Below are 57671 nucleotides of genomic sequence, written 5' to 3'. Positions count from 1 at the left end.
GCCAAATGCATCATGATCTGGATGTACCCCGTGTTCTGGATAAAATGTAATAATTCGAGATGGATTTACTTCTTGAATAATCGCTTCGATTTTATCTGCAACAAAATCAACATCTTCAAATTCTAACGTTTTATCATGGAAACCGAGCATTCTTAAATCTTGAATCCCCATCGCTTCACATGCATCTTTTAATTCTTTTTCACGGATATTTGGAATCGTTTCACGGTTAGCGAATACGTTTTTCCCCATGTTACGTCCCATTTGTCCAAGAGTACCACATGCGTACGTTACAGGTACTCCTTGATCTGTTAATAAGCGAATTGTTCCTCCCGCAGCAAATGCTTCATCATCTGGATGCGGAAATACAACAAGTACATGTCTCTCCATAAGTTTCCCTCCTTCTTACTTAAATGGCGTTAAGCTTAGCTCAAGCGCTACCGCTAAGCGGCCTTGGTTATCATGCCCTGCTAGTAATAAACGCTCTTTATCGTCTACTTCCCAGTGCGTAATGCCTTCTGCATATACCCAGCCATGATCCATTTTTAAACCAACTCGGTATGGATTTGTTCCAGTTATTTTCCCGCGCTCAAAGCGAATAATCGCATTTCGAATGAATGCTCCAACTGTCATCATCTTTTCATTAAAGTGTGACGCATACGCTCCGTTCGTCGTTTCTAAATGAATATATACATCTTTATTTACAAAACGTTCAATTTCATTTTGAATAAGAGAACTATCTTTTACTATTTCCATCGGAATTCACCTCTTTAAACCATTTTACGCAAAAATAATGTAAATTGCTATCTCTATATTAGAGGACAACGCCCACTTTTCCTAATAATTTGCACTGTGTTTTTTATATTTTTTATATGATATGTAAAAATCATATTTTTTCCTTCACTTTGTTAAATAGTTTTCTTTCTTTTTTGAATTTGCTACAATATAAATTACGCAGAGGGATGCATTTTTACAATTGAATACATACTTTAAAGAAGGTGACATGTTTGGAACATTCAGCACATGAAGTAGCAAATTGGCAATATTATTTTGCAATTGCCGTATTTTTAGTCACGTACGGATTTATTATTTCTGAGAAATTGAATCGTGCTGTAATCGCACTATTCGGTGCTGCTATTATGATTATTTTTGGAATTGTAGATTTACATACTGCTTTCACATCACATATTCAATGGGAAACAATCACCCTTTTAATTGGGATGATGATTCTCGTACATATTACGAGTCAATCAGGCGTGTTTGAATTCGTGGCCATTAAAGCGGCTAAAGCAGCTGGCGGAAAACCAATCCGCATTTTATTATTGCTATCCCTATTAACCGCTGTCGGTTCTGCATTTTTGGACAACGTAACAACCGTATTATTAATCGTACCTGTTACACTGTCTATTACACGTATTTTAAAAGTAAATCCTGTTCCTTATTTAATTTCAGAAGTGCTATTTTCAAACATAGGCGGAACAGCAACATTAATTGGTGACCCGCCGAACATTATGATCGGATCAGCTAATAAGCATTTAGACTTTAATGCCTTCTTACTAAACTTAGCTCCCATCGTAATTATTATTTCTATCGTTACACTTGGCATTATTTACTTCATGTATCGTAACAAACTAAAAACAACACCTGAGCAAATCGAAAAATTAATGGCATTAAATGAAAAAGATTATATTAAAGATCAAAGCCTCCTATTAAAATCCATTTCGATTTTAGGACTAACTATTTTAGGCTTTGTACTTCATTCTATTATTCATGTAGACGCTGCCGTAATTGCGATGACAGGTGCTACACTTCTTATGCTAATCGGCGTGAAAGAGCATGATATTGAAGATGTATTTGCCCACGTTGAATGGGTAACTATTTTCTTCTTCGCTGGACTATTCGTTCTAGTTGGCGGGTTAATTGATATCGGACTTATTTCTTCACTCGCAAAAGAAGTAATCGACGTAACAAATGGTGATATCGGTTTCGCTGCTATACTTATCTTATGGGTATCTGGTATCGCATCTGCGACAATTGACAATATCCCATTTGTCGCAACGATGATCCCTCTTATTCAAGATTTAGCTACTGGACTCGGGCTATCTGTCGATTCCCCGCAAATCGAAGTACTATGGTGGGCTTTATCACTTGGAGCTTGCTTAGGAGGAAACGGAACCTTAATCGGCGCATCAGCAAACGTAGTCGTTGCTGGTATTGCAAAACGTGAAGGACATGGGTTCTCTTATATGGACTTCTTAAAAATCGGTTTCCCCTTAACGATCATTGCGCTATTGTTATCACATGCTTATATATATTTACGTTATTTAATGTAAAAGTTGTATTATATGAAATTATATCTTCAAACAAAAAAGGTATGCAGCACTACGCCGCATACCTTTTTCCATCACCAAAATATACCTATAATTGCTAATCCACCTAAAATCATACCACCAATTTGCCCGACGATTGTTGGTGATAATTGAACACCTTTTCTCACTTCAACAACTGGTCTTTCGTGCCTTAATTGCTGCACTTCACTTTGAAGTTGGTGTACACTTCCATGTAATTCTTTAATTAGTTCTTTTAATTCAGCGACCTCTTCATTTACTGGTTTACTTTTTTCTAAATTCATTTTGCATAACTCCTTATAAAGTGAAACTTTAATCAGTGGGGGTTTTGTTCATCCCCCACTGATTATTAGTTGAACCAATCGGGCGTTTACGGGCGGCCCGACTCCCACCTAACTTCTTTGCTCCACCTGAATTTTGAGGTGGGAATTTTACTGCCCGTTCATGCGGGATACATTCAATCAGTTCACTGTAAAATTTCGCCAATTACCGGTATATCTCCTGCATACTACATATATAATATGGAATGTACTTTTAATCTTGCAACTTTATCCATTCATCCCTCAATATCCCCATAATCATACGATCAAAACACTTCCCATCTCTTTGCACCGCTTCTCTCATACAACCTTCCATCTGAAAACCCATCTTTTTATACAGTGTAATGGCAGGTTTATTATACGAAATAACATCGAGACCGATGCGGTGTAAATTCAATTCATAGAAAGCATACTGTAGAATACGGTGTATTGTTTCCCTTCCATATCCCTTCCCTCTATCATTCGCATCTCCTATACCAATTGCTAATAAACCTGTTCTGTTATTCCACTCTATGCCATGAATCGCCACAAAACCAATTAAGCGATCATCTTGAACTGTCCTTACCATGAAAGAAACACTATTCGATCTCCGTCCCTTTAATAGCCCATCATTTTCTATTTCATGTAAAGATTGCGGGAATGCTAAGTCTGTATCGACATTTCTTAAATACTCACTATCCTCTTGCCACATAGCCATTACTTTAGCATCTGTTTCTCTAATAGCTGATAATTTAATAGTTTTATTTTGAAAAAGATTCATTGTCATTTCAAACTCCCCTTTTATTAAATAGCGGGGACAAGTAGCCTATTTATCCCCTAGTTCCATACACTGCCTTATAAACGGGATACTTACAATAAGCGCTGACATTGGCACAACTCCTCTACATTGAATTAACTTCATTGTATAATTTTTTATTTATTCGAACAATAATAATTACAAAAAGACCCTCCAAATTTAGAGGGTCTTTCCTAATAGAAAAACTGTATTATTTTGTAAACATTTTCTCTGCTTCATCCATTGCCATTTTGTTTCCTAAAGCAGAATAGTCAAGCCATGGTTGGTCATTGATAATGTATACGTGCTTGCCTTTAACAGCTTTTAAGTCTTTCCAAATTGGTGTTTCTTGAAGTTGTTTAAATGCTGCTTTCGCTTTATCATCTCTATTTACAACAACGAAAATAGCATCTGCGTCAAAGTCAGGTAATACTTCTTGTGAAATGACTTCGAAAGGACGGTTTCCGTCAATTTTTTCTACACCATTTGCAGGTTGTAACCCTAAGTCTTGGAATAAAATTGGTCCCATCGGTCTTTTCGTGCTAAATACACGTAATTCTTTTGCAGTAACACGAATTGCCATTACTTTTTCGTTATTACCTAATTCTTTATCTATTAAACTTTTCACTCGTTTTGATTGCTCTTCGTAATCTTGAATATATTTATCCGCTTCTTTCTCACGGTTTACAAGTTTACCAACTTGTTTTAACTGATCTCTCCACGTACCTTCATCTAAATTGAAAGAATGTGTTTTTGCAATTTTTTCGTATTTCGCTAAATCTTTGCCCGCGTATTTTTCATCCACATAAATGTCAGTTGGCTTCAATTGAAGTAATGCTTCCATATTCGGATCCGTTACAACACCAAGTTTCTTCGTATCTTTCAACTGCTCTTTTGCATGCGGTAAGAAATCTTTTAAATCTCCACCAATAACAGAGCCTACAGGTGTAATTCCTAATGCCAGTAAATTATTCGTTAAGTGAATAGACATAGAGGCGATTTTCGGATCATTACTTTTTTCAGTTTTTTTCGTTGCCTCTTCATTAGATTTCGATTGACCACATGCTGCTAATACTAAAATACACATAATGCTAAATAAAATGGAAAGTTTCTTTTTCATATGTTCTCCTCTTTGAAGTATTTATTTTGTTTTTGTAAGTAAATAAAGAAAATACGGCGCTCCTAAAGCCGCTACTACTACACCAGCTGGAATAGAGTTTGGCTCGAATATAGAACGACCTATCGTATCTGCGAGTACTAAAATAATCATTCCAATAATGCCAGCTAACGGGAGGAAGTGCTGATATGTACTACCTACTAACTTCCTTGCAATATGCGGAGAAACTAAGCCGATAAAGCCAATTCCCCCTGCCATTGATACGCTTGCACAAGACAATCCTACCGCTGTAGCTAAAAGCAGTAACCGTTCTTTTTGAACAGATACACCAAGTCCTGCTGCTACACTATCACCTAGTGACAGTGCATTTAACGTTTTAGATTTTAGCCATGCGTATGGAGTTAGTATCAAAATCCAAGGTAATAATGCTAGGACATGAATCCAATCTCTTCCCCACACGTTACCAACTAACCACCTAGAAGCGAACGTATACGTCTCATCATTTAACTTGAGCGAGAAAAATAACGAAAGTGCACTAAAACCAGCTGAAACTGCAATCCCAACAAGAATAAGTCTAATGGGAAGTAAACCTTTTGACCGATCACTCGCAAGCAAAACAATAAGAAATGCAGCTAACACTCCTCCGCCAAATGTAAATAACGGTATTAAAATCGATGCACTCTCGTTAATAGAATGAAAGAAAGTAACAAATACAATAAGCCCGAAAGATGCACCCGAATGTAACCCGAGAATACCAGGATCTGCGAGTGCATTACGAGATAGCCCTTGCAAAATCGCACCGGAAACCCCAAGGCCAATACCTGCTAACATTGTGATTATAATTCTTGGCATACGATAATCGTATAGCACGGTTGCACTCTCAAAATCACCATAGCCAAAAAGCGTTTGAATTACTTTGAGCGGTGCGATGCTCAGCGTCCCCGTATTTAAGCTAATCAAAATTACAGCGATACTTATACATCCGAAAATTGTAGTTACAGTAATAGCCCTCTTTTTATCCGTGTTAAAAAGATCCTTCACTTATAACTCCCTCCCAACTTTACGTGCTATATAAAGGAAGAACGGAACTCCAACAAGAGCTACCATAATTCCTATCGCAAGTTCTTTAGGAGGATTTACTGTTCTTGCCCCTAAATCAGCTAATACCAATAACATAGCTCCTAATAATGCTGACATAGGAATAATAAGCCGATAATTAACACCAACTAATTTTCTAGCAATATGCGGAATGACCAGTCCTACAAATCCAATAGAACCAACAGCTGAAACAGAAACACCTGCAAGAATGACTACTATAATCATCCCAAATATTCTTGTACGGTTCGTTTTCACGCCTAAATTCGTAGCAACATCATCCCCCATTGATATGAGTGAAATAGATCGCCCTATCACTGTCGCAAAAACAATTGTTATGAGAATAATAGGCACTAAAAATTTCAAGTGTTCCCACTTAACGCCTGCAACACCACCAGCGTACCAAAACGCTAAATCTTGACTTAAGTCATAATAAATCGCGACGCCTGAACTTAACGAATGTAAAAGCGCGGCCATAACTGCCCCTGCAATCGTTAACCTCATCGGTGTTAATCCGCCTGATGTTGCTGATCCGATAATAAAAATGAGTACTGTACTTAAAACTGCTCCAATAAAGGAAACAATCATTAAGTAGGAATACGGCATATGCGGGAAAAAAGCAAAACTAAGTGCTACTACAAACATTGCGCCTGCATTTATCCCAAGCACTCCTGCATCCGCTAACGGATTTCGTGTTACCCCTTGCATAACAGCCCCAGCGACTGCAAAAGCTGCTCCTACAACTGCCGCACCAATTACCCTCGGAAGCCTTAATTCATAAATAATTTGATGCTGCGTTAATTTCGGATTATAATCAAAAACCGCTGCCCACACCGTTTGCAAATGAATATCCTTTGCCCCGAATGCAATAGCTAAAAATATAGATCCGATTAAACATAAAATTGTTAAGCTCATGAAACATACGAACTTAATATGTATCCAGCGATTATTGCCAGCATGTACAGTAGACTTATGTAACATGTTTCATTTCATCCTTTATATTCAGTTGTTTTTATAATTACTTTTTATTTATAATCATTATTGATAATAATTATCATTTTCATTTAGATATTATATCCCCACTTTTTTTAAATAGCAAACTATTTTTTTACTTTGCTAAAATATTAAAATACTTATTACAATTCCCTTCTAAAACTTACAAATACATGCAAAATGACGTACTGTTTTATTTCCATATTTGTAGTATACTAAGTTATTATTTTAATTTTCTAAATATATTCATTGAAGGTGAAACAATGTTTTATGTAAAACAACTACTACACTTTACTTACGAACAAGCATTATCCTGCTTGTTCCCTGTTGTTATTTTCTTAACACTAGCCCTTTCAAAAATCATTTCTATTCCGGGATTATATCGCTATGATTTCATACTTATCGTATGTGTTCTTATGCAGTGGGTGATGTATAAGACTGGTCTTGAAACGAAAGACGAACTAAAAGTAATTACTGTCTTCCACCTCATCGGCCTTTTGCTAGAAATATATAAAGTACATTTCGGTTCATGGAGTTACCCCGAAGAGGCGTATTCGAAGATTTTGGGGGTTCCGCTTTACAGTGGTTTTATGTATGCAAGTGTTGCAAGTTACATATGCCAAGCGTGGAGAAGATTGCATTTACAAATGCATCATTGGCCGAAAGCTATTTTTGCAATACCTCTAGGAGCAATGATTTACTTTAATTTTTTTACACATCATTTTCTATACGACTTTAGATGGGTATTAACTTTAATTTTATTCATTGTTTTCTTTCGCACATTTGTGGAATTTTCATTACGAGGCATTACATATAAAATGCCACTCGTTCTCTCCTTTTTCCTTATCGGTTTCTTTATTTGGATTGCAGAGAACATCGCAACATTTTTTGGAGCGTGGCAATATCCAAATCAACGGGAAACGTGGAATCTCGTTCACTTAAGCAAAATTAGCTCATGGTTTTTACTCGTTGTTATTAGCATTATGATTGTTACACAACTCAAACATTTGAAGGAGTCGAAAAGATAATGCTGCTTATCTAAAAGCAGTTAGCCCACCACTCATTAGAGAGTGATGGGCCTTTTTTATTAATATTTTTCAAACTGTTCGTTATAAATTCATCATAATTTACAAGAGCATAAATTATGAACTACTACTAGCAGAAGATGTCGCTGCAGATGAAGCGGCAATCGTTGCCATCATAGCTGCCTGTTGTGCTTGTATGAGGACTTCTATCATAGTTTGTAAACCTGTGTTGGTAGCTTTACTTTCCTCACCTTTCTGACTTACGAACAGTTGAATAGCAATAAGAATATTCGTATCTGTATGCCAACGGAAGAATTTCTCCCCCTGCAATTTTTCAATCAACGCTTTAATAGAATGAATCTCTTTTTCTCCATCCTCAAGTAACGCTAATAGCCCGATAGCTGGGTAATGCATCTGTTTCACTTTTATCTTTTCCTGCTTTAACAAATTCCATATGTTTGTGCATGTTGCAACTAACATTTCTTCACGGACATCCTTCTTTAATGAAAGTATATGACTTAAAAATTGAAGATCATTCCCTTTACGCAAACCAGCTTTCGCTAGTTTTTGATAAAGACGTTCTACTCGATCCATAAGTGTTTCCACATTCTCTGATTGTCCTGCTAGTAAAACCGCGAGCGGATAATCATTTGTACCTGTAAGAAAAAGGTGATCCTCTTTCATACGTTTATATACTTGCATCGAACGCTGAATGTGCGTGCCATGCTGTTCATTTTCTTCTGTTAAAAGCACAGCTGCTGCGAGATAAGTAAATATACTTCGACTAAAACCACCAGCGACCAATTGTTCATATAAATCTAAAAACTCCCGAAAAGCTTTCTTATAATCTGTAAAGTGAATATCTAATGTTGCGGCCACCACAAAGCGATGATAAGACTTTAAGTATGAAAACATCCCTACCTGATTCTTTATATAACTACTAATTTCTAAAAAACGGCCGATATCAAACAATTTATCACTACCTGCATACATAGCAGCAATCATCATACCGGTTCGAGAATCACTCGTTTTCCATTTTAGTTCTCCCTTTAACTGTGCATATGTATGTGTGTATTGCCCCAACTTTTTTTCCGATGTAATCATAGTATTCCCCCATTTTCTAGTTCCTCTCTTTTATTATACGTATATTCCATATTTAGGAATACCCTATTTCATACAGATTTTGCAACCTTATTTCTGTATTATCTTCAATATTTTACTATTATGTAAATAAAAACTAATAACTATTCCTACTTCATCAGTATCACGATGGTAAGCGTTCATAATCCTTCAAGAAGTTCAACAACAAAAAAGATAGATAATAAATTATCTATCTTTTTTGTCTTTATATTATTTAACATTACACCTGTATTGTGAAAAATAAGATTGTAACTACTTACACCTCAATTTTCACAAAACATCTGTGATTTCGTTTTTCATATGCAATTAAAACTAAAGAGCCTTAATAATACGTTCCATCGCCTTCATTTGCCCAATATGATCAGCTTCATGATAAAGCATCATACCGTATAGCTCTCCTACTGTTTCCAATCCTAGGAATGGCTCTGGCAGTTTATTTTCAAATGCTTCTGCTGGAATTTCGTTAATACGTTTTGCTTGTTCTTTTAATTGAGCCGTTAACACTTCTAATGATGGTCCTTCTGTTTTCCATTTAGACGGTTTTGATCCATACCCAAACATACCTGGATATTCAGTTGGTAATTGTTTGAATTCTTTTCCAAACATGAAAACTTCTGCTGCCGTTAACACATGACCGATATGCCAGCGAATTGTATTGTTAAAACCCTCTGGCTGCGTATCCACAGTTTTATCATCTAGCGTCTCCATAAATTTAAGTAATGCCCCGCGCGTTATTTCAAATTGTTTTAAACCAATTATTCTATTCATTTTATCGTTCCCCTTCTTCATGTACAATTTATTATGAACTAAGAATGTTCAACTTATTAAAGTTTCACCTTGTTTAATCTATCAGAAACAATGAAGAAATACATCTAATATGCTTAGCAAAAATAATAAAAAGGTTCACCTCTCGTACATATAGAATTACTTACTACACAAATAGTTTAGTAAATAAAAGAGGAGTGTTAATTTCATGTTACATGTTTTAAAACAGCAATATAATCTTATTAGCGCTACAAGAGAAACTCTATTTTCATTTTTGGAAGAAATCCCACTAGAAAAATTACATAGCACTGTTCCGAATTTCGGGAGCGGTAGCATTATAAAGACACATATTCATGTAGCCGATTGCTACCGATACTGGCTTGGATCATTCGCATTTAAGCAAAAACGAGCAGATTTTTCATTTGCTAGTGATTATGAAATTGAGCATGCAGATGTCGAGAAAGTTCGTGCTAGATTTAAGTTAGTCGATGAGGTTGTAATGCGTTTTTTAGATGAATACAATGACCGTTGGCTCGAAAATATAGCAAATGAAGTGAAATGGCAAAAAGAACCTTGGAGCACAACTCCGCTATGGCTTTTAACTCATACGGAAACACATGAATTTCATCATAAAGGACAAATCGTATCTATGGCTCGTCACCTTGGATATACTCCTCCTGATACAGACCTTATTAGTTGATTCAAAGGCCCTGATTACCGAAAAGATTAAAATGAATACAGATCGAGCATGTTTTGAAAACCAATGAAAACATGCTCTTGAAATATGCTATCTTAAAATTTCTATAATTCCATCAATACCAAATTGTCTCAGCATAATTATACGCGTCACTATTCGGAATGGCATGTTTCCCCTGCGCTTGTGCCTTTCTTGGATCTAAATCATATACCATTGGCGTATAACATGATGTTTGCCCTTTATTCACAACACCATTTCCTCCAGCACTTCCGCAAGTGTATGCCTTTCCATCTGTTTTTCTAACAATCCTTGCATCAGCTTCATTATTATAAACTGCTGGACGAGTTACAGTAACTTTTGCCCATGCAGTCTTACACGTCGTACTAAACTTTAATTCCACATAAGAATTTGAATCAATCCATTTCTTTTCTTTCGTTACTGCTGATTGATCACAACTATTGTAATACGGACTTTTCCCATCATACGAATGGTCTTCTGCATATGCTTTATCATTATTGGTCGTACTAAACATACTAGTTAAAACGAGCAACGATAGACAGAAACATGCGCTCAGCTTTTTTAAAAGTTTCAAAGTATTCCACTCCTTTTTAATAGCGCCCTGTTTTTCCGTAACCGTTATTAAACGTAACTGCTTCAGCATCTGCTGTGTATCCGAAATCAGCAGTTAAATCAAATACCATTCCTGTATAAGTACTCGTTTGACCTGTTTTTATTGTGCCGTTCCCCTGATTAGAAGTGACTGATTTTTGGAATACACCGTTTTTGTATTTATTCACAACAGCGTACGCATACACTCCTCCCGAAACAGCTGGTGCTGGTTGATCTAAAACAAACTTAGCCCAAGCTGCATGACATTTATTACTGTAACGTAAATACACTGTCCCTACTTTTTTACTACCTTCATACACCGCTGTAGACTTTGCATTAAATCCATCTGCATCACAGGTTGTACTGCCTCCGTATACTTTCGTTGTTGCTGGATTTTTCCCGTCATAGTAACTACTTAAATCAGTAGCTGCAAATGTACTTCCTTGGAAACTAAATAATACACCTACACTCGCTACACTTAACACACATACTTTCATTAGCTTTTTAAACATTTAAATCTCCTCCCTCAAAATAAGAACGTATAATAAAGACAATCTATCTCCTATGTACGCCCTCCTTTCTTACTTCCTAGAGGCATCTTACAGAAACGAATAAACGTTGTAAATTCCCTTATGGTTATTGGAATATACGAAGAAATTTACTTATCCTTGTAAGAAAAAAAGTTGAGAAATACACATTTTATAGCATTCTTTATTTAAAACATAAAAGAACCGATACTTGTTTCATTCAAGCATCGGTTCTTTATACAAAAGTGCCATTTTTTCTTTTATATAAAATAAATATTTCTCCACTTAATCCGTTGTAAAAGACTCCCTCGTTACCTCAATAAATTGCTGTAGCGGAGCTGTCATCCATTTATCTTTATGCCAAGCGATTTGTGTATAAATCGGTGAGATTGCATTTTCTAAATGTAACTCTTTTATCGTCCCCTCTCGTATATCTTTTTCTACTACTATTGCTGGCAAAACTGCTATACCTAAATCTGCAATAACACATTGTTTAATTGCCTCGACACTAACAAACTCAATCTTATTTGCTGGATACACATCTTCTGTACGAAATAGCTCTTCAAATAAAGTCCGATACGAGCAACCGAGTTCTGTTAGTAAAAGTGTCTCGCTCTCCAAATCTTTTGTAGAAACGGAAGTTTGCCCGAGTAAATGATGCGCTGGAGCAGCGACTACTTTTAATTCTTCTTTCATAAGTGGCTCCACATGTAAAACATCCTCTGTTTTACATTCGTCCAAAATAAATGCAAGATCTACTTTCCCTTCCATCAATTGTTCCTTCGCATCTTTATTTGAATGTGCAGGTTTAAATATAAGCTTTATTTGGGGAAATTGTGCTTTAAACCTTTTTAATATGGAAGGAAGCCTATATGTACATTGACTTTCTTGTGCACCAATTATTAACGTACCTGCCATTTCCTCATCATCTTTCACAGCCATTTTCGCTTCGTTACTAAGCGCAATCATCTTATCGGCATATAGTTGAAACTTCTTTCCTGCCTCAGTTAAGAAAAGACGTTTTCCTAATCTCTCAAATAATGGTGTACCGAGCTCAGCCTCTAACGTTTTAATTTGCGCTGTCACGCTCGACTGAGCGAAGTTTAATTTCTTCGCAGTTTGTGTAAAATTCAAACTTTCTGCTGCTACTTTAAATGTAATTAATTGTTTTATCTCCATTTATCATCCCTCTTTTTCAATCGGTATTTCCGATTGATTTTATCGAAATAATCCTCTTTGCCTATTGATATTTGTATTGTATGATAAAGAACATCGACAAACAATATAAATGGAGGTATTCCATATGAAAGCACTTTGCTTCGAAACATTCGGAGACGCTAATGTACTACAATATAAAGAAATACCTGATCCAATCATAAATCCAAATGAAATCCTTGTTCGCATGCAAGCAATCGGTTTAAATTTCGCTGATATTTATAGACGCCGCGGCGATTATCATCTCGCTGGTAACCCGCCTTATATATTAGGTTATGAAGGCGCTGGTATTGTTGAAAAAGTAGGAGCTAACGTTACTACTATCAATCCCGGAGACCGCATTGCATTTGCTGACGTTCCATTTGCAAATGCAGAGCTAGTTGCTGTTCCATCTGAGAAGGCAATTAAGCTTCCGGATGCTATCTCTTTTGAAACAGCCGCTTCTGTCTTATTGCAAGGTCTAACAGCACATTATTTAACGAACGATAGCTATCAAATAAAACAAGGTGATATAGCTTTAGTACATGCCGCAGCTGGTGGCGTTGGTCAACTTCTCATCCAAATGATTAAACTACAAAGCGGAAAAGTAATCGGTCTTACGTCATCAAAAGAAAAAGCACAGATAGCCACGTTAGCTGGTGTTGATCACGTATTTTTATATACTGAAGCATGGCATACGAATGTACTTGAAATGACTAATGGCGCTGGCGTAAATGTTGTGTATGAATCCGTAGGTTCTACATTAGAAGAAAGTTTTAAAGCGACTAAAGTTGGTGGTACTGTCGTATTTTACGGAATGGCTGGCGGTAATCCAACGCCTGTAGATCCACGTATGCTTATGGATACTTCAAAAACTTTAACTGGCGGAGACCTTTGGAACGTACTTACTACGTATGAAGAACGTAAAAAGCGATCTACTCAATTATTTGATTGGATCGCTACTGGTAAATTAAACATTGCGACTCCTACTACATTCACCTTACAAGATGGTGCTTTTGCACATGAATTATTAGAGAGCCGTAAAAGTACTGGGAAAATTTTATTAATTCCGTAATCTTTCCACTTTAAAAAGGAAAGATAAGCATACTAAAAGAGCATCGATTCCGATGCTCTTTTAGTATGGAATTTTATTAGTTTCTTTTCATTCCAGTAATTTTCGGCTCATCATATGAAATAATGTCGATGATATGGTTCAAACAAGGAATTTGATAATGAACGAACTGCTCTTCAGGAAATATAAATTCAGCAATTGTTCCTGCTTTAACAAAATCCAAATATCTTGATTTTGAGTAAACTCTAAAAATTCTACCTTCTGAAATTTCGTAGTCATCCATTACAGTAAACGATTCATTAATAACGGAGTAAGCAACATACGATTCAAAATCCAATTGCACAATTGGCAGATTGTCATCAACATCAATGGATGATGCTTCTATTTTAACCTCATCTGTAATTTTCGCGAGTCCCTTAGTTTTGTTAACTTTACACCTATCAATAAGTACCCTCAGTGAATTTTCTTCGGGTTCAAACAATTTGTTTAAATATATATACCCTTTAAATTCCATCAAATCTTGAAAATCCATTATTTCCCCCCATTTTGAAAATCTATCTGAAACAGTTGCGAGTCTCTTTACATAACTGCTCAACCAAGATTTTATACACCTATTCTAATCAACTGTAACATAAATCATTGTACACTCTTACTTTATGTTGAAAGTGGTACTGTTTTTGGTACAAACTCAACGAAAAATGATTTAAATCAATAAAAAAAGACCCTTCCGCTTATGCGAAAAGGCATACGATCTTATTTGTTATTTTGAGTAAAACTCACCCTAAAAAGATCTCGTTAAGATCTTTCTAGCTTCTTTTTCTTATTTCTATTTGAGATATAATTATATTTCCACACTTTCTTTCCCTTTTGCAACATAGCTCATATCTCCAACCGACTCGACTGTGTACTTCCCATCTTGATATACAATCTTCGTCACACTAGCATTTTCCACTCCAAGCTTTGTTTTGCTACTATCTAACAGTTCTATTAAGGTAGTAATTAAAAGCCCATGAACGACAACTAATACGTTACCGCCACCATTTCCAACAGCTTCTTCACTAATTTTATCAATCTCTGCTTTTATACGAGTAGAAAATAATTCCCAATCTTCCGCCTGTTTCGTAGGGTCTGCTGCTCTAATCAGGTTAATCACTTCTTGAATAGAAAACTTCATGAGTTCTTCTGGTGATGCAACGCCCGCAGCTTTTCCAACCACATCCCACATATTTTCAAGTTTTTCACCTTCAAAAATACCAAAATTTAATTCTCGTAAATTTTTCCTTTGCTCAAGTTTCAATTTTGATTGTTCACTATACTTTAATACTAAATTAGCAGTTTCAATCGCTCGACCGCTATCACTACTATACGCTTGCATAAAATGAACATCTTTTAATCCCGTTCCTAAATTAGAGGCAACTTCCACACCTTTTTCTACTAATGGAGAATCTGCCCAACCTTGCGCACGATGATTCGTATTTAATATTGTTTTACCGTGTCTTGTAACATATAACGTAACTACATTCTCATTGCTATCTGTTTCTCGCTTCTTCATTCTATTCTCTCCCTTTACATTTCTATATCAATTTTACCATCTCAATTATTCATTGAGCAAAATATACGTAAGTGAATTTCCTTAATAAAAAAAGCTATCTTTCTGTATATCCCTACAAAAAGATAGCTTCTTTTATGATTACATTTCTTAATCGATACTCCTACTCAGCAAAAGCACTCGAATACTGAACAACTCCTTCTACACCTTCAAGAGCATTCTCTCTTAGCTCCATCACCATAAACACCTCATCAGGCACTTCAAATGGCGCTTTTATATTCCACTCACTTGCTTTCTTAAAACCAAATTTCGGATAATACTCTGGATGTCCTAACACTACAACTGATCCATATCCAAGTTCTTTCGCTTTTTCTAAAGCAGCTACAATAAGCTTCCCACCAATTCCTTTTTTCTGGTGGCCCCTATCAACTGAAATCGGTGCAAGTGCTAACGATTCTACAGAAGTTCCATCCTGTTCTATTGTAATGTTTGACAACAAAATGTGCCCCACTATTCCCTCATCAACCGCAACTAATGATAATTCAGGAATAAACGCGTCACATTCTCTAATACGTTTTACAAGTTCATGTTCCTTTTTATCACTAAATTCTTCATTTAAAAATGCTTGTTGTACAACTTCTTCTGTTTTTCTATAATCGTTTTTTTGCTCTTGTCTAATCGTTACCATCTTAACTTATCCTCTATTCTTTCTTATTTCTTTTTCAATTTTACGAAGCGCTTTTTTCGATCCGCGCTCAATATCGTGTTGCATTTTTCTTTCTTTATAATCGACAAATAGTGTATTTAAATCATATCCTTCTGGGTATAATTCTTTTGCTGCTACCTCTAACGTAATACGTTTTACATTCACTTCAACAAATTCACCGTTATAATATACAACGACGTTATAGAAATTATCTATTTCCTTATAGATGATACCAAAATCATCATAATCTAATAAATTTACACGATCGCCGATTTTGTACTCATAATGGTTTTCTCTTTTTTCTTGCACCATTTTCGGTTTTCTAATCTTACTTTCATTCACTTTTTCTATAGCGTATTCTTTATTTCCCATATACTCTTTCGCTCTTTGCAGTACATGTTCTCTCACATTCATTTTATTCGCAATCCAAAGTGCATTACTTTCACCTGATTTACCGATCACTAATTTATAAAGTGGCTCTAGTGTTTCACTATTAAATTGCATTGCTGCGTTCATAAAATCATCGTGCATTTCTGAAAAGCGTTTGATTTCACCGTAATGCGTACTCGCAATTGTAATACATCCCGCAAGGTAAAATTCTTCTAAAATAGATATCGCAAGCGCCGCACCTTCATTCGGTTCTGTACCGCTTCCTATTTCGTCAAATAACAGTAACGTATTATTATTTGACATCCTCATGATTTCAGAAAGATTTTTCATATGAGATGAAAATGTACTTAGTGCATTTTCGATACTTTGATTATCACCAATGTCTACAAATACATTTTCGAAAATAGCAATTTCCGTTTCTTTATCTCCAGCGATATGAAGGCCTGACATTGTCGCTAATGTTAACAATCCGATTGTTTTTAGCACAATTGTTTTCCCGCCCGCATTTGGTCCTGTAATAATTAAACTTCGGTAGTTTTGACCGATTTCAAAGTTTAATGGTACTACTTTCCCATTTAAAAGCGGATGCTTACAATTCACTAAATGAATATAGCCATGATCATTTAATTTCGGCTCTATTCCATCGATTGATTTACTAAACTTCGCTTTCGCAAATACCATATCATATTGACTAATCAATTCCATATTAATTTTTATATGATAAATGTTTTCTACTACCATTCCTGATAAAGTTGCTAAAATTTGATACTCTTCCATCGCTTCTTCTGCTTTCAAACTTGCGAGTTCCGCATTTAACTTTGTAACCGTATGCGGTTCTATAAATACAGTAGAACCTTTAGCGGATGCTTCAACTATACTTCCCGCAACTTGATTTTTATAAGAAGATTTAATTGGAATCGTATAGCGATCATCCTTTTTACTAATAAAGAATTCCTGAATATATTTCTTATTTGTACTACTATTTAAAAACTTCGTTAAGCGCTCTTTTATTTTTCCGTCTACCGAATCAATGTTATTGCGAATTCGTTTTAATTCTTTACTCGCAGCTGCATCAATACTATTACCTTTAATAGAAAAGTTGATTTCCTCTTCAATACTTTTATATTCAGTCATTGAATTCGCATAAGAAGCTAATACTGGCGCAAAAAATTCTTTATCTAACATAAACTTTTTAATCTTTCTACAGCCACGTAAAAAGTCTGAAACACTTACTAACTCTTCAGGATCTAAAATCATCCCTTTTTCTAATTTTTGAATTGTACTAGCAATATTTGAAATGCCGAAGAAAGGAACATGCCCTTCTGCATCTACTATAGCTCGTGCTTCTGTCGTTTCATTCAAGCGATTCCTCACTACTTTTATACTCGTACTCGGCTCTAATTTATTTAATAATTCCTTACCTAATCCACTTACACAATATGATTTCACTATTTCCTTTAATTCGTTATATTGTAACTTTTCAAAAGTCATCGTATTCATTTTGTTTCTCCTCACTATGATTGATTTTTATCATAAATGAAGATACCTACTCATTAGATTCCAATGAGTTCTACATTATTCATTTACCATTTTTATACATTTAAAAAATATACAAAAAAGCTGCGGGGATACCGCAGCTTTTACATTTACAAGGCATGTGTAATAACATATGAGGAAATAAGCCATAAAAAACAGATGGCAATCCCCTTATTACACGCTTTATAAAGTATTGTAGGTATCTTCATAGGTTTCGAAATAAATCCATGACAAAATTAGGGGTATGATGTACATAAAAATCCCCTGGTCTTATCCGATTTATTTCATTAAATTTTTCCTATTTAGTACCTACCGCACTCACAAAAAGCACCTCTCATTAATTTATATTATAGTCATTGAAATCTAATTTACTGAAATCATCATACTATATGTTTTGCAAGAAGTAAAGGTGTCAGACTATTGCCTTTCACACCTGAGGAAGGTCCCTTTTTTCACTTCGTAGACTGTAAAACTTTCATATAGTCAGCCTTTTTCTCAAGGGTCTTTTTCGCATCTTCAGCCGTTAATATATAATCTACTGCAATATTTTTTAATACATCCTTATTAACGTCTGGCAGCTGAATCGTTATATCTTCCACACTACTCTTACTATTTTCAATCATTTTATTAAATTCCTTCATACTTCTTGCGGCCTCCGCTAATGTTTCCATATGTACAGGATTGTTTACATCTAAAACAGTATTACTTCTAAAAACTGCCGTATAATACTGCTTCAAATTTTTCTTCGCTATTTCTTTCTCGGCATTTTTATCGAAAACAGTATCCCCCGCCTGTATTTGAGCGAAAATAAGGATAGTATTATTCTCTTTTTTTTCATAATATGTATTGAATCTTTCTTGTAAATCATTCGCTTCTTTTTTTATTTTATAGTTATCATTATTTACTTTTGGAGAGATTTGTCCCTCGAAAGAAAATTGAAATTGCAAATACGGTTCATCGACTTGCTGTACAGAAACTATCCGCCACTTTGGACCAAGGAAATCCTTTCCGTTATCCAGTGTTTCAACTTGGTTTAGTTTAACAGAAATACCATACTCCGATTTTGTATAACTTTGTGCTTTTTGTTCAAGTTCTTCATCCGTTATATCACATGATGTTAATAGTAATAAACTAAACATTATACTATATTTCATTATTGTTCTTTTCATAATGCCTCTCCTTTCGCTACTACTGCCTATACAGAAATGTCCTTATAGATTTGAAATTACAATGTATATAAAAAACTTCTTCTAATAATTGCTACACCACTTTGCCTTCTCTGACATTAATAATAAAAACTCATCATTTTGCTTTAGAAGGCCCTAATAACCACAAGTGTAAAAACACCCATTTGTTTTCACTTTACACTTAAAGTGTAATTTTACACTATAAACATTTTATCGTAAAGCAAATATAACATCTATTAAAATCACGTTAAAAACATACTAATATTTAGTTCTATAACAATCACAGTATGGCTTTTATCGTCTCCAACTTTAAAGTAATAACTTTAATTTCGCTGCGAAAAAATTAAATAAGCGCCTCCGCTATTGCGAATGTCATTTACTTTCCCTAATACATTTAATAATTATGACAAGCAATCATAGGGGGTTACTATATGAACGAACAATATATTATTTTACATGGGCCTGCTCTTGAACCAAATTTAATTGGCCCCACACTACCACCAATTCCACCATTTACATTCCCAACCGGACCTACTGGAATCACAGGACCTACCGGTGCGACAGGTTTTACTGGAATTGGAATAACTGGACCCACTGGGTTTACAGGGCCTACCGGAATTGGAATAACTGGGCCCATTGGGATTACAGGACCTACTGGAATTGGAATAACTGGGCCCACTGGAGTTACAGGACCTACTGGTACAACCGGTTTAGGGATCCTCCCCGTATTTGGAGCAATAACTTCTGAAATAGGTATCGGTTTTTCAGTAGTAGTTAATACAAATATTAATTTTACCGTTCCAGGACCTGTTAGTGGAACTACTCTAAACCTAGTAGACAACTCCATTACAATTAATACCACTGGTGTATACTCTGTATCCTTTTCAATCGTATTTGCGATACAAGCTATTTCGTCTAGTATATTAAACCTTACAATAAACGATTCGATTCAATTCGCAATTGAATCACGAGTTGGTGGTGGGTCTGGGGTAAGAGCTACATCCGCCAGAACTGATCTATTACCTTTAAACCAAGGAGATGTTCTTCGAGTACGAATAAGAGAAGCCACGGGTGACATTATTTATTCCAACGCATCTCTTGTTATTTCAAAAGTCGACTAGTGCATTTATTAAAATAAAGATTTAGGTATGATAACAATATAAAAAGAAGAGGAAGACTTATATTTCAGTCTTCCTCTTCTTTTCTATCACCAACTCACTTCTGAACATATATCGAAACTGAACCTCCACTTACATGGAACTGCCCCCATCCGTCCTTATTAATTGTTACAGTATTTGTTTGATTACCCGTCATATCGTACCATACTTCCCCTGCGTTATTCTTTCCAACCTCCATCCACTTTGATCCTCCTGGTCCATCTGAGATTAATGTCGCTAGACCGGAATCCGCATGTACACCATCACCTTCTCGTGTCCATCCAATTACATCTGGATGGTCTAAATAATCATGCTGCGTACCATATGCAAAGTTTTTTCGTGCCGTCAAAATTGGATCAATTTTATCTTTTAACGCTGGTATTTCATAACTACTATTTCCGTTTGTCCCATAGTAATCACCATAGAAAACTGAAGGATAGCCCTCTGCACGAGTTAAAATAAATGCATATGCCAACGGTTTAAACCACGGACTTACTACAGATTCCAATGACTGCCCAGGCTGAGAATCATGATTCTCAACGAGAGTAACTGCAAGTGCAGGGTGATTTTGCATTACTGTTCCATTTAAAATATTTCTCATATCATAATTCCCATTTCCTTTTGAAGCATAATGAAAGTTGTAATGTAGTGGTGCATCAAATACAGATTGATTATAATTGACCTTCGCTAAATAATTATTTAAAGTTCGGATATCATTTTGCCAATATTCAGCCACCGTAAACATTTCTTTCCCCGTTTGCTGTCTGACATGATTTACCCAATCGCGTAAATATTCATGATCAATATGTTTAACAGCATCTAAACGAAAGCCATCTAAATTTAATTCATTCGCATACCATGTCCCCCAATTTTTCATCTCATTCGCAACATCTGGATGATCAAAATCAAGATCTGCATACATCAAATAATCATAATTTCCATTCTCGCTAGACACTTCCCAGTCCCACGCTTTACCTATCCCCCTAAATTTATAAATTCGATTTAATTTCCTCCCTTCATCCCAATCCGTTCCGTCAAAATGATACCATTTCCATTTAAAATTAGAATAAGTATCTCCGCGCCCGGGAAAGTTAAACCCCGTCCATGCATTAATTTCATAATCACCTGATACCTCAATATTTCGATTATTACGGTCCACCTCAACAGCTGTTACATTTTCAGTATAATCCGCTCCACCTTTATGATTCATAACTACATCACCATATACATCGATGTTTTGCTTATGTAAAGCTTCAATTGCAGATTTCAACTGTGCTTTTGTCCCATATTTTGTCCGCACCGTTCCTTTTTGATTGAATTCCCCTAAGTCATATAAATCATATGCTCCATATCCTACGTCATTTTGCGTAGTTCCTTTATATGCAGGCGGTATCCAGACAGATGTAATTCCTTTCTGAGCTAAATTACCGGCATCTGAATGCAAGCGGTTCCAATGATTCCCATCATTCGGAGCATACCACTCAAAATACTGCATTAACGTTCCATTGTTAACCTTATCTGCATATGCTTTACTCCCTCCATATATACTAGGTAAAAACAAAACAACCAACAATCCGACTACTGTTATTCTTTTCAACATATTTACACCATCCCCTTCCAAGAAAACGTTTGCATAGTTTATCGGAATTATTATAATATTCGTTCTACAATTAGTAAAGTAGCAATCTCTCACTCTCTCATATTATTTTTTAGTCTAACTTCAAATATTCATCAAATACTTCAACGTAGTTTTCATTTCACATCTTATTCAAGATTGTTTACAATTTATCTATAAAAGCATAACGGAGGGATTTCTATGACCGACTTTCAAAAACAATTTTTCACGCGATTACATATAGAAAAAAAAGACAAAGTTTCATTTGAAAATTTATCTGACATTATGTACGCAATGGCACAAACTGTCCCTTTTGAAAACTTAAATATTCTCGAAAACAACTTTATAAAAATATCAAAAGAAAATCTAAAAGAAAAAATTTTAGTAAACAACCGTGGTGGTCTTTGTTATGAACTTAATCCTACTATGTACTACTTCCTTAAAGACGCTGGATTTGATGTTCATCTCGTTTCAGGAACAGTGTACAATACTGCAAATTCTATATGGGCTGTTGATTCTGGTCATATCGCAACTGTTTTAACACACCATAATGAACTTTATTTAATTGAAGTAGGATTCGGATCATACTTACCTCTTGCACCTGTCCCTTTCTCAGGTGAAGTCATTCACTCCATCACAGGAGATTATCGTATTCGTAAAGAAATGACCGAAAAGGGAAACTATATTTTAGAGATGCGTAAAAACAATGAGTTTTTGGATCAATCTTCTACTGATGATTGGACGTTAGGCTATGCATTTTATATAGAGGAAGTGAATGAAGAAAAAGCAAATGCAGCACAAAAAATTATCGTTGAACATGAGGGCTCACCATTTAATAAAGTACCTCTTATTGTAAAACTAACTGAAGATGGGCATGCATCTTTAACAAAGGATAGTCTAACAATAGCGAAAAACGGTAAAAAAACGAAAGAAAACGTTACAGATGTGCAATATAAAAATCTTTTACATTCAAAATTCGGAATTACATTATAATTTTTTAAGCCTTGCCATTTTAGCAAGGCTTTTCATTTTCCAGCAGGGATTTTTTGCAATTTGTTGTATTTCATAGTTATATAGGAATATAACTACATATTTAGAAAGGAAATGATTATGACAGAACTTAAAGATCGACTACAAGTAGATGATAAAGAGAAATGGGATTTAACGGATATTTATCATACAATTGAAGATTGGGAAAGCGATTTTTATAAAATTGAAGTATTAACGAAAGAATTACACGAGTTTAATGGAAATATTTACGATGGTAATAGCTTATTAGCTTATTTAACAAAGAGTGAAGAAATATCTAGCATAATATCTTTAATGTTCGCTTATGCACGATTACAATCTGATCTTGATACGCGAGATACTGATGCTCAATCTCTTGTCGATAAAGTTTCACAATTACATGTGAAAGTAAGTGCGGCTAAATCTTTCTTTTCCCCATTCTTACTTAGCGTAGATGAAAACACATTACATTCTTACATAGAAGAAGCAGAAGGCTTACAATATTATAAAGAAGACTTATTTGAATTATACCGTTATAAAAAACACGTATTGAATAAGGACCAAGAAGAGATTTTATCCCAAATGGGCGAAGCACTCTCCTCCCCCCAGCATACATTTGGCATGTTAAATAATGCAGATATACTATTTGGTGACGTGACTACTGATGATGGAAAAAAAGTAAATTTAACGCGCGGCATGTATGCAAAGTTAATAGAAGATGAGAATCGTGAGAAACGTAAAGAAGCCTATAAAGCTTATTACAAACCATACGTTCAGTTAAAAAACTCTATCGCTTCTACTTTATCTGCTGCTATTAAAAATAATGTTACTGTTTCAAAGCTAAGAAAATATCCATCAGCTTTAGAAAAATCATTATTTGGCGATATGGTTCCGAAAGAAGTATATGAAAATTTAATCGATACGACGAAAAAAAACATTCAATCATTACATACATATAATGAACTTAGAAAAGAAAAATTAAATGTAGATGAACTAAGACAATACGACTTGAGTGTTGATTTAGTAAAAGGTGTAAAACAAGACATTCCATACGACGAAGCGTTTGACATAATGATCGCGTCACTCGCTCCTTTAGGTGAAGAATATATTGAAACATTAAAAAGCTTTAAAGATAAACGCTATATAGACGTGAGAGAAACACCTGGAAAACGTTCTGGCGCTTATAACTTTGGTGTATACGGTGTTCATCCTTTCATTCTTTTAAATCATCATGATGATTTAAATAGCCTTTTCACTCTTACTCATGAATGCGGTCACGGTATGCATACGCATTACTCACACGGATACCAACCAAGGATTTCTGCACACTATACTATCTTTGTTGCAGAAGTTGCTTCTACAGTAAATGAAGTGTTATTAATTCACTATTTATTAAAAGAAGCAAAAGAAACGAACGTGCGTAATCATTTAATTAACCACTTTATTGAGAGCTTTAAAGGTACTTTCTTTACACAAATCATGTTTGCTGAGTTTGAAAAAATCACACATGAAATGGCCGAGCAAGGTAAACCATTAAATGCCCAAGTCTTCAGCGAAGTTTACGAAAACTTATTTAGAGAATATAATGGCGACTCTCTCGTATTTGACGAAGAAGTAAAATACGGCTGGTCTAGAATTCCACACTTCTATCGTCCATTTTACGTATACAAATACGCAACTGGATTTGCCTCTGCAATCCAAATCGCTGATAAATTATTAAGCGGCGACCCAAATGCTCAGAAAAATTATATCGAATTCCTTAAAGGTGGAAGCTCTGATTATCCATTAAACCTACTGAAAAAAGCTGGTGTTGATTTAACTACACCAGAACCGATTGAAAGTGCATTAAATCGTTTTAGCTCACTTGTTGAAGAGTTTTCAGCATTATAAAAAGCATGCAGAGTATATACTCTGCACGCTTTTTTCATTTCGGATACTTTATGCTAAATGTTGCTGCGTCACACAGTGAATCATGCCACCATACGCAAACAGTTCATTTACATAAATACCGACAATTCTTCTTCCTGGAAACTGCCCTTCAATGATTTGAAGCCCTAACTTGTCATGTTCATCGCCATATATAGGAACTAATACAACTTCATTTCCAATATAAAAGTTCAAATATGAGCCCTTACAGTCTGCTTCTTTTACCACTTTTCTTGTCACCGGTACTGGTATGAGCTGAAATGGCTTTCCATCTATATTTCTTGCTTGTCTCAATTCTTGATAATGCTTTTCGTACGCCTCCAAAAGGGATGATTCGCTTTCCCCGAAAGGATCATATTCATAAAGAATTGTATTTTCATTTACAAAACGCGCTGCCCCATCAATATGGTAATCTGTATCTTCATCATAATTATCCTCTCCGCGAATACCAGTTATCCATATAAAATTCGTTACTCCCAAATACTTCGTTAACTCTATTTCAATCTCTTCCTGACTTAGTGTAGGATTTCGATTTTCATTTATAATAGAAGTTTTTGCCGCCATTAAGGTGCCATTTCCATTTATCTCTATTCCTCCACCTTCTATACAAACACTAGATTTAACTTTTGGAATGCTATACATTCCACTTATTTTTTCCGGAATAACAGCATCATTTTCATATGGATATTTCTCCCCCCAGCCATTAAAAATCCAGTGTGTTAAGCAGAGATTGCCTTCCTTATCTTTTACAAAGATCGGTCCATTATCTCTTATCCAAACATCATCCGTTTCTTCAACTAAAAAACTAATTTTGTCCATATTTACGTTTGCTTCCATTAACTTCGATTGGACATGCACTTTTTCTTCCTCATCAAATACAACAATATGCACATTCTCTCCGTAATGAAGCTCCTTTGCCATCGTTACCCAAATATCATCTAACTTAGCTCTATAACCTTCACCTCTATGAGCCTTATCATGAGGCCATTGGAGCCATGTTCCCTCATGTTTTTTCCACTCAGCAGGCATATAAAATAAACTATTTCTCATACGTTTTCACCCCTTCTACGAATGTAAGTTCAGTCTAAACTTTGACATCGTGTTAAGGTCAACAGAAATATATTAACTACTTCATAAACTGATTCTTTATTCTCCCTTGTGATACACTACTTCTCCTTGTAAAACCGTCACTAAAACTTTCGCATTCGGAATCTTATCGGTACTCATTTTAGTAATATCTTCATTTAGTAATATCATATCGGCTGATTTACCTACTTCAATTGAACCAGTAACACTATCAAGACCTAATGCTTTAGCTGGCTTAATTGTATAAGCATCGATAGCTGCGTATACATCAGACAAGCCCTTTTCATCAATGCTTAGTGCATTTGAAATCGTCACAAGTGGATTTAGTTCATTTACATCCCAATCACTACTAAGTGATACGTTTGCTCCTGTTTTCCAAATTCGTTCTAACGGCATAATTCGTTTCATCTGTTGATTTGTAAAATACGTACTCGCCCAGCTTTGTTTAGGATCTTCCGCAAAATCATGACCTACTTGAAAATCAGCGCTAATACCTAATTTAACAAAACGATTTATATCACTATCTTCTACCATTTCCACGTGCGTAAGCGTATAAGGTTGATTCGCACCTTCTTTTTTCGCTGCTTCAATTGCATTTAAACTCTCTCTTACCCCGCCATCTCCAATTGTGTGAATGAGTGCACCGTAACCAAGTTTATTAAGTTCAGTTAACCACCATTTCATTTTTTCTTCTGGAATATAGTTCAAACCATACGGGGTTCCTTTAAACCACTCAAATTTATATTTTTCAAGCGTTTTAGCTGTACTATTAATACTAATTCCATCACTATACATTTTCACTTGATTAATAAGCATGCGGGATGACAAATCATCACGTTTAATTTTTTTGAAATACTCCATTTGTTCTGCTTCATTTACATTTGGATATACCCATGGGCGAAGTACTACTCGCGTTGTTAATTTTTTTTCATCATGTACTTTATTCCAAACGTCTAACCAGCCTCGCTTCCAATAAAGACGTCCATCACCGACTGTTGTAATACCATTCTTCGCAACCTCATCTAATCCGTCCAGCAAACCTTCATAATTTTTTTCAAACAGATTGGGCTGAGAATTCCATGCTTTTTCCATCACGATATCTCCTGCTGTATCATAAAGAATCCCAAAAGCTTCTCCTGTCTCTGGATCCCGAATAATTCTTCCGCCTTGCGGATCTTTATTTATTCCAGCTAACTCCAGTGCTTTTGAGTTAACCCATACAGAATGAGAGGTTCTTTCCATAATTAATACGGGGTTATTAGGAAATAACTCATCAAGAACTTGTAATGGCGTTTGTTGTTCTGATTTTTCGTCCATATCTTTTAACAGCTCTTCCAAACTAAACCCTGTTCCACTTATCCATTCGCCATCTTTCACATTTTTTTTACAAGCCTTTAAATACGAGCGTTGTTCTTGCAGCGAAGCATCTGATGAGACACTACAATTCCCTGCTGCTGGTGATTTCGCCTCAAATATATGATTATGATTGTCCACAAAACCAGGGAGAATAAAACGTCCTTGTAAATCCACCACTTTCGTATCTTCATTTATAAATTCTTCTACATCTTTGTTTGAACCAACAAATGTAATTTTCCCTTCTTTAACGGCTACAGCCTCTACAATGTCTTGCTTGCCATTTGAAGTATAGATTGTACCATTTTTAAACACTACATTTTTGGGCAACTGATTTGGTAGAACGAAGCTACCATTCTCACCTTCTCCTACTCCAGGAGTACACGCTGAAACCCATGTCATACTTAGAATCAGACAAATAATCATGATTGTTCTTTTCATATTCTTTCTCCTTTTTATTATGATGAATTACTTACATAAATAGAATAAGGATTGACATAATGTTAATGTCAATCCTTATTCTCATTCTATTTTCATAACTAAAAAACAAATTTGTGTGACATACTCTTCTACTAAACAATCACATTCAGATCCCTTTATGTAGACCTCATATGGTGAACCATCTATTACATAACCATTTCTTTCAATCCATTTTTCTAACGCAATATAAGCGTAGCCTATATAGTCATAACTTCCATAATGCATAGTAGTAACGATTTGATGTGGATTTAATTTTTTTATTTCATATTCTTGTACTACATCTTTATTGTTCCCATGCATGACCGGAATCCTTAATTCAACTTCACTTTCATTTGGAATATACTCTTCATCATAAAAGACCGTAGAGGGCGAACCGACCATTTGTAAGTTATGCTTTTGTACTTTTTCATATAAGTCATAAAAATAATCATCCATATCATCTATATTTATTTGCAGTCTTTGAGCAATTACTGTTATTTCATTTCTCATTCCAATAAATATATCGTAATTTCTATGACAAGCAGTATTTAAAGCATGATTCATATTTACCATTTCATTCATTTCTGAAATAACCTGTAAATTTTGTTTTACCTCATGAGACAACTCTATAATTTGCGATTGCATATGTTTAATAAATGAATCTTGATCTGATGACTGAAGAATGATTTTAATTTTCGGTAAAGGGAACTTGTACTCCCTTAGCTTTTTAATTTTCAACGCTATTTCAAGCTGCCCTTGCTCATAATATCTATATCCATTTACTGGATTCACATATGCTGGTTTCAATATTTCCTCTTTATCATAATGCCTTAACATTCGTGTACTCATTTTACAAATCCGTGAAAATTCAGTAATTGTATACATATAAATACCCCTTGAATACATTTTCTTATATATAAGCTTATTTATTAAAACCAATCAAATATTTTTCTGATTGAAGAACCTTCATTCTGATCGTTCAGCCTTTTCATTTTTGAAGGTAACAAATGACTAGGACAATACCACGTTAAACAATTCATGGCGCCTCCCATTGTCGATATTTCTCCTACATGACTTTGAATAACTTGTTTCTCAGTATGCTGTTGAATATATCGTAAAACTTCCTCATCTTTAGCTAATCCAAACTTAGGAACGTAAAGCGTATCACATGTTTCTAACATATTTATATATAAACCTTTTGCTGACGCTATCTCTTCATCGTATTGACCCTTCTCTGTATATGACGAAGGAACAACTATAAATTCAGCCTCTGGCATTTGCTCTTGAATAATCTCTTGAACCTTATATCTAAATTCATGATCCCCTAAAAAATCACTAATAAACATTGTATGTTCATCAATAAATTTAACCATCCCGTCTGCGTGTGCAAGTACATCTCCCTCTTCAGCAGGAATAATAATAACCCGACTCACATCCAAATCCCATTCCAGTTGCTCTATAATTTCTTCTTCCGTCCAATCATAATTATCATCAAATATGCGTTCCGTTAATATAACAGTATCTTTTTTATTCCAAATAAGATTTCCACCGTCTAATATCAATGGAGACTTCACATATTCAAAATCGTTCTTTTTCAACCATTTATTAAATTGTTGATCTAAATATCTCCATTGATCTTTCGGTAAGTAATTTGGTTGATATTTAAATTTAACTAAATGATTTGTGACAACTGGTGCAACATCTCTTAGCCAAATATCATCATACTCAAAAAAGCTTGTATGAAAGTCTTGCTCTTCAACGGATAAAGAAACAAGTTGATCAGTAAATGATTTATTTTCATTTAAGTATTCATTAAAATAAATCAGGTCTTCATAAAATGGACGATAATATGCATTTGATTTATCTGGTATTGCAGTAAAAATAATTCCATTATGTTTTTGTTCCATATTATTTACCTCGCTTTTTAATAATGGTTGAATAACTAATTTCACTATGCCAACTATTTCTCTTTTCATAACAATGTTCGAAACGTGCACATTTCATGAATGGATTATAGCACGGAGAAATATTATATATTTATATAAAAAATATAAAGCTGTCGTTAAGCCGTAAACTGACTCTTGACAAGGTTTTTTAATTTTAATCGTCGTACACAATGAGGGATTAGATGATTTTTTTATCAAGATTCAAATCCATTACTTCTAATAGGGCGTTTTGGTTATATAAATTCACTAAATGCGTTTCTACCCCAATGCAAATTCCTTCTAACGGAAGATCGTTTGGATCCTGACCAAATGGATCCTCAATTTCAACTCCTATTGCTTCAATACCTATAAATGCAAAACTTATAAACGTAGTTGCAAGTACTGTAAACCATCCAAGACTATCAACAAGGCCAATCGGTAAAGTCCCACAAAATATGAGCAGTAAAATTTTAATATGAGCAAAATATGCAAAAGGAATAGGCGTTGTTTTGATCCGATCACATCCACCCACAGCCGTGAGCAGAGTATTCAAATCAGCTTCCATATTAATTATCGCATTTGGATGAATTTGACCCGTTTTTAAACCTTTTGATAGTATAGTTTTTAACATAAAAACTATACTAATCGGTAAATGAATAGACTCAGCCAACATCTCTTTTTCCTTCTCAGAACAAATATCAAACAATGCTTTTATTTCGGATAAATCTTTTTCGTCTCTCAAATGTCCTTTCGCTATCTTTGGAAAAGCAATTAACAAATGTAAAAATTTTAATTTTTCCTGATCCGTCTTTTTCCCTTCAGACTCCCAGTAACATAAAAAACTAACTGCCAAATTTCTAGTACAAGCACCAACCGTGCCAAATAACTTTCTACCTTCCCAATACCTATCATAGGCAGTGTTAGTACGAAAAACTAACAGTAGACCTAAAGCTCCTCCAACAATTACCCAAGGAGTTTGATTCATTTTTATTTCTACATAATAATAATGAATCACAGTTACTATCGCTGAAACACATATATATAATAAAATTTGCGGGAAAATATCTCTTATAACTGTTCCCTTTAATGTAAATATTTGATGTAAACTATTTTGATTATTGTAATGAACCATATTTACAAAAACCTCTTTCCTTATTAACCTTCTATTCTTTTAAATTATGAAAGTATACAATTAAATAGTAGAATCATAAATCCTATTATTATGAAACTAGTTAAGATTATTTCTTTCAATACCATTACTCCTTTTTATCAAAAGATAAAACATCTTTTTTGATTTAAACAACAAATGTTCACTCTTCTAAATCACGACGCATTATTTTAGAATTTGCAATAAATAAAGCACTAATTAACACAAGAATCGCGCAAGCATATAACAATGAATCCATTGGACTATCATGGTCTATAATAATTAGACGAACAATGGCCGTAATACCTATATATATAAAATAACGTAATGGAAAATGAAAGTTCATTTGAAAATACTTTATAATCATTACAATGAATTCAAAATATAAAAAGAATACGACAATGCTATCAATTAAATGATAACCAGATTCCTCACCACTCAATTTCAGTTCTTGTATAAATTGAATGACTTCTTTCATAAGAAACACACTTAAAACAATTCCCAAACAGATCAAAGCTACATTTATAATGTACTGTAGAACGATAGGGAACAACGAAAATACTCTCTTTAAATTCTTTAACACAAAAATTTTTCTCCTTTTCCATATAAAACAATAATGACAATATATTTTTATTTAATTATCATTACATTAAAATTATACATTTCATTCTTATTACAGTTGTTAAAACAAGACAAAATAGGTAAAGATAGCATTTCACCTATTTTGTCTATAAAGCAACATAACGAAACTATAATCGATTACTTCAATTGAATCGGTTGTTGCTGTGTCACACAATGGATCATTCCACCATTTTTATAAAGTTCTCTCACATCAATTCCCACTACTTTACGATCCGGATATAACTTCTGAATCGTATCGTTTGCGATTTTGTCATTTGGATCGTTATAGTTAGGCACCAATACAACTTTATTTCCAATATAATAATTGATATACGACCCTTTATAATCAAGAGTTTTTCCATCTTCTAAAGTAACTTTATCTTTACTAAGTGGTAAGTATTCATACTTATATTTCTGTCCTGAAGCATTTTTTGCATCTAACAATTTATCCATATCTTTGTTTGACAAGCCCCATTCAGCCAAGTCATCTTCTGCCATCGTTACGATTGTAGATTTATCATGAAATTTAGCAAATCCATCAATATGAAAATCAGTAATATCTAAATTAGGCACCCCATCTAACCAAATAAAGTTTGTCACCCCAAGGTCACTTATATATTTTTCAATTTCCTCTTCTGATAAATCAGGATTTCTATTTTTATTCGTTACTGCGCTTCGAGTTAATAAAGCAGTCCCATTGCTGTCTAATTCAATTGCGCCACCTTCAAGGACAAATTTCCCCCAATCAATTCTTTCAATCCCTAATTGTTTACTAACATTCTCACGTATACGGGCATCATTTTTATAAGGAGTTTTCTTTCCCCAACCATTAAATGCTGGATCTAATATTTTTAGGTTTTTATTATTATCATAAACAAAAATCGGTCCACTATCTCTTGCCCACACATCATCTGTAGGAGCGATAAAGAAATCAACTTTAGCCATATTCAGCCCTTTATCTATTAAAAGCTTATTGATTCGCTCTTTCTCCTCCTCATCATATGCAACAATGTGGACTTTTTCACCCTCAGTTAAAGCACTTGCCATCTTAATCCAAATAGGTTCGACTTCTTGTTTATACTCTTGACCATATGTGTATTCATGAGGCCATTGTAGCCATGTACCTTCATGTTTATCTTTTTCATCCGGCATCGTATATTTTCCAGCGTTTTTCTGTACCTCTACTTTTTTATCCTCTTTCCCTTTGACATTTTCATTATTCCCTTCAAAAGAACATCCACTAATAATCGTTATAGATAATGTAGCGATTAAACAAAACTTTACTACTTTTTTCATTTTTCAACCTCCTGTTCATGTCTACAATAATGTAAGGCTTAACATAGTGTGAAGCTCAAGCTTTTTCATCAATGTAAAAATTACCAATTATTCTCCCGCATGATAATCACATAATTTCAATACAAATAGATGACATTCACAAAAAAATTCCCTATATTTAACATTAATATCATTTAACTTCCTTCATAAATTTATTCTAATATTAATTCCCTCTCATACACGCTTGTTCACTAAATAAAACTTTACTAAATAAAAAAATCGGTATTGATAATTTTATATCAATACCGATTTTTAAATAATTATTTTCCTTCTATTAAATCTTTCGCCATCTTTCTAAACTCTTGATTAAATGTATCGTTCATCCCATTCTGTACGTTAGAGAAAAGAATCACATAAATCCGTTTATCTCCATTAAAATTATTAAATGTGTTCCATCCAGCTAATACTCCATGATTATGATTATAATCTGCATTAATGTAGAAACTAAATCCATACTTCCTAGCGGGTGATACAGTAAACATATCTGATAAATTTTGTTTAGAAAGTAGCTTACCATCCATAATTGCCTCATCTAACCTTTTCATATCATCAACAGTGGTGTACATTTCACCACAACCATATAGCCAATTCATTCTTAAACGAGACGTAGTTACTAACTCATTATCTTTTTTCGTATACCCTGTTGCTAAAAACATATCTCCAGGAAAAGTTGCCCCCATCCCAGATTCATACATCCCAACAGGAGTAAAAATATTTTCTTTCACATATTCAGAAAGCGGTTTATTCGATAACTTTTCTACAATATATGCAAGCACCATATAATTATAATCTGTATATCTCCATCCCGTTCCTGCAGGAAATTCAAGCTTTTGTGATCCAATCCATGTTACTAACTTTAAGCGTGATGCTGCATCAACACCACCTTGTCCCTGCTCTGGCAATCCAGAAGTGTGTGTTAACAAATTTCTTAACGTAATATTTTTATCTGCCGGAAACGACGGAATATATTTATTCACATTATCCTCTATATTTAATTTCCCTTTTTCTCTTAGCTGTAATATAGATATTGCAACTACCGTTTTCGTAATGGAACCGATGCGATATTTTGTTCTTGGCGTTGTTAAAACTTTATCTTTTATATTCGCATACCCGTAGCCTTTTCGTAAAACCACATTATTTTTATCCGTTACGAGAACCGTTCCGTTAAATCCTTTATCTTTTAAATATTGATCGAGTTTCGTTGCTGCAATATCATAACGTTTTTGCTGATTCGCATCAACTTTATCCTCAAAATTTGAAAATGCCTTCAAACTGTATTTCTTTTCTTTATTTGCATGTATGAGTGCAGCGACACTTCCACAAAAAATAGCAAAAACAAAGAAAGCGATTAACCATTTCTTAAACATATGGGAACCCTCTTTTATCTAGTTTCACTTTATACTTTTCCATTCTATTCTATATCTTTTAGTTTTTAAATATCTTATAATCTATCTACTCTATTATTCCTCATATTAAACTAGATTCCTTTTTCTAACGTTCAAATTTTAACTACTCTCTATTGTAGTTCTTTTTTACAAAATTTCCACCTTACAATCGGATACATCCAACTTTAATTTAAATTTTTTATGTAACATTCGTTACACATTAACAAGAATGGGGGCGTTAATTTGAAAAAGACCGATAAACGCAATCGTTTAGATGATATGATGTTTCATTATCGAGTAACAAAAAACAATATAGTTTCAATTGAATATTACGGAAAATAGATTATAATTTTAAAAGGAAATGATGCTGAAAAATTTTTAAACAAAATAAATCGGGCAAATAACGAAAAAGAAAAACAACTTATTATGGCTGAAATTACAGGTAATTTCAAAAGAGGAAATGAGCGTTAATGAAAACGAATCTCATTTACAAATTGATTATACAGCATATTAAAAAAGAAATGTCCCTCCCATGACATTTCTTTAGATTTTCTTCATAAAAGATTTACATTTTTAATATTCATTTACTTTTACATAAACTTACTGCTGAAACGCTTAGTAATGCAGCTATCCCCATCCATGCATATGTGTAGCCTTCTCGATCTACTATATAACCAAACAAAGCAGGTGCAAAGATAATAGCAATTTGATTAAGCGTAAGTGCAAAACTCATTGTTAAACCTACCGATTCCTCACTTGCAGACTCAGCAACTTCGACCATAAAAAGACTAAACCAACCAATTGCAAAAAATCCTAATAGTCCGCTTACCACAAATAATGCCCCAAGTCTCATTGTATGTATACTCATCACAACAACTAGAATTAAGCAAGAAGAAATACTTACACAAATAAACAACGGTGTCCGACGATTCCCTTTGTAATATGTATCACTTATTGTAGCTAATATAATTCGGCCTATCATTCCCGCAAATAGCATAACCGAAAATACTTTCCCTGCTAAAATAGGTGTTATCGATTTTTCAACAGCTAAAAACTTCATAAAATGTCCGACTAATACCATCTGTAAAGAAATCATACAAATACCTGTAATAAAAATTGGATACAGCTCTTTTTTACATATTACCTTTTTTAACTGCATCCAAAAAGAAATACTTACATTTTCTTGGCTCGTGTGTTCTCGTACGTACGATTCCTTATAAAATATGAAAAACAATAACCCACCTACTATACATATAGTTACAATAACATTTATCGTATAAGATAAACTAAATTTAAGTGTAAGCAAAGGGATCGTTACTCCTGCTAACGCCCCGCCAATAGGTATACCGGCTTGCCGTATTCCCATAGCTAATCCGCGCATTTCTTTCGGAAACCATTTCAAGATTACTTTACTTCCCCCTGGCTGGGATACGCTATAAAAAGTTCCTATTAAAAGAAGGACATATAATAGCCCAATAAATCCCCTTGCCATATGAGCAAGTAAAAGCCCCCCGCCAAGTAATACAGTGCTCGCTCCAATTAATATTCTTTCGTTATATCGATCAAGTAACCTTCCGGCAAAAAGCATACAAAACAGCGGACCAATATTTACAGCACTTATTAACAACCCAACCTGCATATTCGAAAGTGCATATTTCTGTTTCCAAAATAAAGCGAGTACCCCTACTCCATATGTTATAAGTGTTGCACTTGCCTGTGCTACCGTTGCCAAAGTTAACATGATCCATTTATTAGAACTACTGTACTTTTCAATTTTTTCTTCACTTATCAACGTTATCTCCCCCATATCCCTTTCATTGTATGAAGGTTCTGATATCATGTAAAATAAGTGTTAATAATAGAATCCATCAAAAAAATTGATACCTTTTTCGGGGTGATAATAAATGGACATAAAAGATTTAACGGTTTTTTACGAAGTTGCGACAGTAGGAAATATATCTCATGCCGCAAAAAATTTAAACTATGTACAATCAGGTGTAACGATGCGTATAAAACAACTAGAAATCGAGTTAGGTGTGCCTTTATTTTATCGAAATGGAAAAGGCGTTACTTTAACTTCTAACGGAAAAATTTTATTAACATATGCAAAACAAATCATCCACTTAATCGATCAATCCATTCAAGCTGTCCAAAGTAACGGAACCGAGCCAAAAGGCACGTTAAAAATCGGGTGTACAGAATCGACAACAGCCGTTCGTCTCCCGCCCATATTAACGATCTATTATGAAAAGTATCCAGAAGTTGAATTGATTCTAGAAACAAATACGACAGACCAATTAACTCAGCTCGTTTTAGAGCGAAAACTTGACGGGGCTCTTATCGCTGGAAATATTCAGCATACTGAACTTCATACACTTTCATTTCGAGAAGAAGAACTCGTTCTCATTAGCAAGAATCCTCTATCTTCCTTTAAAACAATAGGAGAACTGAATTTACTCGCTTTTAGTCAAGGTTGTTATTACAGAAAACTATTAGAAAACTGGCTTCAAGAAGAAGGGATTTCACCTAAAAGAATACTAGAATTCGGAACAATTGAAGCAATACTTGCATGTGTAAAATCAGGTATGGGTACGGCTATTATGCTGAAATCTATTATTCCAGATTACGAACATGGTTTATCTTTAAATACATTACCAAATCACTTTAAAAAGGTTCCTACTACCTTTATTACTCGAAAAGATATTTTCCACTCAGCTGCCTTGCAAAAATTTATGGAGATGATCAACAATGCGTGAAAAGAAAATACGCGGAATGAAACGAAAAACAAAAACTCTTATGAAAAGAATCGAAGACGCCACTAAAGCATTTCCATCTACTTTCTATAACGATGAATACTGGCATATGCCTTTACCAGGCTCTCAAGCTTTTATCGATTCTAGTACAACACCTAGGAAAGTAAAGCGATTGTGCATTCAAACCCTGTTAAATCAAGCGAATCAATTAATAGCAATGAAACCGAACGATACAAATACATATCGAGTCGTTGTTATGATCAAAATAGCAAGCTTATGGAACTCACAAATCATCATATTTAAAAACGACGACTACTTTCAAAAATTTTTCAATAGAGATAATGAATTTCAAAAATGGATTCCCCTCTCCAATGATTCCGACTTCGGGCATGAATGGAAAATATCAATTTCTAACAGTGTCCAAACATTGCATTTCCAAGAGATAATCAAGGATGACGATGGATTTTATGATGAAGGAGAAATTTTGTTTATAGGAGAGTTATCATAAAAGGGGAACTGTCAAATGAAAAACTTCCCTTTTTCCACTAAACAACATCGCTATATAATGAATTTAACATTTCACTATATAGGAGGTTTTCATATGGTAATCCCTAAATATCCTGAAGTCCCACATCTTATGAAAAAACAAATTGAAGAAATAACCGAAATCGCTTTCCTAAAAGAATCAACACCACAACAGTGTGATGCAATTTTCGTTTTCGGTGGTTCCCATCCTGGTAATTGGCAAACTCCTTTACATGCTTATCAACAAGGTTTAGGTGCACAAATTATCGTCACAGGTGGTACTAGTTTACATGGAATGAAACATCCAAACTGGAATTATGGAGAGTTATCAGAATCAGAAGTAATTGTTAACAAGTTAATTGAACACGGTGTACCAGAAGACGCTATCATTTTCGAGAAAAACTCTCTCCATTCTATCGCAAATGTAATTGAAGCTAAGAAGATTTTTGATTTTACAACAATTAATAGTTTACTGTTTGTATGTAAAAGTTTAGGAGCAGGTCGGCAATATAGAGTATTAAAAAAACATTTACCAAAACATATAACTTGTATTCCATATACATTTGATACAAGTTTTGATGGTGATTTTATAATTAATAGATATAATTGGATGGAAAATGAGAAAAGTCGCTCTATAATTTTCGGCGAATACTTGAGAAATGTTTGCTACGGCCGAAAAGGTGGAATTGAACCTCCTGAGAAAGAGATTGAAGGATTAGAAAAATACGTAGTATATTACCAACATCTTGCATAATATTTTTTCAGCATAAAAAATATCGGGAAGCCAATATAAAGGCTTCCCGAATATTCTAATGATGCATAAATAACACTAAAATTACTTTTCCTCTTTCATTTTCCCACATTTCAACAAAGAAGAGATATTCATCTGGAAAATCTTCTAAAGATACTGGTTCATCAGTAAGACAAATATTATTGTGATATTTTGTATCCCATTCGGCTCTCACATCATCTATTGATTCACGCTCTAAATTACTTTTTCGATCGTCAAAATAATCGGATATAAACACTTCTTCTATTCCACCGTTATAAATCATTTGTTTCAGTTCTGCCAACGTAGGATTATTAGAATATATTTTATTTGAGACTACGATGTCATTGTTGTATAACCGCTTACTCTCATTGTCTATAAAATAACCTTTTCTTCTCATATTTCTCAGTCCTTTATGTGCAGTTTATTATATAGATAAAATATTACTAACGGTATATTATCATAGAGACCTACCTATTACATATTAAGCTAAAGCAGCTGGCGACAATAATTGTGGTCCTTTCCCCATTCGTGCCAATACCCAGTCATCATAATACCACATTTCTGTTTGACGGCGGCTCATCATATAATCCCAGCGTACTTCACGCTCAAATTCGATGATTTGTCCATCGCCACCAATTGTCACCCAGTTAAAACTTCCGTTATTATGCATCATCTTTACCCATAAAACAGGAAATTCCACAGTTTGTCCCCCATCAACATAATGTCTCGTTTGTTTTTCTATGCGAAGCAAAGTTAGGTCATTTGCATATTGTCGATCAACCTTTTTCATTACATCCATTGCTATTTCCTCTGCCTCATCCTTATGAGGTAGTTTATTAGAGTATACTGGCATCATATTCGTATAACTTAAAAGATGCTTATCTTTTTGAGAAGTAATAGTTGTTATATGAGAGCCACCATAATTTAGTCGTTCTTCTGCTTGATAACGATGTATTTCAACATTTACACCATCACGCAATTCTTCATGCTCATGCACTAATTTTACATACTTCGGAATGGATAATAACATTGAAACTTCCTTACTACAGTTTTGAAAAGCATTTAATAGATTAGCCATTAAACATCTCTCCCTTTACTCGTTTCGTTTTGAAATAATGCTTTCGGTACTTTCGAAAGCATTGTCGTAATCTCTCCTGCATAATATACATATAATTCATGCATCGCTCGTGTACATGCTACATAAAATAAATTCCGTTCAGATTCTTTGCTATACATGTCATTTGAAGCATCAAATATAATAACAGCGTCAAACTCTATCCCTTTTGCCAAATAAGTAGGAATAATAACAACGCCTTTTTCATAAGTCGTATTTTCTTTTTTTACAAGTTGAAAATCTAATTTGTCCCCTATTAACTCCATAGCCCTTATACATTCTTCATCTGTTTTACAAATGATTGCAATCGATTTATGACTTTGCTTTTGTAAATCTCTTACTTTATCTATGATACTTTCTGCGCGCTCTCGTTCATCATTCACTTTTATACATAACGGTTTCTTCCCGTTACGGTTAAAAGCTTCAATTTCTTTTCCATTTGGAATGATATGTTTTGTAAATTCAATTATCGGTTTTGCCGAGCGATAACTACGGTTAAGTTGAATTTTTTCTACTTTTCTATTTGCAAACAACGTTGAAATCATATCCATCCCTCTATCGCTAGCGTGTGATAAAATGTTTTGATTTACATCCCCAAGCATTGTCCATTTCGCCTTAGGAAACAGCCGCTTCATAAACGCTAACTGAAATGGTGTATAATCTTGTACTTCATCAATAAATACAAATTTCACAAGGTGATTCGTTTTAAATCCTTCAATTAATTCTTTTAAAAACAAATACGGCGCTGCATCTTCATACGCTAATTGTTTTCTCACCAACCGATTTACTGTTTGTTTACATATCTCTTCCCAACCATCTGGCACAAAAACATCTTTCTGGATGGTTTCAAAGAACTGCTGAAATATTGCAGAATGATTTACAAAAGCTAAAGATTTCACCTTTCTTCGCAATGAACGAAAATGTTTTCTCACTACATATTTCGTTAATAATTCATGTTCCTGCTCATAATAATCAAATTGATTATCCTTCTCTAATTTTTCATAAAAACGATTGTAATCTTCTTTATTTAAATACTGAATTTCTTGTTCTACCCAGTCTTTTTTCGCTTCTTTCTTTTCAAATTCATTTATCTTCTTACGAATCCATTCCGCTGTAAGCTGCATTCGATTCGGTATGGAAATAGACGTTTCTAGCGCATAAAAATAATCATATATCGTTCTTTCCTCAATCAGCACTTCACCTTTAAATGTGACATCATGAAAACCTAGTCCTTTTTCACTTAGACTTCTCGCATATTTCTCAATCAGTCCCATAAATTCAATCGATGATTTATATTGAATTCCTTTTAGCCTCGTTTCATACATGTTTTCCTGTTCTTTCGTTAACATGTATTCTAGCTGTGAAAAAGAATCTTCTACAATAAAACTTTTGCTGATCATATGCTCCACATACGCCTGAAAAGTCGTTTGCTGCATATTTTCCTCACCAAGCTCTGGTAAGACGTTAGCGATATAGCTATTGAACAACTCATTCGGAGAAAACAGCAAAATTTGATCCGCGTTTACTGTCCCGCGGTAACGATATAATAAATACGCAACCCGTTGCAGAGCTGCTGAAGTTTTTCCACTTCCAGCCGTCCCTTGCACAAGTAATACATCACTTTTATCGTTTCGAATAATTTTGTTTTGTTCCTTTTGAATTGTCGCTACAATACTTTTCATTTGTTCACTTGCATTTCTTCCTAGCGCTTCTTGAAGGAGTTCATCCCCTATCGTTACACCTGTATCGAACATACTTTGAATGTTACCATTCCGGATAATATATTGACGTTTCAAAAGTAAATCACCTGATATTGTCCCCATTGGTGCTATATACTTTGCACTTCCTAAAGAATAATCGTAATAAAGACTAGAAATAGGTGCGCGCCAATCATATACTAAAAATCCATCTGTCTCTTTATCATAAAAAGAGCCGATACCAATATAGATCTCATCAGTATCCGCCTCTTGTTCTTCTTTAAAATCAATTCTTCCAAAGTACGGTGTATCTTTTATTTTCGTTAAAAGATTATATTCATTTTTCGCATGGTGATGGGTATGCTCCCTTTCTGAAAGAATCTCGGCCTCTTGCCTAATACTAGCCGCCGTTTCAACCGCCTCTTTAATATTATCTATATTTACTTTTACATCTTCCCAAAAGTTTTTTCTTATATTTACAATTTCAGACTTCACCGAACCAATTCGGCTGTCCAGCTCTTTCAGTTCCTCGTCTACTTTTTCAATGACTACATTTACACGTTGTTGTTCTTCTTTATAATGACTCATATAATCTCCCCTTCTCATTACGTTTCCTGATTGAAAGCCTTATATGATACGAAGTTCTTTACTTTTGAAAAATACCACGCGCAACAATTTCCCATGACTTTTGAAATTCTTCGTTTATCTTCTCTTCTTTCCATCGCTCAGAAAAAGCAGGATGATAAAACGATGATAGGAGTCCAAAAATCGTATGCGCTAAAAATAAACTGTCTTGTTTTTCAATCTCGTTACGCTCTATCCCTTGATTTATAACCTTTTCCAGTTGCCTAACTAATCTTTCTTCGTGTTTTTGGATAACAGCATTCTTTTGCTGCACTAACGAACTATTCAATGTAAATAGCTCTTCATTTTCCAGTAACTCTTTCTTTTTAAGTTGGAACAAACATAAGAACCACTCTTGTAAAATCACTGCTGTTTCTCCGTCTTTCCCACTAATTTTCTCAAGTTGATCCGAATACTTTAATAACCATCTTTCCAAAATAGCGTCGCGAAGTGCTGCCTTACTACGAAAATAGGAGTATAAAGCTGCATGACTAACATCAAGAGATTTCGCAATACTAACAAGCGTCGTCCTACTCCATCCATATTTAATCAATTCCTTTTCCGCTGCATCCAAAACAACATTTCTCGTTAATGCTTTTTCTGTCATTTTTCTCACCGTCCACTTTATTTACATAATAAAATTAGCTTCTGTTATTTCAACAACTTACATTTTTTATTATTTGTAAGTTACAATCAAAAAAATTCATCTTTCAAGTAGGTTATAAGATTAGCACATCCGCTTACAAATTACAATATTTTATTTTTGTAAGTTGTAAGCAATAAAACCACCGCTTTTGAAATACAAGCGGTGGTTTTATATTTAATTACATAATAAACGATTCATTATCTCTTCAAGTAATATACCCGGCTTTACTACCTCATTTTCCGTACGCCATCCAATAAATCCATCTGGTCTTATTACTACCGCTCCTCCATTTTCTATCCCGTATAATTTTCTAAAATAGTTACTTTGATCGATGAAATCACCAGTTAAGCCCACCTGATACACTTTTATCTTTACTCCTAATCCGGATGAAACAACATTTGCAGCTTCAGTCCAAGTACTAGGCTCTGCTCCAGTAAGTAACACAAAGTTGCTACCAAATAGATCAAGTACAGAAACTTCTTTTCCTTCATAAGTTCCCCAAAAATGTGGCGCACGCGTTCCCGGGCGTCCGTTCAAATCAACTATATTCATTCTATGCGGTGTGTTACACTCCTCTATAATTGCTTCTGAGCAATACTGATAACCAGCAGTGACAGCTAAACTATCCATATTACTCAAATTACCTTCTTCTCTGCCCGCAGCACGAAATAATATACTACTCGCATGGTCCGTCGTTAATTTTGCAACAGGGTATCTCTCGTCATGATACGTTTCTAACAATTCAGGATTTGCTTGACCTTTTATTACAGCAGCTAATTTCCAAGCTAAATTATGTGCATCTTGTATTCCTGTATTTGAACCGAATCCTCCTGTTGGCGGCATAATATGTGCCGAGTCACCAACTAAAAAGATGCGATTGTCCTGAAATTTTACCGCTGTACTTTCACTCGCTTCCCATGGTAAAACACTTAATATTTCTGGCTTAATATCCATACTTCCAATTGCAGTTTGAATAATTTGTTTACAGCGTTCTATAGAGAAATCCTCTGGTCGCTCCCCTTTTAGTGGATCATAAGCTACATGATAAATCCATTTACTTTCGTTATCGACTGGAATAAGCGCGCCAATTACTTTCGGATGTCGTATCATAGTAAAACCGAATGCGTCTCCTTTAATACATTCACTTAAATCTGCTTCAAAATATATGTTCATATAATAACCACCGATTGTACCACGGCCCTCGGTTGAAATACCTAACTGTTCACGTATTTTACTTTTCGCTCCATCTGCTGCGATTACATAATCACAATAAATAGTACTCTCTTCCTTCGTTTCACAATCTCGAATAACCGCTATTACTCCGTTCTCATTTTACTCATAAGAAACCAGTTCATGATAAAAAGATAGCTCTCCGCCTAACTTTTGCGCGTATTGTAACATCATCTCTTCTAAAGTAATTTGATAACAAGCAGTTTGTTTTGATGGGCTAATCTCTTCCACTTTACGAACTAAATTTTCGTTATTTTCATACTGAGCCGCCCTTATTTGTTCCAGCTCTTCATTATTTACCTCAGCTATTGTTTGAACCGCAATTCTCCCGTGACAATTCTCTAACGCTTTACCAGCTAATCTAATCCTTTTTTCTAGACCTAATTCTCGAAATAATTCCATCGTACGAAAAGTGATTCCACCTGCTTTCGGATGAATCGCAGTAGACGGATGCCTTTCAATAAGTAAATAATCCATGTTATGTTTTGCAAGAAATAATGCAGACGATAATCCTGATAACCCTCCTCCAACAATTAAAACTGGTACATGTTTCGATTTCATATATTTTCCCTCCACATATATTCTTCTGAGCTCAGTGACATAAATATAATCAAAATAAAATATAGACTTATATTTTATTTTGAATTATCATATAGATAGATTACGCCCCAAATTTCTTTTTTCCTTTTATACATCTACAACTATGAGGACTGTGTATGAATAAAAGGAAAAAACAAAAAGAGCCTTCGTTATATGAACTGTATCCCGAATCATGGACACTTAAAAAAGCCCCATGATTCGGGTTTTTTGTGTATTTTTATCAAAAAACCTCGTTATAATGGAACCAACGATAGAAATGAGGTACGGAGAATGAATGATGCATTGACTTTAAGTTAATTAGATTGATAAGAAAAAACCTATGCCCATGCATAGGTTTTTTCTTCATTTCCTTCTATTATAATAGTAGATTAATTACGCAAAATGAGTATCAGTCCAAATTACTTGTGATATCACATTCGTACTGTTTCTTGTCACATCAATATGAAATTGATCTTCTGCCGTAATGTGACAGGTTTGTCTTGCTGCTGCGCTAAAATGTATTTCGTATTTTCCATCAATGTTTACTATCTCTATATCTTTCCACATCGTGTTCTTTTGAAAGCCAGTACCGATTGCCTTTACTGTCGCTTCTTTGATACACCACATAATAGAATAATTGATGTAATTTTCTTTTGCCCACAGTACTTCTTGCTTTGTAAATAGCTTTTGAAGTGCTTTTTTATTCTTCCATCTTTCAATCTCTGTAATATCGATGCCTATTCCTTTAATCATTTAAAGCGACTTTCTTGCTTTGATTTGCCGATTTTGCAGTCGCGATATATACACCGATTAATACAAATAACATACCGATTACTTCTTTCCAACTCATGACAGAACCATAGAATACGACAGAAATTAAAGTCGTAACGATTGGTGTAAGGTTCAGATACATGCTCGCTTTGCTCGCCCCGATTTGCTCTACACCTTTATTGAAAATAATATATCCAACGAGCGTACCACATACAACCATATAAAACATTTCTAACCAGCTTTGTGCAGACATACTAGGTACTTTGTCCCAACCCCCTTCATATAAGGAAGAGATTGCTAGGAAAACAGAGCCCATAACAGTCATTATTGTCGTAGCAAATAATGGTGAAACGTCTTTCATGACAGCTTTCCCTACTAAACCATATATAACGCCGCATGCTAGAGCTGCTAAAAACAATAAATCCCCAACATTAAATGCTAAGGAAAGTAACATATCAAGAGATCCTTTTGTAATCACGATAATAACACCGACTAAAGATAGTACTAAACTGATTCCGACTTTACTGTTCCATTTTTCATTTAAAAAAAGAATCGAACCTAGTGTAACGAAGATTGGCATGGTTGCAATAATTAATGAACCATTGATAGCGGACGTATAGTGTACACCTAAAAAGAATAGAGCATTATAGCCGAAAATACCAGTTAACGCAACAAGTAATAGTCCTTTCCATCCTTTCTTGATAGAAGCCATATCCCATTCCGATTTAATTGTTAAATACACCATAAGGATGACACCTGCGATACCGAAACGAAGAGTAGCTGCGACTAATGGCGGGATTTCAGTTACAACATGTTCAGCTGTCGAGAAGGAACCGCCCCAAAACAAAGGAACTAGTAGAAGTAAGAAATAAATCTTGTTTGATTGGTTTTGATTTTGCATCTTTGTACCTCCTATTTAGTTAAATTTGTAAGTTTCGTGTTTACAGGTTCAAACTTATAAACTTGTTATGCAAAAAAATTAATATCCTGCTTCAATCGCAGATACTAATTCTTTCATATAAATAACGAAATTACTGGTTGTCAAAGAATAGTATACTTCTTTTCCGTGTTTCTTTGGTCTAACCAATTCTGCTTGCTTTAATATTTTTAAATGATGTGATACTGCAGGTCTAGAAATTGACATTTGTTCTGTTATTTGAGTTACATTTAAACCATCGGTTTTAAGTAAAATCATGATAATTTGTTGCCGATTTACATCGCCCAATGCTTGGAAAATGGGAGTCGTCAAATTGAATTGTTCAAGAATGTTTTCTCTGTTTTTGCATTCGTAATTTTCCATGATTCGCATCCTTTTTAATAAATATATTTATAATGATACCATCAGCGCGGGGTTAATGCGGTAATGTTGCTGATGGTATCCCAACTATTGTAAGTATATCATCTTTTCTAACAATAGTTAGTAAATATAGGAATTAAAATTTGAAAACTTCTTTTGCTTCTATTAATAGGTCCACAACTTTTTGGCATTCTTCAAGGGAGTGGCTACTTGTAACACCAATACGTAAGCGCCCTTTATTTACTGGTACACCTGGTGAAATGAATGCTGCTGTAAATAGTCCTCTTTCCATTAACCATGATGTAACACTCGCTGTTTTTTTGTCGTCGCCGACTAAAACAGGAACAATTTGACTAACCGTATCTAGTAAATTAAAACCATTCTCTTGTAGTTTTTCGATTAGGTAAGAAGAATTTCTCCATAGGTCTTCTCTTAATTGTATGCCGTGTTCTTCCATATATGTTAAAGATGCAAGTGATGCGGCAGCAACTGCTGGTGTTGAACCTCTTGAACTCGTATATGATGGTGCATAATATCTAATGGCACTTTCGATTTCTTTATTTGTAACAATAAATCCACCAACACTACCTACAGCTTTACTCATTGTTCCTACGACAATATCTACTTGGTCTAAAACACCAAAATGTTCCGCTACACCTAAACCATTGGGCCCTACAACACCAAATGAATGTGCTTCGTCAACCATGACAATTGCGTTATATTCTTTTGCAAGCACACAGATTTTATCTAACGGAGCATAATCTCCATCTGCGCTGAAGAGGCCATCGACTACGATGATTCTTTTTCCTTTATCCATGCTTTGTTTTAAGATTGATTCAAGCTTCTTTACGTTATTATGAGGGAAAGATCGGATTTGTGCACCTGATAACTGGCTCCCCATAAAGATGGAGATATGATTTAATCTGTCATTGATAATAACATCATCTGGACCAGCCATTACCGTTAGCACACCAATATTTGCAGTCATTCCTGAAGGGAAGATAATACCAGCTGGCTTATTATATAATTTCGCAAGTTTGTTTTCTAATTCATTATGGATCGTTGTATGACCACAAAAGATTTGTGCACCATATGTATTTGTACCGAAATTTCGAATGGCTTCAATAGATTTTTGTTTTAAGTAATCATTTTGTGACAAACCAAGATAATCGCATGAACCAAACATTAACATTTTACCGTTTTCTTTTGTCGTAATGTAGTTGTCAGTTGTGGATTCAACTGTTGGGAAGAACGGATAAACGCCTTCTTTCTTCCATTCTTCGAATTTCTCTACATCAAATCGTGTACGCGTATCAACTGTAGTCGTCATCTTATTAACTCCTTCTACGAATCATAATTTTCTTGCATATTGACTTTTATTTTAAAATCTGACTATTAACTTAAAAAAATTATAACGAGTTTAAACTTCTAAACTTGTAAACATGTATAAACTGCTTTAACTAATTCGTTAACAGTGGGCTTTGATTCTTTAGGGTTTAAGTGGTCTTCTACTTCCAGCTCTTGATCAAATTCGTCTTGTAGTACAATCATAATTTCTGCAAACAATAATGAATCCACATCTAGATCTTGTAAAGTTGCATCTAATGATACTTCATCTACTGAAGCTTCTTCCTTGATTACATTCGTGATTACTTCCTGCACTTGTTCATAAGTAAATTTTGTTCCTGTTACGTTTGTCATAATGCACAACCTTTCCATATTTTGTATTTTTTCTGCAATTAGAAGTTTATTCCAAAAATCAAGAAATGTAAATAAGTTTTCCCGAAAAAATATTTTTTATTTTTAGAATTCTTAATGTATTCATTCTTCTAAACACGGACGAAATCGTTGGTGCATTCGAATTGAATATACTCTTGTTTTTGCAGCAATTTCTCATGTATTTGCTTTAATTCTGACGCATACGAACTGTCTATTAACATAAAAAGTTCTGTTAAATGAATCATAATCTCGATATCTGATAAGATCGTTTGCAGCTCTTTCTCAACCTGCTCCTTTTCTCCACAGTCTTCTAGCTTAATAAACTCGTATGTACAAAATTGCAATTTCTCGTTTAGGTTCTGTATAAAACACTTGGTTTTTGCATCCATCATTCTCACCCCACCTTCTAATACGCATGAGGATTCATAAGAGTATATTCAGATATTGGGAATTATGTGTATAATTCTAACACAAAAAACTAAAACACGTTACATATAATAACAATATTATCCATAAATTTACAACATTTTTCCTTTACTTTGTAATATTTTTGTATGTTTCTTGTAAGTAGAAGCGTAGTATAGACTTTCTTACGTAAGGTAACAGGTCATGGTTTCTGTTATGGATAGATCGTCACAAAATTTTTTCGAAAACGAGAGGTAAACGAAAATCCACAAGGAAAAGGTCCTAGCCAAATCTTTTTAGAGAATGGGTTTGACTTAGCTGTGATTGGTGAGAAGAAACCAAAACAATGCTTGAAACGTTGGCGAAGAACCTTTGAACAATTTGGTGAGGAAGGCTTTTATACAGAACACTGTGGGAAAGGAAGTACGGGACGCCCTTCGGAAAAACCCCTCTCTCCTGATAAAAAATTAAAGAAAGCGGAAGTACGTATTTCGTTTTTAGAAGCAGAATTGACATTCCTAAAAAAGTTAGACGAACTCGCAAGGCAGGCGTTACAGAAGAAGCGTTAACACCACGAGAAACATACACACGATTCCAATTCCCACGTATGGTGCGTTACCTTTGCATACTGACTGGGATAAGTCGGAGTGGATACTATGCGTGGCTCCATCAGACAGATAAAAAGCTGCAAAAAGAACGCAACGATGAAACAGATTATGAATGAATATCGTCTATCAAACATTAGATAACTTGGAAGAGAGATTAGGAGAAGTCATTCATACTGAAGCGCTTCTACATTCAGACCAAGGTATTCATTATACACACCCTGAATTTCAAAAACGTGTAAGAAAAATCGGGATCAGACAGTCTATGTCCTGTAGGGGCAATTGTTTAGACAATGCACCATTGGAACCTTCCTTGGTCATATGAAAGATGAATTAGATTATAAAGATTGTCAAACCTTTGAATCCCTTGAGCTCAACATAAAGAATTATATGGAGGAGTATAATTCTAATCGTTATCAGTGGACATTAAAAAAGATGGCTCCGATCCAATATCGGAACCACCTTTTAAGTGCTTGATTTTTCAGGGCTTTTTTATTAAAATATCCATTTTATAGGGTACAGTTCAATATAACGAAGGCTCTTTTTGTTTTTATGACAGTTAAATGGACACAATGCAGTGAAGTCCTTACAATAGATTTCAAGGGGATAATTCACAATAAACGTATAATATTTTTAGTTAACCTCACACAGAATACATATAAGTACAAGAAAATAATTAAAAACCAATTACAATTCAAATTTCAAAAATACACAAAAAGGAGGAGATACGATGACTAATAAAAACGAAACTGGTTGGAATTTAGAGAGTAGTTATACTGACCTGCCCAAATCATTTTTCACCGAAATCCCCCCAACTCCTGTACACTCACCGGAGTTAATTAAACTAAATAATTCTTTAGCAATATCTCTTGGCTTTACTCCTGAGGAATTAAAAAAGGAAACCGAAGTTGCCATTTTAGCTGGTAACGCAATCCCAGAAGGAGCTCATCCACTAGCTCAGGCGTATGCTGGGCACCAATTTGGTCATTTCAACATGTTAGGAGATGGTCGTGCCCTTTTAATTGGAGAACAAATTACTCCTTCAGGCGAACGGTTTGATATTCAATTGAAAGGTTCCGGTCCAACTCCATATTCACGCCGTGGTGATGGCCGCGCTGCACTCGGTCCGATGCTACGTGAGTATATTATTAGTGAAGCGATGTACGCGCTTGATATTCCAACTACTCGCAGTTTAGCAGTAGTCTCAACTGGCGAACCAATCTATCGCGAAACGAAGTTACCTGGAGCTATTTTAACTAGAGTTGCAAGCAGTCATATACGCGTTGGAACATTCCAATACGCCGCAGCTCGAGGCTCAATCGAAGATCTCAAAGCTTTAGCTGATTATACGATAAAAAGACATTATCCAGAAGTTGAATCTACTGAAAATCCATATGTCGCACTACTACAAGAAGTCATTAAGAAACAAGCAAGCCTTATCGCAAAATGGCAACTCGTTGGCTTCATTCACGGCGTAATGAACACTGACAATATAACGATTAGCGGTGAAACGATTGATTACGGTCCATGTGCCTTTATGGATAGTTATAACCAAGGAACAGTATTTAGCTCTATTGACACACAAGGCCGTTATGCATACGGAAATCAACCATATATGGCTGCATGGGATCTCGCACGTTTAGCTGAATCTTTAATACCGATACTACATGAAGATGAAGAAGAAGCACTAAAAATTGCACAAGATGAAATTTCAAAGTTCAGTGTGCAGTACGAAAACAATTGGTTCCTCGGAATGAAGAAGAAATTAGGACTATTTAGCAAGGAAGAACAAGATCAATCACTTATTGAGAAACTTTTAAAAGCAATGGAAAAATATAAAGCAGATTATACAAATACATTCCGTGCATTAACTGACAATATATTAGAAAATGCACCTTTATTTGAAAGTCCTGAATTTAAAGAATGGTACGAGCTATGGAAATCTCGGTTAGAAAGACAAAAAGAATCACAAGATGATGCCTACAAGTTGATGAAAAATAACAACCCAGTAATCATCCCTCGAAACCACAGAGTAGAAGAAGCACTAGAAGCAGCTGTTAAAGATGGAGACTATAGCGTAATGGAGAAACTTCTTCAAGCTTTAGCAAATCCTTATGAATATTCTCAAGAACAAGCGGATTACTGCATGCCTCCAGCGCCGTCGAATCGCCCTTATCGTACTTTTTGTGGGACGTGATTGTTTAACATAAAAAAAGGTGTGTTCATACAAATTGTTTGAACACACCTTTTTTATACATTTTCCATGAAAGTACTTTTCAATCAAATATTCTTGTTTAATTTTAGAGGCTAATTTAATGAAAGTCACTTTAAACCTAGGATCGCTTCCACAAAGGCTTTTAAGTCATTATAAAAACCTATAATTGCAAATATAAATTATAAATAGGCCATTTATGTACTTCCGATTGTTGTCCATCATCCATCCTATTAAAAATTCTACTCGCTTGCTGTTTCAATCCTAAAATCACATTTGCAACAAACTTTAACTGTGGATTATCTGTAGTTCCTAATAAATCATATAAATAGTTTTCTTCTTCGCTTTCTAATTTTTGATTAATTCTCTTTTTAATTTGCAGCAAATTCATTGTTTGAATTTGCTTATCATGTTGACTTTCAATCAAATCTTCCAAAAGCCTCTTTGCTAATTCAAGATACGCTATATTTCCACATTCATCATACGTAGAAATTAACTCCAATGCAATTTGATTATTTTCCATTAATCCTTTATCATGTCGTTTATTATCAAAAGATTTTTTATATGTTTCAAAGTTAAAATTAGTTAAGGACAATAAATCTTCTCTAATTTTATATACAGCATATATGCTAACATTATTATAAGTATCTTTATTAGGGTTAAACTCTCCTGGGTTTTTAGGAATAAATGCCGCCAATCTCTGAAAGATTTTTTCATCAAACATATTATAAAACATATTATCTTTTTCATCTTTGAATAATAGTAAGGTAATATATTCTGATAATTTTAACCTTAGGATTATTTGGCCATCTATTTTTGATTCGCCACTAATTAATTCATATTTTTGTTCTCGAAAAATATTGCAAATACCGGTAAATAAATCATCCAAATTTTCTTTTTCATCAAATACATAATCGCCTGAAATACCAATTCTCTCACAAGTCTCGAGTAAATCTTCATACTGTTTAATTTCCTCACAAATGGTATTAAATTTTTCTACCTTATTTATCGAAGCTCCTATCTCATATATTTCTGAAGGGAATTTTTTATTCTCTAAAATATATTTTAAAATTTTACATGCTTTTATATATGAATTTATACTTGTTAACCTTTTCATATTAAATTTTCCCGTTTTCATCTTCTTAGAAATCTCAAAGATTAGTGTATTTTCAAATTCAATATTCAAATCATTTTTTGATTCTGTAATATGGTATCTAACCTCTCTTAAACTAAAGGACAGAATTCCTCAACATTTATTTAATAGTAAATCCATTAAACAAATGTTGAGAAATATAAAACATCATTTCTAAATATTGTTATTTTTGATACTATATTTTATAAGAATATTCAAAAAGTGAGGGGATTTCATGAACGTTCAACTACAAGGTAATGAACAAATTACGAAATTATTTAATGATTGGTATTTAGCTATGCTTAAACAAGATGTGTCTCAGGCGACAAACTTAAAACATGAAATTGAGGAAAAGGAACTAAACTTTGAGGAAGATGAAAACTTAGCATTATATCATTCCTTACTAGATTTTCGATATAAAGTTTTAGTAGATAGTTTAAGCATTTCAAAAGATAGTTTTGATAAAATAGATTCTTACGTAATCTCATCTAATCACCCACTGTCTTACTACTATCATTTCTTTAAAGGCATTTATGCAACTTTAACCACAGACTATAACTTAGCTAGCGAACATTATGAACAGGCTAAATTATTATTAGTAAATAACACTGATAATCTAGAGCAGGCTGAATTTTATTATCGGATGGCTATTTTCCATTATCACTTTTACCAACCAATTGAATCTATTGAATATGCGACAAAGGCTAAAGAGATTTTCAATAAACAAGCTGGCTACGAAGTTAAAGTTGGATTATGTAAAAATACATTAGGTGCCTCATTTGTATATTTAAAACAATATGAACAAGCAGAAGAGCAATATAATTCAGCAATACACCTTTTACAAAAATCCGATGAAAAAGAATTAATTTTAAGTGTACGTAATAATTTGGGTTGGTTATATGCCAGTCAAAACCTCTCCACACTCGCAATACGTCACCTATCAGAAGTAACTGAAAAGAGGCCTACACATTTCAAAGCTCTCTTCTTACAAGCAAGAGAACACTCTAAACTAGATGAAACAAGTATTGCTGAGGGGTTAATCCAAAAAGGATTAAAAATTTGTATGGAATTAAATAATGAAGAATATATATATCATTTTAAAATTCTAAACGAAATAAATAATAATGTTCCTTCTGAAGAATTAGAAACAATTATTCTTAAAGGAATTACGTATTTCGACAAAGAATTATTATATAACTACACTCAAGAATACTCAGAAAAATTAGCTGTTAAATTTTATGGTGAAAATAACCACATTAAGGCAAGCGAATATTTTCATAAGGCGTTACAGGCAAAAGAAAAAACATTTGAGAAAGGGGCATTGAAATGATTAAAAAAATTGGCTCTGTTTTTTTAGGACTATCTGTTTTCGGTATTTTAGCTACTGGTATTCATAGTTCAATTACATACCAAGCGGGTCATGCTGATCTTCCTGCACCACAAAGACCTGACTTTGTTCAATCTGTTGACGTAAGTAAAGACTACAACTCAACAACAGCTGTAAAAGCGCTTTAAAAACGAAAGACCTTCCATTAAGAAGGTCTTTTTTAAATGCACTTATTTAGTTAATGTAATCGAATATTTCTTCATACAGGGCTTTCCATATGCCTCCGACGGGATTCGAACCCGCACTCCTTTCGTAAGCATAGGCTAAGGGGAACACGCTTCCCTACGGAATTTCACCGACAGGAGTTTCACCTGTCTCAGCTTATTTGCTTTTCGGTGCTTCTGAAACCTTCGCCTTGCGACCCGGTTCTACACTGTTTTCCGGCGCTCTTCCCTTCTAGAGCTACGGAGGCAGTTTTTCTTTCAAGTAAAAGATATTTCTACAAAAATAGAAATATCCCTTTACTTCATATGAAATCACTCTATTTCTTTCATCAAATCAGCAATCCCCCTACTCCCCTCACTACCAACTTTCTCAAGTTCCTCCACAACTAATTTCCGTCTTTGCCCAGAATGATTTTGACTTAACTTCGCTTTTCCTTCTATATTATTTATCTTTATTTTGAACCCAACTATTCCCCTACTTAATCCTTCCATATAATTCGGATTTACATCATTCAGTGAGTACGTGCTCTTTGGATTTTCATATTTATGTACTAAATCTTGAAGAGAATCTATTAGTTCCTGTTCATCTTTAACAATTTCTAACTCTCCATATACATGGACCGCAACATAGTTCCATGTTGGTACTGCTTTATTTGTTTCATACCATGACGGCGAGATGTAACTATGTGGCCCTTGGAATATAGCGAGTACTTGTTGATTCCCACTATCTTTCCACTGTTCATTCGGACGTGCGAAATGGCCATGTAAAGTTAGAGTCTCCCTATTTAATAACAACGGTAAATGCGTTGCATATGGTTCCCCGTTATGTTGAGAAAATAATGTCGCAAAGCTATTTTGTTCAATTATTTCGTACTTCATCTCTTCATCTTGTATTGCGAAATATTTTGGTATGTACATAAGCTCCCTCTTTTCTTATCTTCTTATTATATTTATGAACTTTATTATTGGGCAGGGACAGATGATAATTGTTTTATAAGGTCAGTGCATATAGTAAAATCTTTTTTTCAAAAATAATAGGTGGCATTATATGATTTCGGCCACCTTAGTCTTTTTTTTTATTTATACAAACTCTCTTATTCAACGATCCTTCATAGCTTTTTCTAATACATATTCAGAGGTTTTACCTAAGCTATAACCTCTGAATATGCGTATCCTTAAAATCAGTTTCATACTTCAATCCATACCCTAGCATTCGATCCATTCCAATATGTGCTGTCCATATTAAACCAACCAGTAAAATTGTATCCACCTTAAAATAGACGCCTATTAAAACAAGTAATATTGATATGATATATGTGTGAAATAGATTATAAATTTGTGCTCCAACACGTTTGTTAATAGCGTACGCCACCATTGCTAAATCAGGTGCAAAAAGTAATACGATAAATAATAACCAACTAAATCCACATACTGCATATATATAAATCGTAGCTACTAAGACGACCAAGCCTTCAAGGTGTATAATTCGTTTCTCCAAACTTCATCATTCCTTATCTGTGAGCTTGAAAATTTTATTCGGATTTAAAATATTTTTCGGATCAAGAACTTTCTTAATTTTCTCCATTACCAATAATGCCGCACCATGTTCTTCTTCTTGATACTTCTGCTTCCCTATTCCAACGCCATGCTCTCCTGTGCACGTTCCACCACGTTTAAGAGCATACAGTACGATACTTTCGTTTATTTCGTCCCCTTTTCTCACTTCATCTTTATCATTTGGATCAATCATTAATAGCACATGGAAATTCCCGTCTCCTACATGGCCAAGAATACCACCAACAAGACCTACTTTATCTAATGTCTCTTTCGCATGTTGGATTGCACCCGCTAATTCTGAAATTGGTACACATACGTCTGTACTCATAAGCTTTTTACCAGGATAGCTATGAACGTAAGAGTACGCTAGATTATGCCGTGCATCCCATAATTTATTTCTCGCCGCAGTTTCCGTTTCAAAAGCAACTTCTTTACATTTATGATCAAAAACAATTTCCTTTGTAAACTCGATATCTTGCGTTAATCCCGCTTCATTTCCGTGAAACTCTAAAAACAGTGTTGGTTCTTCTCTGTAATTTGTTTCGTTATAATGATTTACTTGTTTCATAGATAGTTCATCAACGAGCTCAATTCTCGCAATTGGAATACCAGCTTGCAGTATATTAATAACAGCTTCTACCGCATCATTTATAGTTGGAAACGATGCTCTCGCAGCCATAACATGTTCTGGTATGCCGTATACTTTTAATGTTAGCTCTGTAAAGCATCCAAGCGTACCCTCTGACCCTACGAAAATACCATTTAAATGATAACCTGATGATGACTTCGCCGCTAAATTTCCAGTATGTATCACTTGTCCATCAGCAAGTACCACCTCTAAATCACGAACTTGATCACGCATAACTCCATATCTCACCGCTGTCGTTCCGCTTGCATTCGTAGCAGCCATTCCACCTAACGTTGCATCTGCACCTGGATCTACACTAAAAAACAGACCGTACTTTTTCAATTCTTTATTGAGCTGAGAGCGTGTCACTCCCGGTTGTACCTTCACTAGAAAATCTTTCTCTCTTATTTCAAGTATTTTGTTCATTAATGAAAAATCAACTGTAATCCCCTTTTCATAAGGAATTATATGACCTTCTAAACTAGAACCTACCCCAAAAGGAACGACAGGTTTTTCATGCTCACTCGCTACTTTCATTATCCTACTGACCTCTTCGGTCGTCTTCGGAAAAACAACTACATCAGGTAAACTACTAGTATGATAAGATTCATCTTTACTATGTAACTCTCTTACTGTCTTATTCACAACTACTCGATCTTCGGGAAGTACACCCCTTAATTCATTTACTAAACGCTCTACCGTTATTTCCATCGTACACTCTCCTACTTTCTACAAATTAGAATTACAAAATATGTTAACTATTTTATACATAATAATCCGAAAAATTAAATAATTCAAGTTTTACATATATAAAATTCGCTTCCTACTGTCAAATAAACAAAAAGAACTTGCACTAATTAGTGCAAGTTCTTTTCAATAAAACTATATTTTAAATGACTTCTTTATTAACAACATAAACCAAATTAAAGTAACTGCCATCAACGAATGAGAAAACCCTACAATATAAGTTAACCCTTTAAAGTCCGCTCCATTTAGCTGAAGGAGCCCTCTCGCTGCTAGCGAACCTAACATTAAAGTTAATGCAATATTATGTAAAACAAACCACTTATTAAAACTTTTCGCTTCATGAAACGCGAATACTTTTGCTAATCCTAATGCAATTAAAAAGAAGAAAAAGCCAAGTACAAGTGTATGTGTATGCAAAAGATTTAACAAAGTAGATCCTACAATCCCCTTATACTTTCCATACTCCCTAGCGAAAATTCCTGATAGTAAACCAATAATTAAATACGTAAACGATGCATTATATAATTTCTTCATTATGTACCTCCTTAAGTAGAATGTGTAGTGCGTCATATTTAGTAATAATGATAGTTACATAGTAAAAACTCCTAGTTTCCTAGGAGTCATTGTATAAGCATCTCACTCTTTACAGTCAATCCTAATTATAAAATATCCTTTTATACAAAACAATCGAACTTTATGTGAACAAGCAGGGCTCTATTAAAATATGTTGCGCTTTTGTGTTACACAATCCATACTAATTATTATAACTTATAAAGGTGGTGCAATAGATTGATAGTTCTTGAAACTGAACGACTCACTCTTCGTTGGTTCGATATACAAGATGCTCCGTTCATTCTTGAGTTAGTAAATGATCCTGCATGGATTCAGTTTATTGGTGATAAAAGGGTTAAAAACTTAGAAGATGCAAAAAATTACATCTTAAACGGACCTTTCGATATGTATAATAAAATGGGCTTTGGTCTTTACTTAGTTGAACGAAAAGAAGATCTCACTCCACTTGGCATGTGCGGCCTTATTAAAAGAGATT

Annotated in this window: 57 protein-coding genes and 3 pseudogenes (2 of these 60 cut by a window edge); 17 read left to right on the top strand and 43 right to left on the bottom strand. The window is 34.4% G+C overall.

Features of this window, described 5'->3' with window-relative positions; genetic code table 11:
- Together bshB2 and Q3V31_RS10015 are read right to left on the bottom strand one after the other, a co-directional pair.
- Nucleotides 1–387 carry the 5' portion of a bacillithiol biosynthesis deacetylase BshB2 gene (gene bshB2, locus Q3V31_RS10020; protein ID WP_000439465.1) on the bottom strand. Its footprint begins 276 nt before the window's first position, so only the first 387 of its 663 coding nucleotides appear in the window; its start codon is at nt 385–387; its stop codon lies beyond the left edge, outside the window.
- Nucleotides 388–402: 15 nt separating this feature from the next.
- The gene (locus Q3V31_RS10015; protein ID WP_000407039.1) at nt 403–753 is read right to left on the bottom strand and encodes a YojF family protein; all 351 of its coding nucleotides are present in this window, start codon (nt 751–753) and stop codon (nt 403–405) included.
- Nucleotides 754–1004: 251 nt separating this feature from the next.
- Here Q3V31_RS10015 and Q3V31_RS10010 point away from each other — a divergent pair, with 251 nt between their 5' ends.
- Nucleotides 1005–2330, top strand: coding sequence for an ArsB/NhaD family transporter (locus Q3V31_RS10010; protein WP_000401242.1), 1326 nt, complete (start codon nt 1005–1007; stop codon nt 2328–2330).
- A gap of 71 nt (nt 2331–2401) precedes the next feature.
- Here Q3V31_RS10010 and Q3V31_RS10005 read toward each other — a convergent pair whose 3' ends face one another.
- The 5 genes from Q3V31_RS10005 to Q3V31_RS09985 all read right to left on the bottom strand — a co-directional run bounded on the left by Q3V31_RS10005 (nt 2402) and on the right by Q3V31_RS09985 (nt 6633).
- Nucleotides 2402–2629, bottom strand: a complete 228-nt coding sequence (locus Q3V31_RS10005) for a coiled-coil domain-containing protein (RefSeq protein ID WP_001047525.1) — start codon at nt 2627–2629, stop codon at nt 2402–2404.
- Nucleotides 2630–2879: 250 nt separating this feature from the next.
- Nucleotides 2880–3431: a GNAT family N-acetyltransferase gene (locus Q3V31_RS10000; RefSeq protein ID WP_329764983.1), complete on the bottom strand. Its 552-nt coding sequence runs from the start codon at nt 3429–3431 to the stop codon at nt 2880–2882.
- A gap of 220 nt (nt 3432–3651) precedes the next feature.
- Nucleotides 3652–4560, bottom strand: coding sequence for an iron-hydroxamate ABC transporter substrate-binding protein (locus Q3V31_RS09995; RefSeq protein ID WP_000728110.1), 909 nt, complete (start codon nt 4558–4560; stop codon nt 3652–3654).
- Between the two features lie 21 nt (nt 4561–4581).
- Nucleotides 4582–5598, bottom strand: a complete 1017-nt coding sequence (locus Q3V31_RS09990) for a FecCD family ABC transporter permease (protein WP_000653814.1) — start codon at nt 5596–5598, stop codon at nt 4582–4584.
- Nucleotides 5599–6633 (bottom strand): FecCD family ABC transporter permease, encoded by a 1035-nt coding sequence (locus tag Q3V31_RS09985; RefSeq protein ID WP_000902733.1) that lies wholly within the window; start codon nt 6631–6633, stop codon nt 5599–5601. It lies immediately after the preceding gene.
- Between the two features lie 275 nt (nt 6634–6908).
- On the opposite strand from Q3V31_RS09985, the gene Q3V31_RS09980 reads away from it, so the two are divergent.
- Nucleotides 6909–7673 carry a DUF817 domain-containing protein gene (locus Q3V31_RS09980; RefSeq protein ID WP_000500240.1) on the top strand — a complete coding sequence of 255 codons (765 nt, stop codon included), beginning with the start codon at nt 6909–6911 and terminating at the stop codon, nt 7671–7673.
- A 114-nt stretch (nt 7674–7787) separates the two neighbouring features.
- On the opposite strand, the pseudogene Q3V31_RS09975 reads toward Q3V31_RS09980, so the two are convergent.
- Nucleotides 7788–8824: pseudogene (locus Q3V31_RS09975) on the bottom strand (DUF4003 domain-containing protein).
- A 298-nt stretch (nt 8825–9122) separates the two neighbouring features.
- On the bottom strand, nt 9123–9599 hold the full coding sequence (locus tag Q3V31_RS09970) for a DinB family protein (RefSeq protein ID WP_002076733.1): 477 nt from the start codon (nt 9597–9599) through the stop codon (nt 9123–9125).
- Nucleotides 9600–9783: 184 nt separating this feature from the next.
- Between Q3V31_RS09970 and Q3V31_RS09965 the strand changes: the two genes are divergently transcribed.
- The gene (locus Q3V31_RS09965; RefSeq protein WP_016130018.1) at nt 9784–10275 is read left to right on the top strand and encodes a DinB family protein; all 492 of its coding nucleotides are present in this window, start codon (nt 9784–9786) and stop codon (nt 10273–10275) included.
- Between the two features lie 112 nt (nt 10276–10387).
- Here the strand turns inward: Q3V31_RS09965 and Q3V31_RS09960 are convergent, their stop codons facing one another.
- From Q3V31_RS09960 to Q3V31_RS09950, 3 genes are all read right to left on the bottom strand, one after another.
- Nucleotides 10388–10864, bottom strand: a complete 477-nt coding sequence (locus Q3V31_RS09960) for a DUF2690 domain-containing protein (protein WP_000771042.1) — start codon at nt 10862–10864, stop codon at nt 10388–10390.
- A gap of 16 nt (nt 10865–10880) precedes the next feature.
- Nucleotides 10881–11393, bottom strand: a complete 513-nt coding sequence (locus Q3V31_RS09955; protein WP_000473750.1) for a YjfA family protein — start codon at nt 11391–11393, stop codon at nt 10881–10883.
- A 300-nt stretch (nt 11394–11693) separates the two neighbouring features.
- On the bottom strand, nt 11694–12587 hold the full coding sequence (locus Q3V31_RS09950; protein ID WP_016130019.1) for a LysR family transcriptional regulator: 894 nt from the start codon (nt 12585–12587) through the stop codon (nt 11694–11696).
- Between the two features lie 124 nt (nt 12588–12711).
- Between Q3V31_RS09950 and Q3V31_RS09945 the strand changes: the two genes are divergently transcribed.
- Nucleotides 12712–13677 (top strand): quinone oxidoreductase family protein, encoded by a 966-nt coding sequence (locus Q3V31_RS09945; RefSeq protein ID WP_329764973.1) that lies wholly within the window; start codon nt 12712–12714, stop codon nt 13675–13677.
- 76 nt (nt 13678–13753) lie between these two features.
- Here the strand turns inward: Q3V31_RS09945 and Q3V31_RS09940 are convergent, their stop codons facing one another.
- The 5 genes from Q3V31_RS09940 to Q3V31_RS09920 form a co-directional block, all read right to left on the bottom strand.
- On the bottom strand, nt 13754–14206 hold the full coding sequence (locus Q3V31_RS09940) for a hypothetical protein (RefSeq protein WP_016130021.1): 453 nt from the start codon (nt 14204–14206) through the stop codon (nt 13754–13756).
- 309 nt (nt 14207–14515) lie between these two features.
- Complete coding sequence (locus Q3V31_RS09935; protein WP_000745510.1) at nt 14516–15226, bottom strand: histidine phosphatase family protein; 711 nt, start codon at nt 15224–15226, stop codon at nt 14516–14518.
- A 160-nt stretch (nt 15227–15386) separates the two neighbouring features.
- Nucleotides 15387–15911, bottom strand: coding sequence for a GNAT family N-acetyltransferase (locus Q3V31_RS09930; protein ID WP_016130022.1), 525 nt, complete (start codon nt 15909–15911; stop codon nt 15387–15389).
- 6 nt (nt 15912–15917) lie between these two features.
- Nucleotides 15918–17819 (bottom strand): endonuclease MutS2, encoded by a 1902-nt coding sequence (locus Q3V31_RS09925; RefSeq protein WP_001095212.1) that lies wholly within the window; start codon nt 17817–17819, stop codon nt 15918–15920.
- Nucleotides 17820–18307: 488 nt separating this feature from the next.
- Nucleotides 18308–19024, bottom strand: coding sequence for a hypothetical protein (locus Q3V31_RS09920; protein ID WP_000831442.1), 717 nt, complete (start codon nt 19022–19024; stop codon nt 18308–18310).
- A gap of 449 nt (nt 19025–19473) precedes the next feature.
- Between Q3V31_RS09920 and betA the strand changes: the two genes are divergently transcribed.
- On the top strand, nt 19474–20163 hold the full coding sequence (gene betA, locus Q3V31_RS09915; RefSeq protein ID WP_329764970.1) for a collagen-like exosporium glycoprotein BetA: 690 nt from the start codon (nt 19474–19476) through the stop codon (nt 20161–20163).
- A gap of 94 nt (nt 20164–20257) precedes the next feature.
- Here betA and amyS read toward each other — a convergent pair whose 3' ends face one another.
- Nucleotides 20258–21799, bottom strand: coding sequence for an alpha-amylase (amyS, locus tag Q3V31_RS09910; protein ID WP_000919650.1), 1542 nt, complete (start codon nt 21797–21799; stop codon nt 20258–20260).
- Between the two features lie 216 nt (nt 21800–22015).
- On the opposite strand from amyS, the gene Q3V31_RS09905 reads away from it, so the two are divergent.
- Together Q3V31_RS09905 and pepF are read left to right on the top strand one after the other, a co-directional pair.
- Entirely contained in the window at nt 22016–22807 is a 792-nt protein-coding gene (locus Q3V31_RS09905) for an arylamine N-acetyltransferase family protein (protein WP_000129229.1), read from the top strand.
- A gap of 117 nt (nt 22808–22924) precedes the next feature.
- Nucleotides 22925–24712 (top strand): oligoendopeptidase F, encoded by a 1788-nt coding sequence (gene pepF / locus Q3V31_RS09900; protein ID WP_000137578.1) that lies wholly within the window; start codon nt 22925–22927, stop codon nt 24710–24712.
- Nucleotides 24713–24760: 48 nt separating this feature from the next.
- Here the strand turns inward: pepF and Q3V31_RS09895 are convergent, their stop codons facing one another.
- The 8 genes from Q3V31_RS09895 to Q3V31_RS09860 form a co-directional block, all read right to left on the bottom strand.
- On the bottom strand, nt 24761–25798 hold the full coding sequence (locus Q3V31_RS09895; RefSeq protein ID WP_329764967.1) for an agmatine deiminase family protein: 1038 nt from the start codon (nt 25796–25798) through the stop codon (nt 24761–24763).
- A gap of 96 nt (nt 25799–25894) precedes the next feature.
- Nucleotides 25895–27628, bottom strand: a complete 1734-nt coding sequence (locus Q3V31_RS09890) for an amidohydrolase (RefSeq protein ID WP_016130029.1) — start codon at nt 27626–27628, stop codon at nt 25895–25897.
- An 81-nt stretch (nt 27629–27709) separates the two neighbouring features.
- On the bottom strand, nt 27710–28531 hold the full coding sequence (locus tag Q3V31_RS09885; RefSeq protein WP_016130030.1) for a MerR family transcriptional regulator: 822 nt from the start codon (nt 28529–28531) through the stop codon (nt 27710–27712).
- A gap of 44 nt (nt 28532–28575) precedes the next feature.
- Nucleotides 28576–29553 carry an agmatine deiminase family protein gene (locus tag Q3V31_RS09880; protein WP_016130031.1) on the bottom strand — a complete coding sequence of 326 codons (978 nt, stop codon included), beginning with the start codon at nt 29551–29553 and terminating at the stop codon, nt 28576–28578.
- Nucleotides 29554–29770: 217 nt separating this feature from the next.
- Nucleotides 29771–30703, bottom strand: coding sequence for a bestrophin family protein (locus tag Q3V31_RS09875; protein ID WP_090813968.1), 933 nt, complete (start codon nt 30701–30703; stop codon nt 29771–29773).
- Between the two features lie 178 nt (nt 30704–30881).
- The gene (psiE, locus tag Q3V31_RS09870) at nt 30882–31301 is read right to left on the bottom strand and encodes a phosphate-starvation-inducible protein PsiE (RefSeq protein ID WP_000916787.1); all 420 of its coding nucleotides are present in this window, start codon (nt 31299–31301) and stop codon (nt 30882–30884) included.
- Between the two features lie 176 nt (nt 31302–31477).
- A complete protein-coding gene (locus Q3V31_RS09865; protein ID WP_000758198.1) occupies nt 31478–32635 on the bottom strand; it encodes an agmatine deiminase family protein in 1158 nt (385 codons plus the stop codon).
- A 299-nt stretch (nt 32636–32934) separates the two neighbouring features.
- A complete protein-coding gene (locus tag Q3V31_RS09860; RefSeq protein ID WP_000475308.1) occupies nt 32935–34041 on the bottom strand; it encodes a serine hydrolase domain-containing protein in 1107 nt (368 codons plus the stop codon).
- Nucleotides 34042–34302: 261 nt separating this feature from the next.
- On the opposite strand from Q3V31_RS09860, the pseudogene Q3V31_RS09855 reads away from it, so the two are divergent.
- A pseudogene (locus tag Q3V31_RS09855) lies at nt 34303–34530 on the top strand (hypothetical protein).
- A 109-nt stretch (nt 34531–34639) separates the two neighbouring features.
- On the opposite strand, the gene Q3V31_RS09850 reads toward Q3V31_RS09855, so the two are convergent.
- Nucleotides 34640–35851 (bottom strand): MFS transporter, encoded by a 1212-nt coding sequence (locus Q3V31_RS09850; protein WP_090813967.1) that lies wholly within the window; start codon nt 35849–35851, stop codon nt 34640–34642.
- A gap of 112 nt (nt 35852–35963) precedes the next feature.
- Between Q3V31_RS09850 and Q3V31_RS09845 the strand changes: the two genes are divergently transcribed.
- The 3 genes from Q3V31_RS09845 (at nt 35964) to Q3V31_RS09835 (ending at nt 38091) form a co-directional block, all read left to right on the top strand.
- Nucleotides 35964–36815, top strand: a complete 852-nt coding sequence (locus tag Q3V31_RS09845) for a LysR family transcriptional regulator (protein ID WP_090813966.1) — start codon at nt 35964–35966, stop codon at nt 36813–36815.
- Nucleotides 36808–37320, top strand: coding sequence for a DUF3916 domain-containing protein (locus Q3V31_RS09840; protein WP_090813965.1), 513 nt, complete (start codon nt 36808–36810; stop codon nt 37318–37320). The genes Q3V31_RS09845 and Q3V31_RS09840 overlap by 8 nt, the downstream gene beginning before the upstream one ends.
- A 93-nt stretch (nt 37321–37413) precedes the next feature.
- Complete coding sequence (locus Q3V31_RS09835; protein WP_090813964.1) at nt 37414–38091, top strand: YdcF family protein; 678 nt, start codon at nt 37414–37416, stop codon at nt 38089–38091.
- Nucleotides 38092–38146: 55 nt separating this feature from the next.
- Here Q3V31_RS09835 and Q3V31_RS09830 read toward each other — a convergent pair whose 3' ends face one another.
- The 11 genes and pseudogenes from Q3V31_RS09830 to Q3V31_RS09780 all read right to left on the bottom strand — a co-directional run bounded on the left by Q3V31_RS09830 (nt 38147) and on the right by Q3V31_RS09780 (nt 48178).
- Nucleotides 38147–38506: a hypothetical protein gene (locus Q3V31_RS09830; protein ID WP_016130038.1), complete on the bottom strand. Its 360-nt coding sequence runs from the start codon at nt 38504–38506 to the stop codon at nt 38147–38149.
- 84 nt (nt 38507–38590) lie between these two features.
- Nucleotides 38591–39187 (bottom strand): hypothetical protein, encoded by a 597-nt coding sequence (locus Q3V31_RS09825; RefSeq protein WP_090813963.1) that lies wholly within the window; start codon nt 39185–39187, stop codon nt 38591–38593.
- Nucleotides 39187–41508, bottom strand: a complete 2322-nt coding sequence (helD, locus tag Q3V31_RS09820) for an RNA polymerase recycling motor HelD (protein WP_090813962.1) — start codon at nt 41506–41508, stop codon at nt 39187–39189. Before helD ends, Q3V31_RS09825 begins: the two co-directional genes overlap by 1 nt.
- A gap of 58 nt (nt 41509–41566) precedes the next feature.
- On the bottom strand, nt 41567–42151 hold the full coding sequence (locus tag Q3V31_RS09815) for a TetR/AcrR family transcriptional regulator (protein WP_016130041.1): 585 nt from the start codon (nt 42149–42151) through the stop codon (nt 41567–41569).
- Between the two features lie 213 nt (nt 42152–42364).
- Nucleotides 42365–43981 (bottom strand): annotated as a pseudogene (locus Q3V31_RS09810) (FAD-dependent oxidoreductase).
- A 411-nt stretch (nt 43982–44392) separates the two neighbouring features.
- Complete coding sequence (locus Q3V31_RS09805; protein WP_090813960.1) at nt 44393–44752, bottom strand: 4'-phosphopantetheinyl transferase superfamily protein; 360 nt, start codon at nt 44750–44752, stop codon at nt 44393–44395.
- A complete protein-coding gene (locus Q3V31_RS09800) occupies nt 44745–45671 on the bottom strand; it encodes a DMT family transporter (RefSeq protein ID WP_001180997.1) in 927 nt (308 codons plus the stop codon). The genes Q3V31_RS09805 and Q3V31_RS09800 overlap by 8 nt, the downstream gene beginning before the upstream one ends.
- 78 nt (nt 45672–45749) lie before the next feature.
- Nucleotides 45750–46070: an ArsR/SmtB family transcription factor gene (locus Q3V31_RS09795; protein WP_000432919.1), complete on the bottom strand. Its 321-nt coding sequence runs from the start codon at nt 46068–46070 to the stop codon at nt 45750–45752.
- 133 nt (nt 46071–46203) lie between these two features.
- On the bottom strand, nt 46204–47397 hold the full coding sequence (locus Q3V31_RS09790; protein ID WP_000214187.1) for an aminotransferase class I/II-fold pyridoxal phosphate-dependent enzyme: 1194 nt from the start codon (nt 47395–47397) through the stop codon (nt 46204–46206).
- Between the two features lie 98 nt (nt 47398–47495).
- Nucleotides 47496–47768, bottom strand: coding sequence for an acyl carrier protein (locus Q3V31_RS09785; protein WP_000186169.1), 273 nt, complete (start codon nt 47766–47768; stop codon nt 47496–47498).
- 128 nt (nt 47769–47896) lie between these two features.
- Nucleotides 47897–48178, bottom strand: a complete 282-nt coding sequence (locus tag Q3V31_RS09780; protein WP_000968549.1) for a hypothetical protein — start codon at nt 48176–48178, stop codon at nt 47897–47899.
- A 333-nt stretch (nt 48179–48511) separates the two neighbouring features.
- Here Q3V31_RS09780 and Q3V31_RS09775 point away from each other — a divergent pair, with 333 nt between their 5' ends.
- The 3 genes from Q3V31_RS09775 (at nt 48512) to Q3V31_RS09770 (ending at nt 50993) form a co-directional block, all read left to right on the top strand.
- On the top strand, nt 48512–48760 hold the full coding sequence (locus tag Q3V31_RS09775) for a hypothetical protein (protein ID WP_000578779.1): 249 nt from the start codon (nt 48512–48514) through the stop codon (nt 48758–48760).
- A gap of 357 nt (nt 48761–49117) precedes the next feature.
- The gene (locus Q3V31_RS30970; protein WP_079999286.1) at nt 49118–49273 is read left to right on the top strand and encodes an IS3 family transposase; all 156 of its coding nucleotides are present in this window, start codon (nt 49118–49120) and stop codon (nt 49271–49273) included.
- Between the two features lie 253 nt (nt 49274–49526).
- Nucleotides 49527–50993 (top strand): protein adenylyltransferase SelO, encoded by a 1467-nt coding sequence (locus tag Q3V31_RS09770; RefSeq protein ID WP_090813958.1) that lies wholly within the window; start codon nt 49527–49529, stop codon nt 50991–50993.
- A gap of 178 nt (nt 50994–51171) precedes the next feature.
- On the opposite strand, the gene Q3V31_RS09765 is transcribed toward Q3V31_RS09770, so the two are convergent.
- Nucleotides 51172–52125 carry a hypothetical protein gene (locus Q3V31_RS09765; RefSeq protein WP_139265973.1) on the bottom strand — a complete coding sequence of 318 codons (954 nt, stop codon included), beginning with the start codon at nt 52123–52125 and terminating at the stop codon, nt 51172–51174.
- 250 nt (nt 52126–52375) lie between these two features.
- On the opposite strand from Q3V31_RS09765, the gene Q3V31_RS09760 reads away from it, so the two are divergent.
- On the top strand, nt 52376–53470 hold the full coding sequence (locus tag Q3V31_RS09760) for a response regulator aspartate phosphatase (RefSeq protein ID WP_002066505.1): 1095 nt from the start codon (nt 52376–52378) through the stop codon (nt 53468–53470).
- On the top strand, nt 53467–53655 hold the full coding sequence (locus Q3V31_RS09755; protein ID WP_002137631.1) for a Phr family secreted Rap phosphatase inhibitor: 189 nt from the start codon (nt 53467–53469) through the stop codon (nt 53653–53655). The genes Q3V31_RS09760 and Q3V31_RS09755 overlap by 4 nt, the downstream gene beginning before the upstream one ends.
- A 348-nt stretch (nt 53656–54003) precedes the next feature.
- Here Q3V31_RS09755 and Q3V31_RS09750 read toward each other — a convergent pair whose 3' ends face one another.
- The 4 genes from Q3V31_RS09750 to Q3V31_RS09735 form a co-directional block, all read right to left on the bottom strand.
- Entirely contained in the window at nt 54004–54609 is a 606-nt protein-coding gene (locus Q3V31_RS09750; protein WP_090813956.1) for an FMN-binding negative transcriptional regulator, read from the bottom strand.
- Nucleotides 54610–54841: 232 nt separating this feature from the next.
- Nucleotides 54842–55189, bottom strand: a complete 348-nt coding sequence (locus Q3V31_RS09745; protein ID WP_090813955.1) for a DUF4260 domain-containing protein — start codon at nt 55187–55189, stop codon at nt 54842–54844.
- Between the two features lie 6 nt (nt 55190–55195).
- Complete coding sequence (locus Q3V31_RS09740) at nt 55196–56587, bottom strand: FAD-binding oxidoreductase (protein ID WP_090813954.1); 1392 nt, start codon at nt 56585–56587, stop codon at nt 55196–55198.
- Nucleotides 56588–56758: 171 nt separating this feature from the next.
- Nucleotides 56759–57157, bottom strand: a complete 399-nt coding sequence (locus Q3V31_RS09735) for a DUF2871 family protein (protein ID WP_000737900.1) — start codon at nt 57155–57157, stop codon at nt 56759–56761.
- Nucleotides 57158–57412: 255 nt separating this feature from the next.
- Here Q3V31_RS09735 and Q3V31_RS09730 point away from each other — a divergent pair, with 255 nt between their 5' ends.
- On the top strand, nt 57413–57671 hold the 5' portion of the coding sequence (locus Q3V31_RS09730) for a GNAT family N-acetyltransferase (RefSeq protein WP_000636218.1). 245 nt of this gene lie beyond the right edge of the window; only the first 259 of its 504 coding nucleotides appear in the window; it begins with the start codon at nt 57413–57415; the stop codon falls past the right edge of the window.

The sequence above is a fragment of the Bacillus nitratireducens genome, from assembly GCF_036320425.1.
Classification (GTDB): domain Bacteria; phylum Bacillota; class Bacilli; order Bacillales; family Bacillaceae_G; genus Bacillus_A; species Bacillus_A nitratireducens.
Note: the sequence above shows the minus strand (reverse complement) of the source record. Positions and strands in the feature narration are given on the sequence as shown.

Coding starts and splice junctions, on each gene's coding strand:
- Q3V31_RS10015 (WP_000407039.1), bottom strand. CDS start 753: ATGGAAATAGTAAAAGATAGTTCTCTTATTCAAAATGAAATTGAACGT.
- Q3V31_RS10005 (WP_001047525.1), bottom strand. CDS start 2,629: ATGAATTTAGAAAAAAGTAAACCAGTAAATGAAGAGGTCGCTGAATTA.
- Q3V31_RS10000 (WP_329764983.1), bottom strand. CDS start 3,431: ATGACAATGAATCTTTTTCAAAATAAAACTATTAAATTATCAGCTATT.
- Q3V31_RS09995 (WP_000728110.1), bottom strand. CDS start 4,560: ATGAAAAAGAAACTTTCCATTTTATTTAGCATTATGTGTATTTTAGTA.
- Q3V31_RS09985 (WP_000902733.1), bottom strand. CDS start 6,633: ATGTTACATAAGTCTACTGTACATGCTGGCAATAATCGCTGGATACAT.
- Q3V31_RS09980 (WP_000500240.1), top strand. CDS start 6,909: ATGTTTTATGTAAAACAACTACTACACTTTACTTACGAACAAGCATTA.
- Q3V31_RS09970 (WP_002076733.1), bottom strand. CDS start 9,599: ATGAAGAAGGGGAACGATAAAATGAATAGAATAATTGGTTTAAAACAA.
- Q3V31_RS09965 (WP_016130018.1), top strand. CDS start 9,784: ATGTTACATGTTTTAAAACAGCAATATAATCTTATTAGCGCTACAAGA.
- Q3V31_RS09955 (WP_000473750.1), bottom strand. CDS start 11,393: ATGTTTAAAAAGCTAATGAAAGTATGTGTGTTAAGTGTAGCGAGTGTA.
- Q3V31_RS09950 (WP_016130019.1), bottom strand. CDS start 12,587: ATGGAGATAAAACAATTAATTACATTTAAAGTAGCAGCAGAAAGTTTG.
- Q3V31_RS09945 (WP_329764973.1), top strand. CDS start 12,712: ATGAAAGCACTTTGCTTCGAAACATTCGGAGACGCTAATGTACTACAA.
- Q3V31_RS09940 (WP_016130021.1), bottom strand. CDS start 14,206: ATGGATTTTCAAGATTTGATGGAATTTAAAGGGTATATATATTTAAAC.
- Q3V31_RS09935 (WP_000745510.1), bottom strand. CDS start 15,226: ATGAAGAAGCGAGAAACAGATAGCAATGAGAATGTAGTTACGTTATAT.
- Q3V31_RS09930 (WP_016130022.1), bottom strand. CDS start 15,911: ATGGTAACGATTAGACAAGAGCAAAAAAACGATTATAGAAAAACAGAA.
- Q3V31_RS09925 (WP_001095212.1), bottom strand. CDS start 17,819: ATGAATACGATGACTTTTGAAAAGTTACAATATAACGAATTAAAGGAA.
- Q3V31_RS09920 (WP_000831442.1), bottom strand. CDS start 19,024: ATGAAAAGAACAATAATGAAATATAGTATAATGTTTAGTTTATTACTA.
- betA (WP_329764970.1), top strand. CDS start 19,474: ATGAACGAACAATATATTATTTTACATGGGCCTGCTCTTGAACCAAAT.
- amyS (WP_000919650.1), bottom strand. CDS start 21,799: ATGTTGAAAAGAATAACAGTAGTCGGATTGTTGGTTGTTTTGTTTTTA.
- Q3V31_RS09905 (WP_000129229.1), top strand. CDS start 22,016: ATGACCGACTTTCAAAAACAATTTTTCACGCGATTACATATAGAAAAA.
- pepF (WP_000137578.1), top strand. CDS start 22,925: ATGACAGAACTTAAAGATCGACTACAAGTAGATGATAAAGAGAAATGG.
- Q3V31_RS09895 (WP_329764967.1), bottom strand. CDS start 25,798: ATGAGAAATAGTTTATTTTATATGCCTGCTGAGTGGAAAAAACATGAG.
- Q3V31_RS09890 (WP_016130029.1), bottom strand. CDS start 27,628: ATGAAAAGAACAATCATGATTATTTGTCTGATTCTAAGTATGACATGG.
- Q3V31_RS09885 (WP_016130030.1), bottom strand. CDS start 28,531: ATGTATACAATTACTGAATTTTCACGGATTTGTAAAATGAGTACACGA.
- Q3V31_RS09880 (WP_016130031.1), bottom strand. CDS start 29,553: ATGGAACAAAAACATAATGGAATTATTTTTACTGCAATACCAGATAAA.
- Q3V31_RS09875 (WP_090813968.1), bottom strand. CDS start 30,703: ATGGTTCATTACAATAATCAAAATAGTTTACATCAAATATTTACATTA.
- Q3V31_RS09865 (WP_000758198.1), bottom strand. CDS start 32,635: ATGAAAAAAGTAGTAAAGTTTTGTTTAATCGCTACATTATCTATAACG.
- Q3V31_RS09860 (WP_000475308.1), bottom strand. CDS start 34,041: ATGTTTAAGAAATGGTTAATCGCTTTCTTTGTTTTTGCTATTTTTTGT.
- Q3V31_RS09845 (WP_090813966.1), top strand. CDS start 35,964: ATGGACATAAAAGATTTAACGGTTTTTTACGAAGTTGCGACAGTAGGA.
- Q3V31_RS09840 (WP_090813965.1), top strand. CDS start 36,808: ATGCGTGAAAAGAAAATACGCGGAATGAAACGAAAAACAAAAACTCTT.
- Q3V31_RS09835 (WP_090813964.1), top strand. CDS start 37,414: ATGGTAATCCCTAAATATCCTGAAGTCCCACATCTTATGAAAAAACAA.
- Q3V31_RS09830 (WP_016130038.1), bottom strand. CDS start 38,506: ATGAGAAGAAAAGGTTATTTTATAGACAATGAGAGTAAGCGGTTATAC.
- Q3V31_RS09825 (WP_090813963.1), bottom strand. CDS start 39,187: ATGGCTAATCTATTAAATGCTTTTCAAAACTGTAGTAAGGAAGTTTCA.
- helD (WP_090813962.1), bottom strand. CDS start 41,508: ATGAGTCATTATAAAGAAGAACAACAACGTGTAAATGTAGTCATTGAA.
- Q3V31_RS09815 (WP_016130041.1), bottom strand. CDS start 42,151: ATGACAGAAAAAGCATTAACGAGAAATGTTGTTTTGGATGCAGCGGAA.
- Q3V31_RS09805 (WP_090813960.1), bottom strand. CDS start 44,752: ATGATTAAAGGAATAGGCATCGATATTACAGAGATTGAAAGATGGAAG.
- Q3V31_RS09800 (WP_001180997.1), bottom strand. CDS start 45,671: ATGCAAAATCAAAACCAATCAAACAAGATTTATTTCTTACTTCTACTA.
- Q3V31_RS09795 (WP_000432919.1), bottom strand. CDS start 46,070: ATGGAAAATTACGAATGCAAAAACAGAGAAAACATTCTTGAACAATTC.
- Q3V31_RS09790 (WP_000214187.1), bottom strand. CDS start 47,397: ATGACGACTACAGTTGATACGCGTACACGATTTGATGTAGAGAAATTC.
- Q3V31_RS09785 (WP_000186169.1), bottom strand. CDS start 47,768: ATGACAAACGTAACAGGAACAAAATTTACTTATGAACAAGTGCAGGAA.
- Q3V31_RS09780 (WP_000968549.1), bottom strand. CDS start 48,178: ATGATGGATGCAAAAACCAAGTGTTTTATACAGAACCTAAACGAGAAA.
- Q3V31_RS30970 (WP_079999286.1), top strand. CDS start 49,118: ATGAAAGATGAATTAGATTATAAAGATTGTCAAACCTTTGAATCCCTT.
- Q3V31_RS09770 (WP_090813958.1), top strand. CDS start 49,527: ATGACTAATAAAAACGAAACTGGTTGGAATTTAGAGAGTAGTTATACT.
- Q3V31_RS09765 (WP_139265973.1), bottom strand. CDS start 52,125: ATGAAAAGGTTAACAAGTATAAATTCATATATAAAAGCATGTAAAATT.
- Q3V31_RS09760 (WP_002066505.1), top strand. CDS start 52,376: ATGAACGTTCAACTACAAGGTAATGAACAAATTACGAAATTATTTAAT.
- Q3V31_RS09755 (WP_002137631.1), top strand. CDS start 53,467: ATGATTAAAAAAATTGGCTCTGTTTTTTTAGGACTATCTGTTTTCGGT.
- Q3V31_RS09750 (WP_090813956.1), bottom strand. CDS start 54,609: ATGTACATACCAAAATATTTCGCAATACAAGATGAAGAGATGAAGTAC.
- Q3V31_RS09740 (WP_090813954.1), bottom strand. CDS start 56,587: ATGGAAATAACGGTAGAGCGTTTAGTAAATGAATTAAGGGGTGTACTT.
- Q3V31_RS09735 (WP_000737900.1), bottom strand. CDS start 57,157: ATGAAGAAATTATATAATGCATCGTTTACGTATTTAATTATTGGTTTA.